Here is a 54,989-nt window from a genome sequence, read left to right as displayed (position 1 = left end):
CTGGGCGTGCTGCAGTACTACTACCCCGGCGACTACCCGTCGGGCTACACCAGCCCCGACACCACCGAGCTGTATGCCGGCCTGGGCTACGGCCCGGTCCTGTTCAAGTATTCGATCGCCATGACCAATCTGTTCGGCTTCGCCGACAGCAAGTACAGCCAGTATTTCGACCTGAGCGGCAACTTCGACACCGGGTTCTGGGGCCTGACGGTCAACGCCCACGTCGGCCGCCAGACGGTCCGCAACGTCACCGACGGCGCCTACACCGACTGGAAACTGGGCTTGACCAAGGACTTCGGGCAGGGCCTGGCGATCTCGATCGCCTATATCGACACCGACGCCGACCGCGCCGTCTACACCAACAGCCGCGGCCGCTACATGGGCCGCGCCACCGGCCTGCTGTCGCTGACCAAGACCTTCTGAAACGCCCGGGCGTTGACGCGCTTTTTACGCGTCTCGCCCGCATTTATCGGCAGGTTTTACGGCCCGCTTTCTATAGTGGAATCGTCATCAACCAACCGGATACGCGCGAGCCCGCCCTCACGGCTGCGCCCCCCGACCGCCATGATTCCCCGCCAAGAACGCAGCACGTACGCCTCGTTTGAACGTCCCGCTCCGGCCCATGCGCCGCAACCCGCGCAGATGGTTTCCCTGACCGTCAGGATCGACACGCTGGACGCCTTGAAGGTCCGGCTGGCCCTGCACCGCGAACTGGGCGAACGGATCGGCGTATACGTGCTGTCGGTGGATCACGCCCATGGCCAGAGCATCCTGCAACTGCATTGCGACCGCAACCAGGTCGACGCCCTGATGCACGCGGTGATGTGCGGCCTGCCCCAGGCCGAATTCGGCCCGCTGCGCCCCGCGACCGCCATCACGGTGCAATAAGCCATGGATACCCCGCTCACTCCCGCTTTCGAAGGCCTCTGGCTGCCGATGGTCACGCCGATGCGCGGTGGCTACGTCGATTGCGAAGCCGCCCAGGCGCTGGCGCGCTACTACCGCAACGCCGGCGTGGCCGGCCTGGTGCTGTTCGGTTCCACCGGCGAAGGCAACCTGCTCTCCATCCCCGAGAAGATCGAGATGATCGAGGCCATCCGCCGCGATCCGCACGCCCTGCCGCTGGTGTTCGGCGCGGGCGGCGTCGACACGCGCGGCGTGGCCGCCGCCATCCGCCGCCTGGACAAGTACGCGCCCGCCGGCTACCTGGTTCCCCCGCCCTACTACCTGGGCCCGTCACAGCAGGGCATCCTGTGGCACTACCGGCAGATCGCCTGGGCCACAGAGCGCCCCATCATCCTCTACAACATTCCCAAGCGCGCCGGCGTCACCATGACCGTCGAAACCATGGAATCGCTGGCGTTGCTGCCCAATTTCCGCGCCGTCAAGGAATGCAATGCGCCGGTGCTGATGGCGTTGAACGCACGGGGACACCTGGCGGCCCTCTGCGGCGAGGACATGGCGCTGCTCGACCATTGCCTGGCGGGCGGGCGCGGCGCCATTCCGGCGGCCGCGCACCTGTTCCCCGAGCGCTTCGTCGAAGTCATGCAACTGGCGCGCGACGGCCACGTCGAAGCGGCGCGCGAACTGTTCGAACCGCTGCGCGGCCTGATCCGCCTGCTGTTCGCCGAACCCAACCCGGCGCCGATCAAGCGCGCCCTGGCCCTGCAAGGCCTGATCGCCGACGAACTGCGCCTGCCCATGACCGGCGCCAGCCGCGAGCTGACCCCGCGTCTGCAGCGGGCCATGAGCGTGGTGCAGGGCTCCCCTAGCAGGCTGCAGACAGCTTGAACACCGCCACCGCGCGCGCCAGGTCGTCGGCCTGATCATGCAAGGTGGAGGCCGACGCCGCGAACTCCTCGACCAGCGCCGCGTTCTGCTGCGTCACACTGTCAAGGTGCGTCACCGCCTGGTTGATCTGCTCGATGCCCACGCTCTGCTCGGACGACGCGGTGGCGATCTCGCCCATCAACGGCGCACTGCTCGCCGCCGAGTGCAGCACGCTGCTCATGGTGGCGCTGGCCTGCGCGACGCGCTGGCTGCCGCGCTCGACGGAATCCGACGACGCCTCGATCAGCGTCTTGATTTCCTTGGCGGCGGTGGCCGAGCGCTGCGCCAGCGCCCGCACCTCGCCCGCCACCACGGCGAACCCGCGCCCCTGTTCGCCGGCGCGCGCGGCCTCCACCGCGGCATTGAGCGCCAGGATATTGGTCTGGAACGCGATTTCGTCGATCAGCCGGATGATCTCGTCGATCCGCTGCGAGCTCTGCGAGATTTCGCGCATCGCGTCGATCGCGTGCTGGGTCTCTTCGCTGCCCTGCCGCGCCAGTTGCGCCGACTGGCCTGCCAGCGAACTGACCTCGCGCACGTGGTCGGCGCTCTGCTTGGCGGTGGCCGTTATCTGCTCGACGCTGGCCGCCGTCTGTTCCAGCGCGGCGGCCTGTTTCTCGGTGCGGTCGTGCAGGTCCATGCTGCCGGCGGCGATCTGGCGAGAGGCCGCCGCGATCGAACCGGTGGAGTGCACAATGGTGCGCACCGCCACGTCCAGCCGCTCTTGCATCAAGGCCATGGCTTCGAACAGCCGGCCGATCTCGCCGCGATGATGGCGCGAAATGATGCTGGACAGGTCGCCGTGCGCCACCCGCTCACAGACCACCACCGCCTCGTCCAGCGGACGGATGATGTGGGAACGGAAGAACCGCAGCGCCGCCGCCAGCAGTACCACCAGCAGCACCAGCGTCACGCCGCCCTGGCGCCACAGCGTCGCGCGAAAGGCGGCGTCGACGTCATCCACGTACAGGCCGGTGAACATCAGCCAACCCCATTCCGGGTCGTAGACGGCGTAGCTGGCCTTGGGCAGCGCCTCTTCGGCGCCCGGGCGCGGAAAGTGGTATTGGACGAAGCCTCCTCCCGCCTTGCCCTGCGCGTAGAGATTCTCGAAGATCGGCAGGCCGTCGCTGTCCTTGACCGCGCGCACATTGGTGCCGGCCAGCTTGGCGTCGGGATGCACCAGCAGCGTGTAGCTGTCGTCGAACACGCCGACATAGCCGTCAGCGCCATAGCGCAACTGCGCCAGGCGCTGCGCCACGTTGTGCTTGGCCTGCTCGGGCGAGAGGCGCTCGTCGATGGCGCGCTGCTTGCCGTTGCGCACGATGCCGGCGGCCAGGTCCAGCACGTTGCGCAGTTCCGTCTTGCGCTCGGCCAGCATCTCGGCGCGCCGCTCCCAGGCATCCCATCCTCCCAGGGCCAGCACCGCGACCCCGATCGCGAGCACGAACCACAGCAGCTCCCTGCGCAAGCTTGAATTCTTCATAGACCCTCTTCTCCATACCCACCGCCGTCGGAAACCAAAGACAGTAAAATGTGACTATTTATCTGTTGCGTCTGATCAGGATAAGGGGGAGCGCCAGGGTTTTCACCGGCGAGGGGAGACTGGCTTGATCTGCGTCAAACCCGGCAGGCATTTGGAATGCGCCCCGCGCGCACAAAAAAAAGCAAGGCCGCCAGGGCCTTGCTTTGCGGGGCGACATGCGGCTACGACGGGCCGCCGGATCCGCTATCGTTTCGCCGCCAGACGCTGCTGCGCCAGCCCGGTACGGGCCGATGTCAGGGCATACAGCACCACCACCGTCAACGCGTAGATCGGCACGCTGCGCATGTTGCGGAACATCATCTCCGACAAGCTGAAGACGAAATAGCCCAGGCAGAACAGCATGCCGATCTGTGAGCCCACGTGCACCACCGGGTCATCGCTGGCGGAGCGGCGCCAGAAGACCGCGGCGGGCACCAGGTAGAGCGCCAGCATGCTGAGCAGCCCCAACAGCCCGTATCCTGCCAACGCGCCCAGCATGTCGTTGTGAGGCTCGCCATAATCGGTCGAGACCAGCTCGGTCACGATGCCCTGCTTCTGCAACTTGACCAGCTCCGGTCGGAAATTGGGCACGCCCACGCCAACCAGCGGGCTTTCGCGGAACATCAGCCAGGAAGCCTTCCAGAGCTGAATGCGGATGCCAACCGAGGTATCGCGGTCATGCTGCTCATAGCGGCTCACGTCCGACACCATATTCTTCCAGCGGCTTTCCTTGCTGTTCCAGGACAACGCCGCTCCCGCAGCCATGATCACGACCAAGGCCGCCACGAAGATGAGCTTGGTGCGGCGCTGCCATTGCCGCTTGGTCAGCAGATAAACCAGTGCGAACACCAGCAAAAGCGCCCAACTGCTGCGCGTTTGCGAGACCCAGACACCGTACAAGCAGATCGGCACCGCGGCGATTTTCAACCCGGCTTCCAACCTGGGCCAGGGCGATAACCGCCAGGGCAGCGTCAACACGGAGGCGAGGCCGAAGAAGATCGTCAGGTCGGCAAATGCCACCGCGTTGTAGCGCCCGCCATATTCGGACACCGCGCCCCGGCCCAGGCTGGGTTCGTGGATGATGTACACCAGCATCAGCGATCCGGCGAAAGCGCCGAACAGCAGGCTCCACTGCACCTGCTGCAACCAATTGCGGGGCGCTCGCAACAACATCCAGCAGACCGGCACCGCCAGGGCGAAGCGCAGCAGCTTTTCAATTTCGGAAGAACTCCAGACGCCCAGGTAGACGCTGCTGATCAACATCGCCAATAGTGGCGCCGTCAGCGCCACGATCATCGCCGACATTTCCTTCAGCGCGAAGGGTTCCGAGCGTTGGACCAGATTGGCGGCCATCGCCACCAGGGCGATCAACGCAGTCAGATAGAGGATGACGGGCCCACCTACGGCACTGGTCAAGGCCAAAGCGGGAATCAGCAGTGTCAGGAGCGCAACACCGCGCAGACATGGAATGGACATCATGGGATTCAATTCGACCTTTGGAAGGGCCAGTCGATACTTCAGGGGGAGAGGAGCCTTCGGCGCACAGGGACGAGATGGGTTATGCGGATCCGGCAGACCGTCACGCACGGCTGTCGCGCCGGGTCTAGATCAAGATCGAACGACCTTTGCGGCGGCCATGGACTTCTTGTAGTCCCGCGTCAGGCTTTCGAAAGCCGACATGACGCTGCCCGGCCGCAGCCATTCGCGCCACAAGCGATCACGCCAGCGGCCGCCCGGGATAAAAACGGGATACGCGATACGCGACATTGACCAACCCGGGCGCCAGGCCTTGGTCCGGGTGGGTCTGCCCGTCAGCGTCAGCGTCGGCACGCCCACGCTGGAGGCCAGATGGCCAATGCCGGACTCGTTGCCGATGAACCAGCCGCACTCATGAATGAATGCCGCCACGTCGGCCAGGGAGGGAGACTGCTGGATCGCCAGGCCGGCGTCGGTCAGGCAGGTCCATTCGGCGCGCTCATGAGGCGCCAGGATGAAAACAGGCTCGTAGCCTTGGCGCTGCAGGCGCAACCCCAGTTCGACAAAGTGCCTGGGCGCCCAGCAACGCTGCGCCCCAGTGGACGACGGATGCACCGCAACCCTTTTCTCGAACGCCCGGTGCCTGCCCGCCACAGGTGGACGCAGGCCGATATCGGTGCCCGCCAGCGACAACCCCAGCGCATCACGGCAGTAGTCACGGATCTGGTTGAGCTTGATGAACCCCTTGCCGGTGATCACGACATGGGCGTCGTAATAGAAATAGGACGCGGCACAATCATGCAGGGCATATGGCCAGCCGACGTGCATCTGCGCCGCGCAATCGTAGTCGGCCAGCGCGGCCGGCGCCTGCTCCCGCGGCAGCGACGGCCTGATGTCCATGCCGGGGAACCAACTGCGCAGGCCATAGGCAAAATCGCCGAAGACCGTCACCTGGCGTCCGTGCGCGGCAAGGTTGAACGCCATCGTCATCATCAACAGCGTGTCACCCAACCTGGGAGCCATCAATAGCGCTACCCGCCTGGCGTCGCGCAGGTTGCGGACGCACGCCAAGGCATCATAGGGTGGCATATTGGGAGCGGGCTGGGCCATGTCAGGGGAATATCAGCGAAACCGGGGCAGCAAAACCAAGCCAAGAGTATCAGCGGTGGAGGGAAAAATGCAGCATTTCTGAACGGCGAAATTATACTGCTGCAACAATAACACTCTGATTCTTTTTGTCTTGTTTTGGTATATTGCGACTAAGGACTGCCCCCATTTCGATCTAGATCTTCACAACGGTTGGCCGTGAAAAAGCCCGCAAGCCTTGCGGCTCACGGGCTTTCCGGTGACGAGCCCGATAATCCCGGTCACATATTCTCGATCATGACCTGGCCAAAACCGGAGCACGACACCTGCGTCGCGCCCTCCAGCAGCCGGGCGAAGTCATACGTGACCTTCTTGGACAGGATCGACTTCTCCATGCTCGAGATGATCAGGTCGGCCGCCTCGGTCCAGCCCATGTGGCGCAACATCATTTCCGCCGACAGGATCTCCGAACCCGGATTGACGTAGTCCTTGCCCGCGTACTTGGGCGCCGTGCCGTGGGTGGCCTCGAACATGGCGACCGAATCGGACAGGTTGGCGCCCGGGGCGATGCCGATGCCGCCCACCTGCGCGGCCAGCGCGTCGGAAATGTAGTCGCCGTTCAGGTTCAGGGTGGCAATGACGTCGTATTCGGCCGGGCGCAGCAGGATCTGCTGCAGGAACGCATCGGCAATGACATCCTTGACGATGATCTCGCGGCCGGTCTTGGGGTTCTTGAACTTGCACCACGGGCCGCCGTCGATCAGTTGCGCGCCGAATTCCTTCTGCAGCAGCGCATAGCCCCAGTCGCGGAAGCCGCCTTCCGTGAACTTCATGATGTTGCCCTTGTGCACCAGGGTCAGCGAGGTACGGTCATTGTCGATGACGTACTGCGCCGCCTTGCGCACCAGGCGCTCGGTACCTTCGCGCGACACCGGCTTGATGCCGATCGACGAGGTGTTGGGGAAACGGATCTTCTTGACGCCGAGCTTGGTCTGCAGGAACTGAATCAATTCCTTGGCCTGCTCGCTTTCGGCCATGTATTCGATGCCGGCGTAGATGTCTTCCGAGTTCTCGCGGAAGATCACCATGTTGGTCTTCTCGGGTTCGCGCACCGGCGAGGGCACGCCCTTGAAATACGCCACCGGGCGCAGGCAGACGTACAGGTCCAGTTGCTGGCGCAACGCCACGTTCAGCGAACGGATGCCGCCGCCCACGGGCGTGGTCAGCGGACCCTTGATCGACACCACGTAGTCCTTGACCACGTCCAGGGTCTCGTCGGGCAGCCAGACGTCCGGTCCGTAGACCTTGGTGGCCTTCTCGCCGGCGTAGACCTCCATCCAGTGGATCTTGCGCTTGCCGCCGTAGGCCTTCTGCACGGCGGCGTCCACCACCTTGATCATGACGGGCGTGATGTCGGCGCCGGTGCCGTCGCCCTCGATGTAGGGCACGATGGGCTGATCCGGCACATTCAGCGAGAAATCAGCGTTGACCGTGATCTTCTGGCCCCCAGCGGGCACCTTGATATGTTGATAGGACATGAATGCTCCATTTGCTCCGAGTGGTTTTTCTGCACGCGCGCCGCATCGGCTGGCGTGTGGTCCGCGGGCCGCGCGGCCCTGGCGAAACGCACACTGGATAGCGGATAGCAACCAATTCTATATCGCATTGCGGCCGGCGGGCGGGCGCCGTGGCGGCGGGCGGTAAAATAAAGCCCTCTCTGGCCAGCATGGCATCCGTCTGACAATGTTCAACCCCTCCCGCGACCAAGTCCGCGAATTCTTCATCGAAACCTGGCGCAAGCACCGCGCCAACGAGGTCCTGACCCCGCTGGAGGCCATGGCCCTGGACTGGATCATCGAGCATCCGGAATACCACGGCGACCTCGAAAGCCCCGAGGCCATGACCGCCGAATACGCGGTGGAAAAGGGCCGCACCAACCCGTTCCTGCACCTGTCGATGCACCTGGCCATCGCCGAGCAGTTGTCGATCGACCATCCGCCCGGCATCCGCAGCGCCTACCAGCGCCTGGTGGCGCGCACCGATGCGCACCAGGCCGCGCACGAGATCATGGAATGCCTGGGCCGGGTCGTCTGGGAAGCGCAACGCCTGGGCACTCCGCTGGACAGCGATACCTACATCGACCTGATCCGCCAGCGCGCCGAGCGCTAGCCTTACGCAATGCGAAAGCCCATGTAAAAAACCCTCGGGAGACCGAGGGTTTTTTACATGCGGGCCGGACCGTCCCGCTACTTGCGCACGCCCAGGTCGCTGGGCAGGGACGCCAGCCAGGCGGCCACATTGCTGATGTCCTGGTCGGAGAGCTGGGTGGCGAAGGCGCCCATGATGGGGTTCTTGCGCACGTTGGCCGTGGCCGCGCTGCCCGAGGCGCCGCGACGATAGGCCTTGAGCGCATGCACCAGGTAGTCGGCGTGCTGGCCGGCCAGCGTCGGATAGGCCGGGTCCACCGCTGTCTTGGCATCGGCGCCGTGGCACGAGGCGCAATTGAATTTGTCGAAGACGGCCTTGCCGGCCGCCAGGTCCTGGGCCTGGGCAGTCGCGCCCGAAATGGCCAGCGTCGCGCCCGCAAGGGCAAGCATGATGCGGTTCATTGTGATTGCCCCCGGTTATTTCAGGTTCGAGTAGTAAGCGGCCAGGTCGGCGATGTCCTGGTCGGACAGGCTGCCGGCAATGGCATCCATGGTGGGATGGCTGCGCGCGCCTTTCTTGTACTCGTTGAGGGCGGTCTCGATGTACTTGGCGTTCTGGCCAGCGATCATCGGAACGTGATAAAGCTCGGGAAACGTCGCCTTGTAGCCTTCGATGCCATGGCAACCGATGCACATGGAAACCTTGTCGCGGGCGTTCTGGACATTACCGACCGGCGCTGCATCCGCAGCTGCTGCCTGGCCGGTGATCGCACAGGATGCCAATGCGGCCAGCAGGGAAACCGAGTACTTCAGAGAGAATCGCAACTTCATTGGGATGGCTCTTCTTGGTATGGCTTGAGGACTAGGGCCTGCTCACACGAAAAGGCCCCCGGCAAACACGTTGCGGGTCGAACCCAACTGCAAAACCGCCTGATTGTACGATAATTGTCTAGGATTAATACCCAAAAATGGCCTTGATCCCCATCAACCCCGAGAAGTCCGCCGATCCATGTCCGCTGCCCAGACCGCTCCTTCCGCACCGCAAACACGCTTCGATGGCACCGATCGCTACGTTGCCACCGATGACCTCAAGCTCGCCGTCAATGCCGCGCTCACACTGCAGCGCCCGCTGCTGATCAAGGGCGAACCCGGCACCGGCAAAACCATGCTGGCCGAGGAAGTGGCGCGCGCGCTGGACCGCCCCTTGCTGCAGTGGCACATCAAGTCCACCACCAAAGCGCATCAGGGTCTTTACGAATACGACGCGGTGTCGCGCCTGCGCGACTCGCAGCTCGGCGACGAAAAGGTCCGCGACATCCGCAACTACATCGTGCAGGGCACGCTGTGGCAGGCCTTCGAGGCCGAGCAGCCGGTGGTGGTGCTGATCGACGAGATCGACAAGGCCGACATCGAATTCCCCAACGACCTGCTGCGCGAACTCGACCGCATGGAATTCCATGTGTACGAAACGCGCCAGACCATCGCCGCGCGCCACCGCCCGCTGGTCATCATCACCTCCAACAACGAGAAGGACCTGCCCGACGCCTTCCTGCGCCGCTGCTTCTTCCACTACATCCGCTTCCCCGACCGCGAGACCATGCGCGACATCGTCGCGGTGCACTTCCCCGAACTCAAGCAGGACGTGCTGCGCGCGGCGCTCGACACCTTCTTCAGCCTGCGCGACGCGCCCGGCCTGAAGAAAAAGCCGTCGACCTCCGAACTGCTGGACTGGCTGCGCCTGCTGCTGGCCGAGGACGTCAGCGCGGCGCAGATCGACGCGCACACCGCCACGGCGGTGCCGCTGATGGCTGGCGCCCTGCTCAAGAACGAACAGGACGTGCACCTGCTGGAACGGCTCGCCGCCATGACCCGCGGCACCCAGCGCCGCTGACGCCCTCCTCGCGGCCATCATGCTGATCGACTTCTTCTACCACCTGCGGGCACACAAGCTGCCGGTCTCGGTGCAGGAATACCTGACGCTGGTGGACGCGCTGCGCCAGGACGTCATGACGCCGACGCTGGACGACTTCTACTTCCTGGCGCGCACCGCGCTGGTCAAGGACGAATCGCTCTACGACCGCTACGACAAGGCCTTTGGCGCCTACTACAAGGGCATCGAGGCCGCGCTGCCGGCCGGCAAGGACATCCCGCTGGACTGGCTCATCAAGCAGTTCGAGAAGAGCCTGACGCCAGAAGAAAGGGCCGCCATCGAGAAGCACGGCTGGGACAAACTGATGGAGCTCTTCAAGGAACGCCTGGAAGAGCAGAAGGAACGCCACGCCGGCGGCAGCAAGTGGATCGGCACCGGCGGCACCTCGCCCTTCGGCAACGGCGGCTACCACCCAGAAGGCATCCGCGTCGGCGGCCAGTCGGCCGGCAACCGCAGCGCGGTCAAGGTCTGGGACATGCGCCAGTTCAAGGACTACGACGACCAGGTCGAGCTGGGCACGCGCAACTTCAAGGTCGCGCTGCGCCGCCTGCGGCGTTTCGCGCGCGAAGGCGCCGAACTCGAACTGGACCTGGACGACACCATCGCCAGCACCGCGCGCAATGCCGGCCACCTGGATCTGCGCATGGTCCCGGAGCGCCACAATACGGTCAAGGTGCTGATGCTGCTGGATGTCGGCGGCAGCATGGACGACCACATCGGCCGCGTCGAGGAACTGTTCTCCGCGGCGCGCAGCGAGTTCCGCAACCTCGAGGTCTACTACTTCCACAACTGCCCGTACGAAAGCCTGTGGCAGAGCAACCGCCGGCGCCAGAATGAACGCTTCGACACTTGGGACGTGCTGCGCAAGTACAACCCCGACTGGCGCCTGATCATCGTCGGCGACGCCACCATGAGCCCCTACGAGATCCTGCAGCCGGGCGGCTCGGTCGAGCACTACAACAAGGAACCGGGCGCACATTGGATGCGCCGGCTGCTGGATGCCTGGCCCAAGTCCGTGTGGCTCAATCCCGAGCCCACCGCGTCGTGGCAGTACCGTCAGTCGATCGCGCTGATGCGCGACATCATGCAGGACCGCATGTACCCCGTGACGGTCGCCGGACTGGAGCAGGCGATGCGGGTGCTGTCGAAGTAGCGCGACGGCCACGCAGCAAGACGCGGTCCCGGCGACGCGCTCAGCCGTCCACCGGCTGCGCCGGGGTATCCAGGGTCAATTGGTAGAACGCCAGGTCGAGCCAGCGGCCGAACTTGAAGCCGGCCTCGCGGATGGTGCCGGCATGCACGAATCCGAGCTTCTCGTGCAGCTTGATGCTGCCCAGGTTGGCCGCGTCGATGCCGCCGATCATCAGGTGCACCTGGTTGGCGCGGGCGCGTTCGATGAGCACGCGCATCAGCGCCTCGCCCAAGCCCCGCCCGCGAAAGCGGCCGTCGACGTAGACCGAATGCTCGACCGAATACTTGTAGGCCGGCCAGGCGCGGAACGTGCCGTAGCTGGCGAACCCCATCAGCTCGCCCGCCGCGTTCTCGAACCCCACCACCGGAAAACCTCCGCCGGCCTTGGCCTGGAACCAGCCCAGCATCGCCTCGCGCGGACGCGGCCTGTAGTCATACAGCGCGGTCGAGGTGGCAATGGCCTCGTTGAAGATGGCCAGAATCTGGTCCGCATGGCGTTCGTGCGTGCAGTCGACCAGGATGGCGCCGTCCGGGGCGCGGTTATCAGCGTGGGAAGTCATGCTTCGGATTGTAGCGAGCCACCCCGATCGCAAGATAAAAAAAACCGGCGATCTCGCCGGTTCAGTGAGGGGACTGCCGCTTCTGGCCACTCTCAGGCGGCGCGGCTCTCCACAGATCGGCTGGCACTGTCGGCCATGCTGCGCATCCCGGGACACTGGCGCCAGGACAATTCGTCCGCATCCATGTCCAGGTCGAACAGGTCATTGGCCGCGGGCCACGGATGCTGGCGCGCCTCGGCGCCCTCCATCTCGAGCACGTGCCCGGCAAAGCCTCGCGGCGACCCTCCGCACTCGGCGAAATAGCGCTGCGTGCTCAGGTCCACCACGTAGGTGGTCATGTCATGGGTCAGTATGGCCACGAATTGGCCGTCATCACTGGCATAAGCGTACTGAAACTGCCCTTTGATGCGGTCGCCGCTCATGGGGCTGCCGGTCAACTGGGACAAGGCACGCGTGACGATCTCGGTCAGCATGGGTCGTTCCTCCGAAAGATGCGCCGGCAGGATGCCGGCGGCGAAGGCGCGAACAACAAGCACCGTCGTCGCCCGCGAGGCGGGGACGCGCGATCCGGCATGCGACCGGCGCGGCCCGGCGGGGCGGCGGCTGGCGTTGGACGGGAAACCTGTAGACGGCTGTCGCGCATCCCGTCGACAACAGCAACTACGTTCCGCAAAGCTTACACCCGCGCCCGTCCCGATCTCAAATCGGCCGCGCCACGCCAGGATGTTGCATCGCAACATCCCGGCATGACGGGGCCGGCCGACGCTTATGCAGCGGCAAACGGCTCCCTGCCTGCGCCTGCGTCACCTTTTTTTTGTGCATGCCACGCCTCTCGCGCCAGCCGGTACAGCACGTGCGTCTTCAAGGGGTGGCCGTCCGGCACCGCCGGATGCTCGAAGCGCTGTGCGTCTTCGCGCATGCCCAGACGCCGCATCACCGCGCGCGATGGCTCGTTTTCCGGCACCGTGAACGCCACGATCTCGGGCACGCCGATCTGCTCGAACCCCACCCGCAGCGCCGCCTGCGCGGCCTCGCTGGCATAGCCCCTGCCCCAGTACGGCACCGCCAGGCGCCAGCCGATTTCCACGCCCGGCGCGAACGGCAGCGTCGGCGCCAGCGCCTTGATGCCTACGAACCCGATGAACGGCGCCACGCCCGGCGCCTCGACGGCCCAGAAGCCCCAGCCGTATTCATCGATGCCGGCGGCCAGCCGGTCGGCCAGCGCGTCGCTTTCCGGCGGGGTCATCGGCAACAGGTAGCGCGTCACGCGCGCATCGGTGTTCATGGCCGCGAACGGCTTGCGGTCGGCCGCCAGCCACTGCCGCAGCACCAGGCGGGGAGTCTCGATTTCAAGGGATAGCGACATACAAGATTTTCCGGACGGAACGACGGGCCGGCGCGCCAGGGGCGCAGCCCTGAACCATTCACACCGTATACACTCCAACGGATTCTGCCATGCCAAAGGAATAGTCCGCCATGCGCCTGTCCATATCGAAGCTGCCGCGCCCCCTGGGCGCGCTGCTGTTCTCATCCTTCCTGGCCTTCCAGGCCGGAGCCGCCAGCCTGCCGGCCGGCGTCACGGAGGCCGCCTCGATTGAAGGCATCACCGAATACCGCCTCAGCAACGGCCTGCGCGTCCTGCTGGTGCCCGACGAATCCAAGCCCTCGACCACGGTCAACATGACCTATCTGGTCGGCTCGCGCAACGAGAACTACGGCCAGACCGGCATGGCCCACCTGCTCGAACACATGCTGTTCAAGGGCACTTCCACCACCCGCAACGCCATGGGCGAATTCTCGCGCCGCGGCCTGCAGGCCAACGGCTCGACCTCCAGCGACCGCACCAACTATTTCGCCAGCTTCGCCGCCAATCCCGACACCCTCAAGTGGTACCTCGGCTGGCAGGCCGACGCCATGGTCAATTCCCTGATCGCCAAGGAAGACCTCGATTCCGAAATGACGGTGGTGCGCAACGAGATGGAAAGCGGCGAGAACAGCCCTTTCCGCATCCTCATGCAGAAGATGCAGGCGGCCGCGTTCCAGTGGCACAGCTACGGCAAGAACACCATCGGCGCCCGCTCCGACGTCGAAAACGTCGACATCGGCCAGTTGCGCGCGTTCTATCATGAGTACTACCAGCCCGATAACGCGGTGCTGATCGTGGCCGGCAAGTTCGATCCGCAGGCCACGCTGGCCGACATCGAGGCCACGCTGGGCAAGCTGCCCAAGCCCGAGCGCAAGCTGCCGCCGGAATACACCGTCGAGCCGGCCCAGGACGGCGAACGCGCCGTCACGCTGCGCCGCACCGGCGGCACGCCGCTGGTCGCCGCGATGTACCACATCCCGGCCGCCGGCAGCCCCGACTTCGTGCCGTTCGACCTGGCCACCACCATCCTGGCCGATACGCCGTCGGGCCGCCTCTACCACGCGCTGGTGCCGACCAAGCTGGCCTCGGGCGTGTTCGGCTTCACCATGGAAAACCTGGATCCGGGCCTGGCCATGTTCGCCGCCCAGTTGACCCCGGGCAAGAACCAGGACGCCGCCATGAAGGCGCTGACCGGCACGCTGGAAGATCTCGGCAAGAAGCCCTTCACCCAGCAGGAACTGGACCGCGCGCGCAGCAAATGGCTGACCTCCTGGGAGCAGACCTACAGCGATCCCGAACAGGTCGGCGTGGCGCTATCCGAGGCCATCGCCGCCGGCGACTGGCGCCTGTTCTTCCTGCAGCGCGACCGCGCCCGCAAGGCCACGCTGGCTGAGGTGCAGCGGGCCGCCACCACCTACCTGGTGCAAAGCAACCGCATCGAAGGCCGCTACATCCCGACCGACAAACCGGTGCGCGCGCCGCAGACCCAGCGCGTCGATCTGACGGCGGTGTTCAAGGACTACAAGGGCGATCCCGACTTCAAGGCCGCGTCCGCCTTCGATCCCACCCCGCAGAACATCGACCGCCTGACCCAGCGCAAGACGCTCGACCTGCCCAACGGGCCGGTGCAGCTGGCGCTGCTGCCCAAGGCCACGCGCGGCAACCGCGTGCAGGCGCAGATGCTGATCCAGTTCGGCAACGAGAAAGACCTGCTCGGCCAGCGCGTGAACTCCAGCGCCGTGGCCGACCTGCTGACGCGCGGCACCGCCAAGCTGTCGCGCCAGGACATCCAGGACCGCCTCGACAAGCTGCAGGCCGAGCTCGGCTTCAGCGGTGGCGGCACCACGCTCAAGATCGCCATGTCGACCAAACGTGAAAACCTGCCCGAACTGACCCGCCTGGCGCTGGACATCGTGCGCAACGCCAACTTCCCCAAGGAACAGCTCGAGGAATACCAGCGCCAGCTCGAAACCTCGATCCAGAACGCCATGACCGAACCGCAGGCCCTGGCCGGACGCGCCCTGGCCCGCCAGGACAATCCGTGGCCCGCCGACGACCTGCGCTACGTGCCGACGTTCGAGGAATCGCTGGCCGGCGTGCGCGCGCTGAACCGCGATGCGCTGGTCAAGTTCCACGCCAAGTTCTATGGCGCCGGCAAGATCGAATATTCGGCCGTGGGCGATTTCGAGCCCGAAGCCGTCGAAAAGGCCGTCAAGGATGGCCTGGCCGGCTGGAAGCGCGCCCCCGCCTACACCCGTGTCGGCAATCCGTACCGCGACATCCCCGCCAAGCAGTTCGACATCGAGACCCCGGACAAGGCCAATGCGTTCTACATCTCGCGCATGCCGCTGAAGTTGCAGGATACGGACGCGGACTACCCGGCCCTGTACCTGGCCAATTACCTGTTCGGCGCCTCGGAAACCTCGCGCCTGTGGAACCGTGTGCGTGAAACCGAGGGTCTGTCCTACAACGTGCGCAGCTCGCTGTCGGTCTCGTCGTTCGAACCCAGCGCCAGTTGGACCATGTACGCCATCTACGCGCCGCAGAACCGCGAGCGCCTGGAAAAGGCCATCGGCGAGGAACTGGCCCGCGTGCTCAAGGACGGCTTCAGCGACAAGGAGATTTCCGACGGTATCACCGCGCTGCTGAACTACCGCAACCTGGCCCGCGCCCAGGACGACGTGCTGGCCGGCACCTGGCTCGACTATCTGCAGCGCGGTCGCACCTTCGAATGGTCGGCCGAGATGGACAAGAAGATCAGCGCGCTCACGCCCGACACGGTCAACGCCGCCCTGCGCAAGTACCTGCGTCCCGACGGCTTCAGCACCGCGGTCGCCGGCGACTTCAAGAAAAAGACGCCCTGAAGCCAGGTCTTCCTGGCATCCCAAGCCCCCTGCCTCGGCAGGGGTTTTTTTTGCCCCAAAGCGCATCTCGCGCCGTTCATGGGGACGGGACACCTGCATAACCATGCCATAGACGGGGAAATATCTTATCCAAATGTTTATTACCCATCCATTTGGAAAGATGTTTTCAAGATATACGGGTTTATCCCAGGTGGGATGACGCGCACAATTCAGTCATCGGGAACAAACAACGAACCACGACGGAGGGCCGCCGGATTCGGCCCCGTCTAACAACATTGGAGGTCATTATGAAAACCCTGACGACTACCCTTCTGATTTCCCTAGCCCTGGCTGGCGCTGGCGCGCAAGCCGCCGGTGTCGAACAAGCCAAGTCGAGCGCCCAGGTGGCGACCGAACTGCAACAGGCCAAGGTCAGCGGCCAATACACCTTTGGCGAACTGGACTACCCCCCCGCCCTGCCCCAGGCCGCCAGCCTGAGCTCGCAGGAAGTGCAGGCCCAGTTGCAACAAGCCAAGACCAGCGGCGAATACACCTTCGGCGAACTGCAATACCCGCCGGTCGTGGCAGCGCCCGCCGCCGGCAAGAGCCGCGCCGAAGTCCAGCAGGAACTCGCCCAGGCCAAGGCCAGCGGCCAATACACGTTCGGCGAGCTCGAATACCCGCCGATCACCCGGTGAGCTGCTTGCTGTAGCCCGGCCGGCCCCGGGCGGCATCATGGCTCGGGGTCGGTTTTTTCCGGCAACGGCGGCAGAACTGTAGCAGTGGAAGTAGCAGGACCTGTAGTAGCAGTACGAAGTCTGTTTTGGAAGAGGCAGCAACTGTAGTTAGCAAGACCCGTAGTTAGCAGCACCCGTAGTCAGCAGTACGAAGTCTGAAGCAAGAAATAGCAGTACCCGTAGTGAAACCGCGGCGCAAGCCGCGGTTTTTTTTTCGCCCCGACGTCGTGCCGCCTGCCGCAATGAAAGCGGCCCAGGGTCCGGATACCTCCAGACCCTGGGCCGTGGTCCGCCGCAATGGCGGGAGTCAGGTCAGCCGATTCAGCTGAAGAATTCCTTGACGCGATCGGTCCAGGACTTGCTTTGCGGCGAGTGGCGGTCGCCCCCGTCGTTCAGCGAGGCCTCGAACTGGCGCAGGATGTTCTTCTGGTCGTCGCTCAGGCGCACCGGCGTCTCGACCACCACGTGGCAGTACAGGTCGCCCGGATAGCTGCCGCGCACGCCGCGGATGCCCTTGCCGCGCAGGCGGAAGGTCTTGCCGGACTGCGTGCCCTCGGGGATCGAGATCTCGGCCTTGCCGCCCAGGGTCGGCACCTGCAATTCACCGCCCAGCGCCGCCGTGGTGAACGGGATGGTCAGCTCGCAGTGCAGGTCGTCGCCGTCGCGCTGGAAGATCTTGTGCTGCTTGATGTGGATTTCCACATACAGGTCGCCCGGCGGGCCGCCATTGATGCCCGGCTCGCCATTGCCGCTGGAGCGGATGCGCATGCCGTCGTCGATGCCGGCGGGGATCTTGACCTGCAGGGTCTTGTTGCGGCGGATGCGGCCGACGCCATCGCAGGCCACGCACGGGTCGGTGATTTCCTTGCCGTTGCCGTGGCAGGTCGGGCAGGTCTGCTGCACGCTGAAGAAGCCCTGCTGCATGCGGACCGCGCCAGAGCCGCCGCAGGTGCGGCAGGTCTTGGGCGAGGTGCCGGGTTTGGCGCCGGAACCGTGGCAGGTGTCGCAGTTTTCCCAACTCGGTACGCGGATCTCGGTGTCGAAGCCGGCCGCGGCCTGCTCCAGCGTGATCTCCAGCGCGTACTTCAAGTCGGCGCCGCGATACACCTGCGGACCGCCGCCGCGACGGCCACCGCCGCCACCGCCAAAGATCTCGCCGAAGATATCGCCAAAGGCGTCGGCGAACCCGCCGCCCATGCCGCCACCGCCCATGCCCGCGGCGTTGGGATCGACGCCCGCGTGGCCGTAGCGGTCGTACGCGGCGCGCTTCTGTTCATCGCCCAGGACCTCGTAGGCTTCCTTGGCTTCCTTGAACTTCTCTTCGGCTTCCTTGCTGTCCGGATTGCGGTCCGGATGGTATTTCATGGCCAGCTTTCGATAGGCCTTCTTGAGTTCGTCGTCCGAAGCGTTTTTCGCCACGCCCAGGACGTCGTAATAGTCGCGTTTTGCCATGATCGGTGGGCTCGGGGGAGAGCCTTCTTTTCAGTGCTACAGAATGAGTTCGCCCGGTAGGCGGATTTCTCCGGCTACCGGGCGGCAGAGGCAGGTCAGCGCCCGGCCATTATTGGTCGCGCTTGACTTCCTTGAAGTCGGCGTCGACGACGTTGTCGTCCACCGGCTTCGCGTTGTCGGCGGCCTGCTGCTGGCCGGCCGCTTGCTGCGCCTGCATGTCGGCGTACATCTTTTCGCCGAGCTTCTGCGAGGCGGTCGACAGGGCTTCGACCTTGGCGTCGATGGCGGCCTTGTCGCCGTCCTTCAGCGTGTCTTCCAGCGCCTTGATGGCCGCTTCGATGCTTTCCTTCTCGGACGCCTCGAGCTTGTCGCCGTACTCGGTCAGCGACTTGCGGGTGGCGTGCACCAGCGCATCGGCCTGGTTGCGGGCCTGGGCCAGCTCGGCGACGCGGTGATCTTCCTCGGCGTTGGCCTCGGCATCCTTGACCATGCGCTGGATCTCGTCTTCCGACAGACCCGAGTTGGCCTTGATGGTGATCTTGTTTTCCTTGCCGGTGCCCTTGTCCTTGGCCGACACGTGCAGGATGCCGTTGGCGTCGATGTCGAACGTGACTTCGATCTGCGGCATGCCGCGCGGCGACGGCGGGATCCCTTCGAGGTTGAACTCGCCCAGGGCCTTGTTGCCCGCGGCGATTTCGCGCTCGCCCTGGAACACCTTGATCGTCACGGCCGGCTGGTTGTCATCAGCGGTCGAGAAGGTCTGCGAGAACCGGGTCGGGATGGTCGTGTTCTTCTGGATCATCTTGGTCATCACGCCGCCCAGGGTTTCAATACCCAGGGACAGGGGGGTGACGTCCAGCAGCAGCACGTCCTTGCGGTCGCCCGACAGCACGGAACCCTGGATGGCGGCGCCAGCGGCGACGGCTTCGTCGGGGTTCACGTCCTTGCGCGGATCCTTGCCGAAGAATTCCTTCACCTTTTCCTGGACCTTGGGCATGCGGGTCATGCCGCCGACCAGGATCACGTCGTCGATGTCGGAAACCTTCACGCCGGCGTCCTTGATGGCCACGCGGCAGGGTTCGATGGTGCGTTCGATCAGTTCCTCGACCAGCGCTTCCAGCTTGGCGCGCGTGATCTTCAGGTTCAGGTGCTTCGGACCGGAGGCGTCGGCCGTGATGTACGGCAGGTTGATCTCGGTCTGCTGGCTCGACGACAGCTCGATCTTGGCCTTTTCGGCGGCTTCCTTCAGGCGCTGCAGGGCCAGCACGTCCTTGGACAGATCAACGCCTTGTTCCTTCTTGAACTCGCCGATGATGTAGTCGATGATGCGCTGGTCGAAGTCTTCGCCGCCCAGGAAGGTGTCGCCGTTGGTCGACAGCACTTCGAACTGCTTTTCGCCATCGACGTCGGCGATTTCGATGATGGACACGTCGAACGTGCCACCGCCCAGGTCATAGACGGCGATCTTGCGGTCGCCCTTTTCGGTCTTGTCCAGGCCGAAGGCCAGCGCGGCCGCGGTCGGCTCGTTGATGATGCGCTTGACTTCCAGGCCGGCGATGCGGCCGGCGTCCTTGGTGGCCTGGCGCTGGCTGTCGTTGAAGTAGGCCGGCACCGTGATGACGGCTTCGGTCACTTCCTCGCCCAGGTAGTCCTCGGCGGTCTTCTTCATCTTGCGCAGCACGTCGGCCGACACTTGGGGAGGCGCCATCTTCTTGCCGCGCACTTCCACCCAGGCGTCGCCGTTGTCGGCCTTGACGATGGCATAGGGCATCAGGTTGATGTCCTTCTGCACCGCCTTTTCCTCGAACTTGCGGCCGATCAGGCGCTTCACCGCGTACAGGGTGTTCTTGGGGTTGGTCACCGCCTGGCGCTTGGCGGGCGCGCCCACCAGGGTTTCGCCGTCGTCCATGTAGGCGACGATCGACGGGGTGGTACGGGCGCCTTCGGCGTTTTCGATGATCTTGACCTGACCGCCGTCCATGACAGCCACGCAGCTGTTGGTCGTGCCCAGGTCGATGCCAATAATTTTGCTCATGGTCGGGTTACCTTGGATAAATCTATGAAATTGGAGAGAAATTTCCTGTCCCCACATAACTGGGGCTGCCCACAGGGTTTTTCAAGACGCCTGGCTGGAATTTTCCGCCGGGGTTTCCTGCAGGCGCCGGATCGCCGCCGTGAACTGGGGCAATCCGGGCCAACCGGTGATGCGGCCGAGCCGTTTTCCGGCACGGTAAAGCACAAAAGTGGGGACACCATGCAGGGAGAAGCGGCGTCCCAGGGGTTCGTCGGCGTAGACATCGGCCTCGAACCAGGTCAGGCCCAGGCCCAGCAGGGTGTCCTGGTGCAGCAACGCCGCCTGCTTGAAAAGATTGCAGTTATAGCAATCCTGGCCCCACAGGAACACGCAACGCAAGTCCGATCCCGGCGCCTGGACCACGGCCTCGTCGAATCCCGCGGTGTCGACATGCCGCATGCCGAACACAGCGAAAACCTGGGCCGGATCGAACCTGGGGTCGGTCATGGCGCGCGGTCCGGTCAGCCTTGGCCGGCGGACACCACCACCAGGGCCGGACGCAGGGTGCGGTCGGCGATGGCGTAGCCCTTCTGCAGCAGTTGAACCACGGTGTTGGCGGGCTGTTCGGCCGGAATCGAAGAAATGGCCTGGTGCAGGTGCGGATCGAATTTGTCGCCCTGGACCGGCGCGATTTCCTTGAGCATGTTGCGCTCGAAGGCGGCCGCGAGCTGCTTGAGGGTGACCTCGACGCCTTCGCGCAGGGTGTCCACGGTCTGGTCGGCCTGGGCCAGCGCGGCCTCCAGGCTGTCCTTGACCGGCACCAGGCTTTCCGCGAACGACTCGATGCCGAACTTGCGTGCCTTGGACACTTCTTCCTGGGCACGGCGGCGCACGTTCTCGGCCTCGGCGCGGATGCGCAGAAGCTGGTCCTGCTGCTCATTGACGGTAGCCTGGGCCGCGTCCAGTTGGGCGCGCAACTCGTTCAGCTCGGCCTGCGCGGCGTCCTGGGCGGCGGGGGCCGCATCGGCGTCGTCGCCGAATCCGGGCGTCTGATCTACAGGCTCGTTGGGTGCCGTCATGGGGAATCCTCCAAAAAGAATGGCTTTCGCAGACATGAATGGGGGCCAATACCCCTATTTCAAGCCCGGGAAAGCAAATATTCCCCGTCGCGCACCGCCGGGGCAACCGGCAGCCACCCATGAAAATCCGGAAAGTCGTGCCTGAAAATCGGCTCCAACCACGAAGATTCCGGCAGTCGGCATTTTCGACACTCCGGACGATGTCAGGGACAGGTCATTTCTTGTGCGGCTGCGCCGGGGCGGCAGCGTCGCTGGCGGGAAAGCTCTCTTTCAGGGCGCGGTCGACGCGTGGATCATCGTCCGGTTCCGGATTGATCGCGATGGGATCGCTGGCGGGGAAGGTTTCGGCCAGTGCCTCGTCCAGCTCGTGCTCGACCTGATCCTCGTCCACCGGGGTGCTGACGTCCCCCTTTTTCACAACTTTGCCCGTCTTGGGATCATGGTGCATGCGCCCTCTCCTTCAAGTCCGTGAATGTGTGGGCCATCCCCGCAAGTGGCGTTCCGCCAGGGTGGCCAACCCTGCGATCCAGGCCGGATCATCATTCAGCGCCGGGATGTAACGGAACTGCTTGCCGCCCGCGCCGAGAAAGGCGTCGCGGCACTCCAGGCTGATCTCTTCCAGGGTTTCCAGACAGTCTGCCACAAATCCCGGACACACCACATCCACCTCGGTGACGCCCGAGGCGGCCAGCGCCTTGAGGGTCGGTTCGGTGTAGGGCTCGAGCCAGCGGGCCGTGCCGAACCGGCTCTGGAAGGTCACCTCGATCTGCTCGCGCGGCAGCGACAGGCGCTGCGCCAGCAGCCGCGCGGTTTCCATGCAGTCGCGGTAGTACGGGTCGCCCAGCTCGATGGAGTAGCGCGGCAGGCCATGGAAGCTCATGACCAGCTTCTGCGGTTTGCCATGCTCGCGCCAGTACGCTTCGATGCTGGCGGCCAGCGGATCGAGATAGATGGGGTCCTCGTGGAATCGCTTGATAAAGCGCATTTCCGGCTGGTCGCGCAGCCGGCCGGCATGTCGCGTGACGGCATCGACCACCGTGGCGGTGGTGCTGGCGGCGTATTGGGGATAAAGCGGCACGGTCAGGATGCGTTCGCAGCCCTGCGCCCGCAGGCGCGAGATGGCGTCGGGAATCGACGGGTTGCCGTAGCGCATGCCCAGCTCCACCACCGCCTCGACCCCGGCCGCGGTCAACGCGGCCTGCACGCCTTCGGCCTGGCGGCGGCTGTAGACCATCAGCGGCGAGCCGTCCTTGAGCCAGATACCGGCGTAACGCGGCTCCAGTTTCTTGGGACGCAGCGTCAGCACCAGGCCGTGCAGGATCGGCTTCCACAGATAGCGCGGAATCTCGATCACACGCGGGTCCGACAGGAACTCGCCCAGGTACTTGCGGATGTCCTTCCTGCCCGGTGTGTCGGGCGTGCCCAGGTTCACCAGCAGCACGCCGACCTTGCCCGGCGCGCGCGGCGGCGGGTCTTCATTGAAAGGGTCGTCCTGCTCGGCTTCGGGCAGGTAGCGTTCAGGCCAGAGATACTTGAACAGGCGAAGAAACACAAAAACTCCCCTTCCTCCGCGAGGAGGATGTCGGTTCGAATGGAACTACTGGTTGTGGCTGAGGGCGTTGGACAGCAGACGCGCCGTGATGTCCACGATGGGAATCACCCGTTCGTAGGCCATGCGGGTCGGGCCGATCACGCCGAGCGTGCCGACCACCTTGCCGTCCACGCCGTAGGGCGCGGTGATGACCGAGACTTCTTCCATCGGCACCAACTGGGAATCGCCGCCGATGTAGATCTGCACGCCCTGCGCGCGGCTGGACACGTCGAGCAGTTGCAGCAGGTCGGTCTTCTTCTCGAACAGCGAGAACATCTTGCGCAGCCGGTCCATATCGGAAGCGATGTCGGTGACGTCCAGCAGCTTGCGCTCGCCGGAGATGACCACGGCATCGCCGTCCTCGGCGGCCTCGGCACTGGCCTCGACCGCCGCCTGCATCAGCCGCGAGATGTCTTCGCGCAACTGCGCCAGTTCGGTGGACAGGGTGCGCCGCACCGCGTCGAAGGACTTGCCGGCGAAGTGGACGTTGAAGAAGTTGCCGGCCTCCAGCAATTCGGCCTCGGCGTAGTCGCGCTGCACGAACAGGATGCGGTTCTGCACGTCGCCGTCGGGGGTGACGATGATCAGCAGCACCCGCTTGTCCGAGAGCCGGATGAATTCGATCTGGCGGAACACCTGGGCGCGCTTGGGAGTCAGCACCACGCCGGCGAACTGGGTCAGGTTGGAAAGCAGCGCTGCGGCGGCATTGACCGCGCGGGTGGGCTCGGCCGCGGCCAGCATCTCGCCCATGTTGTGCGGTTCGAGCTGGTAGGACTGCACCGCCAGCAGCGAATCGACGAACATGCGGTAGCCGCGGGGCGTGGGAATGCGCCCCGCGGAGGTGTGCGGACTGTGGATCAGGCCCAGCTCTTCCAGGTCCGCCATGACGTTGCGGATGGTGGCGGGCGACAGATCGAAAACCTTCGATAGCGTCCGCGAGCCGACTGGTTGCCCATCGGCGATATAGCGTTCGATCAACGCTTTCAGTAATGCGCGTGCGCGGTCATCCATAGCGGCTATTTTAGGGAATCTTTTCCAATTAAGGCGATTTTTGTCCCGCAAGCCAATATGCGGCCCCATATAATCGGCTAACAGGCCCGATTCCGGACCGATTTCGCTTTTTCTGATTCGCCTTGCCACCATGCACTTTCCTACCGTCGCGCTGATCGGCAGATACCAGGACGCCGGCCTGGCCACTCCGCTAAGGGCGCTCGCGCACGCGCTCACGCAGGCCGGGCGGCAGGTGCTCGTCGATGCCGACACGGCTCGCAACACCGGCCTGACGGAATATCCCGTCGCCACCTACGCGCAGATCGGCCAGGACGCCTCGCTCGCGGTGGTCATGGGCGGCGACGGCACGGTGCTGGGCGCCGCGCGCCATCTCGCCCCGTACGGCGTGCCGGTGGTCGGCATCAACCATGGCCATCTGGGCTTCATCACCGACATCCCGGTGCAGGACGCGCATGGCGCCCTGACGCGCGTGCTGGAAGGCAACTTCCAGATCGAGGAACGCATGCTGCTCGAAGGCAGCGCCTGGCGCGGCGACCAGCAGATGTACGCGGCCTCGGCGCTGAACGACGTGGTGCTGAACCGCGCCGGACGCGGCGGCATGATCGAAGTGCGCGTCGAACTGGACGGCGCCTTCATGTACACCCAGCGCGCCGACGGCCTGATCATCGCCACCCCCACCGGCTCGACCGCCTACGCGCTGTCGGCCAATGGCCCGATCCTGCACCCCGGCATGAACGCCATGGTGCTGGTGCCGGTGGCGCCGCAGACCCTGTCCAACCGCCCCATCGTCATTCCGGACACCGGCGTGCTGAACATGACGCTCACCGCCATGGGCCGGGTCGAGGTCGGCGCCAGCGTGCATTTCGACATGCAGACCTGGTCCGACCTGCAGCCCGGCGACCGCATCGTCGTGCAGCGCGCGCCCTATACCATCCGCTTCGTGCATCCGGAAGGCTACAGCTTCTTTTCCACCCTGCGCCGCAAGCTGCACTGGAACCTGATGCCGCAGGCCACCGACAACGTAGAGTAGTAAGCGCCCCGACATGCTGCGCACCCTGCACATCCGCGACTTCGTCATCGTCGAGCAGACCGAGATCCATTTCGGTCCCGGCTTCACCGTCTTCTCCGGCGAGACCGGGGCAGGAAAATCCATCCTCATCGACGCGCTGGCGCTGGCGCTGGGCGAGCGCGGCGACGTCAGCGTGCTGCGCGAAGGCGCCGCGCGCGCCGACATCACCGCCGTCTTCGACACGCCGCCGGCGCTGCGCGCCTGGCTTGCCGAACGCGAGATCGATGCCGACGATGAACTGGCCCTGCGTCGCGTGATCGACGCCCAGGGCCGCAGCCGCGCCTACATCAACGGCACCCCGGCCACGGTCGCGCAATTGCGCGAACTGGGCGACAGCCTGGTCGACATCCACGGCCAGCATGCGCACCAAAGCCTGATGCGTGCGGAGGCTCAGCGCGACCTGCTGGATGCGCATGGCGGCCACGGCGACCTGCGCCAGGCGGTGGGCCAGGCCTGGAAGCAATGGCGCGCGCTGGCGCGCCAGTTGGAATTGGCCGAAAAGGACGCGGCGGGCCTGGCCGCCGAACGCGAGCGGCTGCAATGGCAGGTCGACGAACTCGATCGCCTCGGGCTCGCCCCGGACGAATGGGAATCGCTGCAATCCGAGCACACCCGCCTGTCGCATTCACAGTCGCTGCTGGACGGCGCCACCCAGATCCTCGACGCCCTCGATGGCGAAGGCGACTCGGCCCACCACCGGCTGACCGCGGCCAACCACCGCATCCAGCAGATGCTGCGGCACGACACCGGCCTGCAGGGCATCTACGACGAACTCGAATCGGCTCGCATTGCCATCAGCGAAGCGGTGTCCGACCTGAACAACTACGTCAGCCGCGTCGATCTCGATCCGCGCCGGCTGGCCGACGTCGAGGCGCGCCTGAGCGCGGTATTCGAGACGGCGCGCAAGTTCCGCACCGAACCCGACGGGCTGTGCGCGCTGCGCGACAGCTTGCACGCCGAACTCTCGGCCCTGCAGGCCGCCGCCGACATCGACGCGCTGCGCGCCCAGGCGCAGGTGGCGCAGGCGCAGTACGACGCCGCCGCCGCCAAGCTCACGGCGGCGCGCCGCAAGGTCGCCAAGGACCTCGGCAAACAGGTCACCCAGGCCATGCAGACGCTGGCCATGCAAGGCGGCAAGTTCGAGCCCACGCTGGCAGCGGCCGCGCCGTCGGCGCACGGTAACGAGCAGGTCGAATTCCTGGTGGCCGGCCACGCCGGCACCACGCCGCGGCCACTGGCCAAGATCGCTTCCGGCGGAGAACTGTCGCGTATCTCGCTGGCGCTGTCGGTCATCGCCAGCCGCGCCGCGCGCGTGCCGACGCTGATCTTCGACGAAGTCGACAGCGGGGTCGGCGGCGCGGTGGCCGAAGCCGTCGGCAAACTGCTGCGCGAACTGGGCGAGCGCCACCAGGTGCTGTGCGTCACCCATCTACCGCAGGTAGCGGCCTGCGGCAACAACCAGTTCCTGGTCAGCAAGACCGAATCGCGCGGCACCACCCGGTCGCGCATCGAGGAACTGGACGACGGCGCCCGGGTCGAGGAAATCGCCCGCATGCTGGGCGGGATCAAGCTCACCGCGACCACCCGCGAACACGCCCGCGAAATGCTGGCCGGCGTCGGCCGCGCGCCGGCCTGAGCCTGCAGGGGCCAGGCAACCCGCTCCTCGCGGGCCTGATGCGGCGCAAGCACATCCGGGGCGCGTGCGCCTCCAGAAAAACCGGGCGCCGGCTGCCTTTGTGCCGACAGCCGTATCGCGATGGTCCGCAGCCGGATTCAGTCCGAGAATAAAAAAAGCCCCTTCCTATAGAAGGGGCTTTTGCTTTCAACTACCCACGGCGAGCGCGGCCGTGGGCAGGTCCGAGGCGAAGAAAGCTCAGCGGCCTTTCAGGCAGCTACCGCAGATGCCGTACAGCACCATGGCGTGGCTTTCCAGCGCGAAACCGTTGTCCTTGGCGATCTTCTGCTGGCGCTTTTCGATGTCCGGGTCCGAGAATTCAACCACCTTGCCGCAGTTGGTGCAGATCAGGTGATCGTGGTGGTCGCCGTCATTGAGCTCGAACACGGCCTTGCCGCTGTCGAACTGGCTGCGGGCAAGGATGCCGGCCTGTTCGAACTGGGTCAGCACGCGATAGACGGTGGCCAGGCCGATTTCGACGTTTTCGCCGATCAGGGCACGGTAGACGTCCTCGGCGCTGAGGTGGCGCTGGTCCGACTTACGGAAGATATCAAGAATTTTCAGGCGCGGGAAAGTCGCCTTCAAACCCATGTTTTTCAGTTCGCTTTGGTCGCTCATGGTGTAATCGCTCTCCGTCCGCGTTGGCATGGGCAAGGATACTCGGTAACCGCGAGCCGGCTCCCCAGAATTCCTGCCGCCCCGCAGAACTATCCTTATGAAACCTTTATGATAACGGTTTTGTCTGCTTCCAAATAATAGGGGCGCGTAGTGTCCATGATTGCACGAATTCCTTCCCGCTCGCTCAAGACCGGATTGGCCATCGCCGCCCTGGCCGTCGCCCTTGCCGGCTGCACGGGGGACAAGTGGGGCTTCCCCTACAAGGCCGGTGTCCAGCAAGGCAACTGGATCACCCAGGAGCAGGTGGCGCTGCTGCAGCCGGGCATGACGCGCGAACAGGTCCGCTTCGCGCTGGGCAGCCCCACCCTGACCAGCGTGCTGCACGCCAACCGCTGGGACTACCCCTACTATTACAAGCCCGGCTACGGTGAGGCCCAGGAACGCAAGTTCACGGTCTGGTTCGAGAACGACCGGCTGACCCGCTGGGAAGGCGACAAGCAGCCCGACCTGCAGCCCTACCAGATCAACACGCCCAGCGCGGCCGCCGATGAAAAGGCCGACAAGCGCCTGAGCGAAGACGAGGCCCGGCTCAAGCAGGAAGAAGAGCAGAAGAAACGCGACGCCGCCGCCCCCACCAGCCCGATGAACCAATACCCCGGCCAGCCTGGCAACGCGCCCGAGCCGCTGCGCTAACCCAAGGATTTTCTTCATGCGTATTGCTATCGCCGGCGCCAGCGGCCGTATGGGCCAGATGCTGATCGACGCCGTCCTGAAGGCCGACGGCCTGCAACTGGCGGTCGCGCTCGACCGCAAGGGCTCGCCCTCGCTGGGCCAGGACGCGGGCGCCCCGCTCGGCCAGCAGACCGGCGTCGCCATCACCGACGACCTGGGCGCGCTGGCCAACGCCGACTGCCTGATCGACTTCACCCGCCCCGAAGGCACGCTGGAGCACCTGCAGGTCTGCGCCAGGCTGGGCGTGAAGGCCGTCATCGGCACCACCGGCTTCGACGACAATGGCCGCGCCGCCATCGAAGTGGCCGCGCAGAAAACCGCCATCGTGTTCGCGCCCAACATGAGCGTGGGCGTGAACGCCACGCTCAAGCTGCTGGACATGGCCGCCCGCATCCTCAATTCGGGCTATGACGTCGAGGTCTTCGAGGCCCACCACCGCAACAAGGTCGACGCCCCCTCGGGCACCGCGCTCAAGATGGGCGAGACCATCGCCTCGGCTTGGGACGTGGCCCTGCCCGACGTGGCCACCTGGAGCCGCCACGGCGACACCGGCGTGCGCAAGCCGGGCACCATCGGCTTCTCGGTACTGCGCGGCGGCGATATCGTCGGCGATCACACGGTGTCGTTCTGCGGCATCGGCGAACGCATCGAGATCACCCACCGCTCGGCCAGCCGCGCCACCTATGCCGAAGGCGCCTTGCGCGCCGCCCGCTTCCTGGAAGGCAAGCACAACGGCCTGTACGACATGCAGGCGGTGCTGGGACTCTGATCCCTTAGCGCCCAGAAAAAAAGGACCCGCGAGGGTCCTTTTTTCATGCAGCACCAGGTCACACCACCACGGGCTCCGGCTCCAGCGCCACGCCGTAGCGCTCGGCGACCGCATCCTGGATCGCGCGCGCCAGCGCCAGGATGTCGGCGGCGGTGGCGCCCCCGCGATTCACCAGCACCAGCGCCTGCCGGTCATGCACCCCGGCCGCGCCCAGGCTGCGCCCCTTCCAGCCGCACTGGTCGATCAGCCAGCCGGCCGCCAGCTTGTAGCTGCCGTCCGGCTGCGCATACGACACCAGGCCGGGATAACGGGAGACGAGCGCTTCGCGCTGCGCCGCGGACACGATGGGATTCTTGAAAAAACTGCCGGCGTTGCCGGTGACCGCCGGGTCCGGCAGCTTGGCACGCCGGATCGCGCAGACCGCCTCGAAGATGGCGCGCGCCGACGGCTCTTCCATAAGGCCGGGATGACGCTGCAGGTCCGGGTACGACAACACCGGCCGCCAGGGCCGCGGCAAGCGCAAGCGCACCGCCACGATCACCCAACTTCCGGGCGGCTGGTGCTTGAAAATGCTGTCGCGGTAGGCGAAGCGGCAATCGGCCGCGCTCAGGTCGACATACCGGCCCGCCTGCACGTCCCAGGCCGTCAGGCTGTCGAAGCGGTCGGCCAGCTCGACCCCGTAGGCGCCGATGTTCTGCACCGGCGCCGCGCCGACCGTGCCGGGGATCAACGCCAGGTTTTCCAGGCCGTCCCAGCCCTGCCTCACGCACTCGGCGACGAAGTCGTGCCAGGTCTCGCCGCCTGCCGCCTCCACCAGCCAAGCATCAGGCTCGGCCCGCAGCAGGCGCACGCCCCGCAGCGCCACGCGCGCCACCAGGCCCGGCACGGCCTCGGGCAGCACCACATTGCTGCCACCGCCCAGCACCAGCAGCCGGTCGTGCCGCGCGGCCAGGGCCGACAGGGCCGGCAGTTGCGCCACATCGTCGAGCGTGACGCAGGCCGGGGCCGTGGACGCCAGGCCCAGGGTGTTCAAGGCGGAAAGGTCCCGCGCCTCGGGAGTGAGGACAGCCGCGGTGGCAGAGGAATTTGACATGGATACTACCGGGTATGCTATATTTTCTGTCTTCGCTCATATTACTTGATTGAGCTTGGCAGCCAGACAGCACTCAGTTGCAGCCTTGGCCACGCGAAGTTCAGCGCGATCCGCCTGCCACGGCAATCTGCCAGCGGCAAGCACGATCGAAAAAAATCATGTAGAATGCGCGCCTTCTGATCGATAACCAAGTTGATCAGGCAACCACGAAAGTGGTTGGCAATAAGAAATGGTTTGCACTGGCACTGCGTGGAATTTTCACCAAGCCAGAGATTGCGGACCCATGCGGGAGTAGCTCAGTTGGTAGAGCGCAACCTTGCCAAGGTTGAGGTCGCGAGTTCGAGACTCGTCTCCCGCTCCAGATTTTATGGGCAGTGTCTTCACACTGCGCATGTTGCAAGAAAGGGCCTGCGGGCCCTTTTTTCATTTCCGCGGCGACAATCACACATTCGCGAGAACAACCGGAAATGGCCTGCATGACGACACTCATGACGACACCCATGACGACACCCCCGCGAACGGCGGCACAGGACGAGATCTGCGCCCGATACGGCATGCAGGGCATGGCGCCGGAAGAGATGATCGCGGTCGCCCTGCATACCCTTGGCGCCATGCCGATTTACGGCACGCGCATCGCGTTGCCGCGCGGCGGCACCGTCAGCTGGTTCATCCACGCCGGCGAATACTCGGACGCCGACGACTTCTACCAGCCCCTTCACACCGCGCACCTGGCGACGCTGCTGCCGCGGGTCGTCGATTACCTGCGCCTGCCGCCAGGCGCGAAGTTCATCATCGACGACCAGGGCTACGAAGACGTGTGGTTGGACGCCTAGGGCCTATCTGTGCCGGAAAGGGAGTCCCCGCGCGGCGCCTGGACGGCAACCGCGGCCAGGGCGTCAGCCGCATCCGCGAAGTACGCCGCGATCTCCGCCTGGGTCCGCAGCCGGGCCGCCTCCAGCGCCTGCCCGCCCATCGCGGTGCCCTCCACCGAAAAGAACGTCAGGCGCTTCAGGCCGATGGTGGCCAGCGCCGCCTTCAGGTAGGGCGTCAGGAAATCCGGCTGGCGCGCCTCGCACCCGGAAAACAAACCGCCCGACGCCACCGCCACGAACACCGGCTTGTCGGCCAGCACGCCCACCTTGCCTTCGCGCGTCACGCTGAACGTGCTGCGCACACGCACCACGTGATCGATCCACGCCTTCAACGCCGACGGCACGGTGTAGTTGTGCATCGGCGTGGCGATGACGACGTAGTCGGCATCGACCAGGGATTGGATCAGGTGGTCGGACTGATGCAACGATCCGGCGGGATCGCCGTCCGGGTCGGAGGGCGATCCCAGCGCCCACGCGTATTCGGCATCCACATGCGGCAACCGGTTGGCGTCGATCTCGACAAGGTCGCGGCCACGCGCGGCATCGGCCCGCGCCAGGCCGTCGACGATGAACTGCGACAGCCGGTGGCTTTCCGATTCCGCGCCGCGCGGGCTGCACGTCAAACGCAGGACGCTCATGCCGCTTGCTCCCCCAGCACCTTGCTGAAACGCATCGCGCCGGTCAGCAATCCCTGACGGAAGTAGAAGCGCTGCGCCAGCGCGTTGGCCAGCCCGGTGTCCAGCACCAGCTTGGCGCAGCCAGCCTCGCGCGCCATGCGCTCGAGCGCCTGCAGCAGGGCGGCGCCATGGCGCCCGCCGCGACTGCGCTCGGTGACGACCAGGTCGTCGACATAGAGGAAGCGGCCGTAGATCAGGTTTTCCTGGAAACGGTAGCCGGCCAGCGCCACGGGCGCGTCGCCTTCCCACACCGCCAGCAAGGCGTAGCGCTCGTCGCGCATGCGCGCGACGCGTTCGGCGAAATCACGCTCGTCGGCCAGGTGCGGGCGCAATTCGCGCATGACTGGAAAACAGGCGCGCAGCGCCTCGGCTGATTCGATAGAGCGGATGTCCGGTTGACTCATGAGGATCCTGTCTTGAAAGAAACCACCCGCCGCCAGGGCAGGCACAACCATGATGCTAGGGAAGCCATGCCATAATTTGAAGAACCATAAATTGACCTTTCGACTAGGCCATGACGCCCGTTTCCCTTGCCAGCCTGCCGCCCGCCGCTTCCGGCGACGAACCGCTGTACCGGCAGGTCTACGAGCGCTTTCGCGGCGCGATTGCCCAGGGCACCCTCAAGCCGGGCGACCGCATTCCGTCCGCGCGCGCACTGGCCAAGGACCTGGGCGTGGCGCGCGGCACCATCGAGATGGCCTATTCACTGCTGCACGCGGAAGGTTATGTGCAGCCGCGCGGCCAGGCCGGCACCGTGGTCACCCCCGGCCTGCAGGCGCAGGCCGCGCCCCGGCTGCTGCCGCCACCCGACAAGGCGGACCCCGACACCTGGCGCCAGCCGCCGACGCTGTTGCCGTTCCAGATGGGCCTGCCGGCGCTGGACGCCTTTCCGCGCAAGATCTGGGCGCGGCTCGGCGCCCGTCACCTGCGCGCCACGCAGGCGGCCGACCTGTCCTACCCGCCGGCCGATGGCCTGCCCGCGCTGCGCACCGCGATTGCCGCGCACCTGCAGGTCGCGCGCGGTATCCACTGCTCGCCGGCGCAGGTGTTCATCACGTCCGGCTATCGCGAGAGCCTTAACCTGGTGATCCAGGCGCTGCTGCAGCCCGGCGACGAGGTCTGGGTGGAAGACCCTGGTTACCCGCCGACGCGCGAACTGTTGAAGCACTCGGGCCTGGCGCTGGCGCCGGTGGAAGTCGATGCCGAAGGCATCGTGGTGTCGCAAGGCATTGCGCAGGCGCCAGAGGCGAGCGCCGCGATCGTCACGCCCGCCCACCAGAGCCCGCTGAGCGTGACGCTGTCATTGACGCGCCGCCAGGCGCTGCTGGAATGGGCCGAGCGCAATCAGCGCTGGATCGTGGAAGACGACTACGACGGCGAGTACCGCTACGTCAGTCGGCCGCTGCCGGCGCTCAAGAGCCTGGACCGCCATGGGCGCGTGCTCTATGCCGGGACGTTCAGCAAGGTCATGTTTCCCGGCATCCGCCTCGCCTATCTGGTGGTGCCCGAGGCCCAGGTGCGGCGCTTCGAGGACGTGAACCGGGTGCTCGGCAACGGCATTCCGGGCCTGACCCAGGCGCTGGTCAGCGCGTTCATGCTGGAGGGTCATTTCGCGCGCCACATCCAGCGCATGCGGCGGCTCTATTCAGAGCGCCGCAACGCCACCGCCGCGGGGCTGGCCAAGGTCTTCGGCCCCGCCATGCCGATCAATCCGCAACCGGGCGGCATGCACCTGCTGGTGCGGATGCAGGGCCACCAGACGGACCGCCCGCTGGCGCAGCGCATGGTCGAGCACGGCATCTACGCGCACGCCCTGTCGCGCTGGACGACCCGCGCGCCGTGCGGCGCCGGCCTGCTGATGAGCTTCACCAACATCGAGTCCCAGGAGCGCGCCGAGCAACTCGGCCGCCGCATCCTGGAACTGATGTAGCGACGGCACGCGCGTAGCCGCCCGCGGGCAAGGCGCCGCCGCCCCCTTCAATCCGGCTTACCTCAACCCAGCCTTATCCAGACCGAAAGCCGCGTCGGCGGAACCCGGTTCGGTGCGGAAGGCGACGTTCAGACGATTCCAGCCATTGATGCCCACCACCAGGAAGGTGAGGTCCGAGATTTCCTCTTCGGACAACTGGCCGCGGACCTGCTCGTACACCGCATCGGACACGCCGTGCGGGTGCAGCGCGGTCAACGCCTCGGTCCATTCCAGCGCGGCGCGCTCGCGCGGACTGAACAGCGTGGATTCACGCCAAATGGCGATGTGGTGCAAGCGCAGCTCGCGCTCGCCGCCGATCTTGGCCTGCTTGATGTGCATGTCCAGGCAGAAGCCGCAGCCGTTGAGCTGCGAGGCGCGGATCGTCACGAGATCATTGAATTCCCGGATGACGGCCTTCTTCTTCAGCGCGGCGCTGAAGTCGAGGTAATGCTTGGAAAGTTCGGCGGAAACCTGGAAGTAATTCAGACGCTGGGTCATGTCACGGACACCTTGTAGAGGGAATTGCGGACGACATCGCCGCACACCCACATAGTGCCGCCTGCAACCGCGGCGCAAAAGCGCCAAGAATCGCCATAGGGTCTGGGCCATGATGCCGCATGCCATGCGCTCCCTCGCGCCGCGTCCGCTTGCCCTGGCCGCTAATTACGGTATACTCTCGCCTCTTCGCAGTACAGCAGTATCCGCGCGGGAGTAGCTCAGTTGGTAGAGCGCAACCTTGCCAAGGTTGAGGTCGCGAGTTCGAGACTCGTCTCCCGCTCCAGCAGATGCGCCGTTTCACGAACGTCGCCGCATTGTTGGAACAACCGCCGGATCTCCCGACCAAAACGGATCGCCATCGGCTTGATCGGCGCCGCTTGCCTTCTCGACAGATTCCTGTCGCCTCCCCCGACATTGCCGTGATGTGCGCTTCGATGCCCGCATCGTCATTGCCCCGCATCCAGCCGGAGTGCACGACGCGGCCGCGCCGCCCGCAAGGTGCCGCGCTCGACACCATCTGGCAACTTTTTTTCTCGGACGCCCGGGCAGACCCGCACAAGTCCTAAAAACTGTGTATAATCGCTGTCTTTGGTGGACACGGCCTCTTTCAAAAGAGACCGACAAAACAGGTTCATCAAACGCAGTGCCCACGCGGGAGTAGCTCAGTTGGTAGAGCGCAACCTTGCCAAGGTTGAGGTCGCGAGTTCGAGACTCGTCTCCCGCTCCAAATACAAAAAGGAAGCACCGGCCTATACCGAGCTTCCTTTTTTCTTGCAGTACTGGCGCAATGGCAGAGTGGTTATGCAGCGGATTGCAAATCCGTGTACGTCGGTTCGATTCCGGCTTGCGCCTCCAGTATTTCCTCCCCAGCATCTCGTTACCCATCCCTACGCCCAGTCAATCGTTTGGTTGCTAAGGTGACGCCGTTTTCATTTGACGACGATCCCATGTACAACAATCAAACCTCGCGGCGCGCTTCCTCCACCCTACTGGCGTTGTCCGCGGCCACGCTGATGACGTTGGCGCCGCTGGCCGCGGAGGCGGACTCCGACCGCCACCACCATCGTCATGGCCATGGCCGCGGCGAGTATAAAGAGAAGTATTGGGACGGCGCCTGTGAAGTCGAGCGCAAGTGGAAGCGCAACGGCGACTACCGCGAAAAGCGCAAGTGCCGCGACGACTACCGCTACGGCTACGCCCCCCAGCCGGTGCTGGTGCCGGCCATGCCCGCGCCCGCCATCATCATCAACCCGCCCCCCATCATCATCCGCCCCTGACCATGGATGCCTCGGTGAAAGACGCCATCGCCCGCTGGCCCGACGTGCCTGCGGTGTTCGGCTGGCTGTCGCTGGATCCGCGCGGCCGCTGGCGTCTGCATCCGCAAGGGCAGGCCGCCGCGGGCGGGCCCGGCGAGTCCATCACCAATGCCCAGATCCAGGGTTTCATCGACCGCAATTACGAACGCGACGACGCAGGCCGCTGGTTTTTCCAGAACGGCCCTCAGCGCGTCTTCCTGCGGCTCGATGCCGCGCCATACGTGCTGCGTCTCGATGACGCCGGCCGCGCCCTGCTCACGCACACCGGCCAGGCGGTGAGCGCGGTAAGCGGCTGGTGGCTGGATGACGCCGGCCAGTTGTACGCCATGGCGCCGCAGGGCCCCGGCGTGGTGCTGGACCGCGACCTGCCGCCCCTGATGGAGCGACTCGTCACGGAAGACGGCGCCGCCCTGCTGGACGCCATCGATCGCCTGGCCCCTGCGCGAGCACTGCGGATCGCGCTGCCGGGTATCTACGGCCCGGCGCCACTGCGCCTGATCGAACACGCCCAAGTGCCGAACGTCCTGGGTTTCCAGGCCAATCCAACCGCCTGATCCGGCGCGTTCGCGCAAGACGGCGCGCCAGCGGCAAGCCTCACGCCTCAGAACATGCCGTTGCTGTTGGCGGACTGTTCGGGAATTGGCTGCACCGCGTCCCAGTGCTCGACGATCTTGCCGCGCTCCAATCGGAAGATGTCGATGATGGCGTTGCCGCGCGTGCCCGGTTCGCGCACCGCGTGCACATGCAGGATCACATAATCGCCGTCGGTGAAGACGCGCTTGATCTCGCTTTTCGATTGCGGATATTTGTCGCGCAGGAAGGCGATGAACTTGCGGAACCCGTCGGGCCCGTCGGCCGCGTTGGGATTGTGCTGGATGTAGCGGTCGCCCAGATACTTCACGGCGGCGTCCGCGTCTTTCTGGTTCAGGCCCTTCTCATAGAAGGCCAACACGGCCGCCTTGTTGGCGGCCTCTTGTTCGGTCGAGGCCTGGACGGCGGGCGACAGGGCGGCGGCAAACAGGACTGCGCCGAAGACACGCGTGATGAACGACATGGAATCTCCAGAAAAGCCAAGGCGGCCGGCCCATTCTAGGTGCCGGCCGCCTGCCGGGCGATGCCCAATCCAGTTGACAGTTTGGTGCGCGAGCCGGTCAGCCGCGACCGCTCTTGAGCAGCGCGAACTTGCCGTCACCCAGCAGCGCCAGGACCGCCGCGGCCACCGACAGGAACACCGGATATTCCCAACCGCCGTTGGGGTTGCTGAAGCCCCAGCCGTTGCCAAAGTGCACGGTGGAAGCGACGAACAACTGCACCGCCGCGATCACGGCGATCCAGCGCGGCCACACGCCCAGGATCAGCAGCGCGCCGGCGCCGATCTCGAAGAAGGTCACCGGATACGCCAGCCAGCCGGCAAAGCCGATCTTGGCGAAGAACTGCGCGGTGCCCGGCAGGGTGAACACCAGTAGCTTGGTCAGGCCATGGGCCAGGAACATCACGCCCAGCGCGATGCGGAGCAGGAACGCGGCATAAGGCGCGGTACGGGTATCGATCATTGCATTCTCCGTGAGCGAATCGCCCAGAACGGGAAGATTCTTCATGGCCGCTATTCTTGCGATTCCAAAAACAAAGATAAACATGCAAAATCGCAACTTATTGTTCCCCATTAGGTAACAATCATGGACACCCACACTGCCATGCAGACCTTTGCCCGAGTCGTGGAACCGGGCTCGTTCGCGGCCGCCGCGGACAAGATGGGGCAGGCGCGCTCCGTGGTCACGCGCCAGATCGCATACCTCGAAGAAAAATACGGCGTGCGGCTGCTGAACCGCACCACCCGCAAGCTCAGCATGACCGACGCCGGCCGCGCCTTCTACGAGCGGGTGCGGCCGATCCTGGCGGAAGTGGCCGACCTCGAGCTGTCGCTGCAGGCCGAGGGCCAGGCGCCCAGCGGACGCCTGCGCGTCAGCGCGCCGGTCTCGTTCGGCATCCTGCACCTGGGACCGGCCATCGCCGAATACCTGCTGCGCTATCCCGACGTCATCATCGACCTGGACCTGAACGACCGCGTCGTCGACCTGGTAGAGGATGGGTATGACGTCGCGGTGCGTATCGGCCCGCTGCAGGATTCGTCGCTGGTGGCGCGACCGCTGGCGCCGCAGCAGTTGCTGGTGTGCGCCGCGCCCGCCTACCTGGAACGCCATGGCGTGCCACAGACACCGGACGACCTGAAACAGCACCGCTGCCTGCATTACGCCTACGCCAGCACCGGCAACGAATGGCATTTCGAGAAGGACGGGGTCACCCACCTGGTGCGGATCAACGCCGCCCTGCGCGCCAACAATGGCGACGTGCTCCGCACCGCGGCGCTGGCCGGGCACGGCGTGATCCTGCAGCCGGAATTCCTGGTGGGCGAGGACGTGCGCGCCGGCCGCCTGACCGCGCTGCTACAGGACTACGCCCACACCCCGATTTCCATGTACGCCGCCTATCCGCACCGGCGCTTCCTCTCGCCCAAGGTGCGTTCCTTCGTCGAACACCTGGAAGAACGCTTCGGCACCCGCGCGCCGATGGCGCCCGCGCGGCGCGCCAGCCGGCGCCACAGCCGTTAGAATCGTAGCCATGACCGCCAAATCGCCCCTCGAATACTTCCCCGCGCCGCGCCGTGCGAATTTCTGCAGCCAATGCGGCTCGCCCGTGAACCGCCGGGTGCCCGAGGGCGACAACCGCGAACGGGACATCTGCGACCACTGCGGCGCGATCCACTACCAGAATCCGCGGCTGGTGGTGGGCACGGTGCCGGTTCTGGACAACCGCGTGCTGCTGTGCCGGCGCGCCATCGAGCCACGCTACAACACCTGGACGCTGCCGGCCGGCTTCATGGAACTGGGCGAGAGCACCGCGCAAGGCGCCGGCCGCGAAACGCTGGAAGAATCCGGCGCACGCATCCGGCTGGGCGATATCTACACCATCATCGACGTGCCGCAGATCGAGCAGGTGCATGTCTTCTATCTGGCCGAGGTGCTGGGCCCCGAGCTGGATCCCGGCCCGGAAAGCCTGGAAGCCCGCTTCTACGACGAGGCCGACATTCCCTGGGACGACCTGGCGTTCCGCACCGTGGCGACCACGTTGCAACGCTATTTCGAGGACCGCAGGCGCGGCACGTTCGGCCCTCACCACTACACCCTAGAATCGCACCGTTGAAGCTGCCCTGGCTTGCCGCGGACACGCCGTTTCCACCGGCTGAATTCGCCCTGACGGATCCGGACGGCCTGCTGGCGGCCGGTGCCGACCTGTCCACGCCGCGCCTGATCCAGGCCTATTCGAACGGTATCTTTCCCTGGTATTCCGAGGGCGAGCCGATCCTGTGGTGGAGCCCGGATCCGCGCATGGTGCTGGCCTGTCGCGACTTCGCGCCCTCGCACTCGTTGCGCAAGCTGCTGCGCCAGATCGCCAGCCAAGAGCAGGAGGCCGCGCCGCGCATCGAGGTGCGGGTCGATACGGCATTCGCCACGGTGATGGCGCACTGCGCCGCGCCGCGCGATGGCCAGCCCGGCACCTGGATCACCGCCGCCATGCGGCAGGCCTACCTCGACTGGCACCGGGCAGGTTACGTCCACAGCATCGAAACCTGGATCGACGGCGAACTGGCCGGCGGCCTGTACGGCATCAACCTGGGCCGCATGTTCTTCGGTGAATCGATGTTCACGCGCGTGCCCAACGCCTCCAAGGTCGCGCTGGCCTACCTGGTGCGCTACGTCAGCGCGCAGGGCGTGCAATGGATCGACTGCCAGCAGCAGACCCGCCATCTCGCCAGCCTGGGCGCGCGGCCGGTGCCGCGCTCGCGCTTCCTGGAGCACATACGCGCCGCCACCGCGCAACCGCCGCTGACCTGGGGTCCGGGACGGCTGGACAGCGGGGGGCGGCTGCTGCCCCTGGCGCCGGGCGCCCCGGCCTGACGGCCTCCCCGCCGGGTGGCGCCACGCGCCGCCCTCCCCGCACATCACCGGCCGTGTTAGGCGTTAATATGTAGTGGTCCCCGTCACGGACTTGGCGCCGGACGCCGGGATTCCACATGAGCCAGCTCAAAGAATTACCTTTCTCCACGCTGCAGTTCTACGCGACCGCTCCCTACCCTTGCAGCTATCTGCCGGGACGCCAGGCGCGGTCGCAGGTCGCCGCACCCGGCCACCTGATCAACGCCGGCACCTACTCTCAGTTGGTCGAGCAAGGGTTTCGACGCAGCGGCCTGTTCACCTACCGCCCGCACTGCGACAACTGCCACGCCTGTGTGCCGGTGCGGGTCGACACCGCCAGCTTCGCGCCCAACCGCAGCCAGCGCCGTGCGTGGCGAGACCATCGCAACCTGCAGTCGTTCGTGGCCGAATTGGCCTGGTCGCCAGAACACTATCGGCTCTATACCCGCTACCAGCAGGGGCGCCATCCCGGCGGCGGCATGGACGAGGACAGCCGCACGCAGTACGCGCAGTTCCTGCTAACCAGCCGCGTCAACACCCGCCTTGTCGAATTCCGCGATCCCGCGGGGGTGCTGATGATGGTCTCGATCATCGACGTGCTGGACGACGGCCTGTCGTCCGTCTACACCTTCTACGACCCCGACGTGCCGGGCAGCCTGGGCACCTACAGCATCCTCTGGCAGATCGAGCAATGCCGCACGCTCAATCTCCCGTGGCTCTACCTGGGCTACTGGATCGCCGACAGCCAGAAAATGTCGTACAAGGCCAGCTTCCATCCCGCCCAGTATCTGGTCGACGGCGCCTGGGGAGAGCCGCCCGCGCCCGCCGCGTCCGGTCCCCAGGCCTGATCCGCGACCGAGCCTGGCCCGCAGGGCGGGCCAAAGACGCTTTACAATCCCGCTCCATGTCGATCCTCTTCCACGCCTATCCCCTGGCCCGCCCGGCGCTGTTCGCCATGGACGCGGAAACCGCCCACGAAGTCACCTTGTCGGGACTGCAGCGGGCCTATGACTGCGGCGCCACGCGCAAGCTGCTGCACGCCCAGCCCAAGGCGCCCTGCACCTTGATGGGCATGCGGCTGGCCAACCCCATCGGACTGGCGGCGGGACTGGACAAGAACGGCGCCTATATCGACGCGCTCGGCAATCTGGGGTTCGGTTTCGTCGAGGTCGGCACGGTAACTCCCCGGGCACAGCCGGGCAACCCCAAGCCGCGCATGTTCCGCCTGCCGCGCGCCAACGCGCTGATCAACCGCCTGGGCTTCAACAACCAGGGGCTGGACGCGTTCCTGGCCAACGTGCAGCGCAGCCAGTGGCGCAAGCAGGGCGGCATCCTCGGCCTGAACATCGGCAAGAATGCCGACACCCCGATCGAGCGCGCGGCCGACGACTACCTGATCGGCCTGGCCGGCGTGTACCCGCACGCCGACTACGTCACGGTGAACATCTCATCGCCCAACACCAAGAATCTGCGCGCCCTGCAAGGCGGCGACGAATTGTCGGCCCTGCTGGCGCAACTGGCGGACAAGCGCCGCGCACTGGAAGACCAGCACCAGCATCGTGTGCCGATGGCGGTCAAGATCGCCCCCGACCTCACCACCGAACAGATCGACGCCATCGCCGACGCGCTGCCGCGCCATGGCATCGACGGCGTCATCGCCACCAATACCACGCTATCCCGCGACGCGGTCACCGGCCTGGCGCACGCCGAGGAAGCGGGCGGCCTGTCCGGGGCGCCGGTGCATGAACTGTCGCTGGCGGTGATCCGCAGGCTGAAGGAACGCCTGGGCGACAGCCTGGCGATCATCGGCGTGGGCGGTGTGCTGTCGGGCCGCCAGGCCCTGGAGAAAATGCAGGCTGGCGCCGACGCGGTGCAGCTATATACCGGCCTGATCTACCGCGGCCCGGCCCTGGTGGGCGAGTGCGTGCGGGCCGTCGCCCGCTGAACGCCGGCGCGCCCCGGAAAACGGGCAAAAAAAGAGGCCACCCGAAGGGTGGCCCTAATTCCAGCTCTGCTCTGTCACTCAACAGTACTACATTACTGCGATTTGCGCAGCATCACGCGCCAAATACTCAGGCGCTGCGACGGCTACGGCTGGCAACCTTGGTGGCGGCGTCGGCGGCATCCGTCGCGGCCTTGAAGGTTGCGTTGGCGGCGGCATTCAGGTTCGACTCGGCGACCTCGGCGGCCTGCTTGGCGGCCTTGGTCAGGGAATCGTAGGCGCTGTTGGCGGTGGCCAGCGAGGACTTGATCAGGGCGACCGCGCTTTCCGAACCCGTCGGCGCGTTCTTGGAGAACTGCTCGACGGCTTCACTCAGTTGCTGCTGGCCTTCGGCGATCTGTTCTTCAGTCAGCTTGACCAGATTGCCCTGCACGCCAGCGACGATGTCATACACGTGCTTGGTGTAGGCCAAGGCCTTTTCGGCGCCCGGCTGCAGCAGGCCGGAGGCGAACGCCGCGGCTTCCTGCGGGTCCTTCACTTCAGCGGCTTGCTGCGACTTCTGGGCGACTTCGTCCAGGGTGGCGCGCACGACCTTCAGATTCAGCTCGACCAGCTTTTCGAAGCCGGCGAACACGGCCGACTGGGCGGCCACGAAAGTGTTGATGCTGGCTTTTTGACGGTCCAGGACTTGTTGCGGGATAGCGCTCATAGAATTGCTCCTTTTAGGGGTAGCCGGAGGCTGTCCGGCGAGTAAGGATGGTGTCTGCGACGAAATAAGGAACGTGCGCGGAAACTGGTACTACAAGCTACCGCCGGCCCGTTTGATGCACTGCACAATTGATATTCTACGGGCCTAAAAAACCTTGTCAAGCAATATTGGTGCAACGCAACAACTATTTGCACATTAACAGTGCAGGCGCCGGTGCAGGATTGATCCAACGCAAGCATTTCCCATGATTCGGGAAATACCGGACATGACGGCGTATCAATTCTTTTCTACACTGCTTGCACGCTGATGACAGATAAACACAAACGATAAGTCAGCGGTCAAAAACACATCGCAGCAAGCAAAACCCTGCAATTGGAGACTTCATGACCCTCATCCCCCGCACGCTTTCGGCCCTGCTCGCGGCCAGCGCCATGCTCGCGGCCGGCGCCGCCCACGCGGAATTCCCGGAACGCCCCATCAACATGGTGGTGCCTTTCGCCGCCGGCGGTCCGACGGACAACGTCGCGCGTTCGCTGGCTGAAGCCATGCGGCATTCGCTGGGCCAGACCGTCGTGGTCGAAAACAAGGGCGGCGCGGGCGGCACGATCGGCACCACGCAGGTGGCCCGGTCGCAGCCGGACGGCTATTCCGTGCTGCTGATGCACGCCGGCTTCTCGACCGCGCCGTCGCTCTACAAGAACCCGGGGTACGACCCCTACAAGAGCTTCGAGCCGATCGGCCTGGTGGTCGACGTGCCCATGACCATCATCGCGCGCTCCGACTTCCCGCCCAACAACATCCAGGAACTGGCCGACTACGTCAAAAAGAACAAGGACAAGGTCTCGCTGGCCAACGCCGGCATCGGCGCCGCCAGCCACCTGTGCGGCACCATGCTGGTCGAGGCCCTGGGCGTGCAACTGCTGACCATCCCCTACAAGGGCACGGCGCCAGCCATGAACGACCTGCTGGGCAAGCAGGTCGACCTGTTGTGCGACCAGACCACCAACACCACGCAGCAGATCGACAGCGGCAAGGTCAAGGCCTACGCCGTCACCAGCCTGCAGCGCGTGCCCACCCTGCCCAAGCTGCCGACCATGGACGAGTCCGGCTTCAAGGGTTTCGAAGTGGGTATCTGGCATGGGATGTGGGTGCCGAAGGGCACGCCCAAGCCGGTGGTCGACAAGCTGGTCAAGAGCCTGCAGGCTGGCCTGGCGGATCCGAAGTTCCAGGAACGCATGAAGCAACTGGGCGCCACGGTGCTGACCGCCGACGCCAACCCGCAGGCCCTGGACGCCAAGGTCAAGCAGCAGGTCCCGCAGTGGGCCGAGCTGTTCAAGAAGGCCGGCGTCGAACAGCAGTAATTCAGGGCGGGCCCCGCCGGGCGGGACCTGCGCTGTGCATCGCGCCTGGCGGATAGTTTCGCCACGGCCATGAAAAAGCCCCTCGGTTGCTGAAACCGGGGGGCTTTTTCATGGCCGCGGCAACGCAGGCGATCAGGTGCGCATCGCTTCCGCCGCCATACCCAGGCCGTTGAAGCCGCTGGATACCGAGGGCTCGTAGCCCAGCGCCTCGGAAATGCTGGCGGCCGTGTCCACCAGGGCCTTGATCCAGTCGTCCTGCAAGCGTTCGGCGGGCGCCGAGATCGACAGACCGGCGACCAGCTTGCCGGTGTCATCGAAAATGCCCGCCGCGATGCAGCGCACGCCCAGCTCCAGTTCCTCGTTGTCGCGGGCGTAGCCATGGCGACGCACCAGCGCCAGCTCGCGTTCGAGGCGGTCGAGATCGGTCAGGCTGTTGCGCGTATGGCCGGCCAGGCCGGTGCGCAAGGCGTAGGCGCGCACCTGGCGGGCGTCGCCGGTGGACAGGAACAGCTTGCCGGTGGAGGTCAGGTGCAGGGGCGCGCGGCCGCCGATGGCGCGCACCACTTGCATGCCCGAGCGCTCGCTCCAGGCGCGGTCGATGTAGACGATTTCGTCGCCCTGCTGCACCGACAGGTTGATCGTCTGACCCGTGAGCTTGTGCAGCGACCGCATCGCCGAAATGGCCGCCTCGCGCACATTCAGCCGCCCCTTGACCAGCGAGCCCAGCTCCAGCAGGCGCATGCCCAACTGATACAGGCCGTTGTCGACACGTTCGACATAGCGTCCCACGACCAGGTCGTTCAGGATGCGGTGCGCGGTCGAGGCATGCAGGCCGGTGGTCGCGGACAATTCCTTGAGCGTGACGGGTTCGGGCTGCGCGGCCAGCGCATCGAGCAGGCGCATGGCGCGCTCGATGACCTGAATGGCGATGGGACTGCCCGAAGCGCCATCGGCCTCGGCGTCCAGGGCATTACGGGTGGAAGAAGGACGGGACATAGGAAAGGAAGGGCAAGCGCGGCGCCACCGAAAGAGACCAGACTTGCGGCAACGCAGCAAACAGTTCTTTCCCGTATTGTGAAATTTACCGGGCCGTTTGGCAATCGTTTTTTGGCCTTGGAAACGGGGACATGCCCCGTTTTCCTTAGCGCTCCCGATTCAACCCGCGGGTGGCGCCAGCTTGCCTCCCAGGCGCAGCACTTCGGCCCGCAGGAACGCCAATGCCTCGGCCGCCGCCTCGGGCTCGCCCTTCACGCCCAGGTCGATGTGCGGCGTGCCGCCGGCTTCGCCGACGCTCGGCAGGCTGAAGGCGCGCACCCCGGGCCAGCGGCTCTCGACGGTTTGCATGGCCGGCGTGATGCGCGATTCCGGCATGCTGAACACCAGGAACGAATGCTCCGCGTGGCGGCGCGTATGCTGCAACGCACGATAACGCGTATCGAGGGTCCATTCGAGCATCGGCCAGGCCATCACGGGAAAGCCCGGCACGAAGGTATGGTCGCGGATGAAGAAGCCCGGAATCCTGTTGTACGGATTGGGCACAATCTCGCAGCCCTCGGGAAACACGCCCATCTGCAGCCGCTGCTGGTTCTCGGGCGCGCTCATGTCGGCCGTGCCCTGCCCCTTGGCCGCCATTTCGGCGGTGCGCAGCGCGATCGCCTGCTCGGCCTCGGGATGCAGGGCCAGCGGCAGGTCCAGGGCCGCCGCGGCGGCCTGGCGGGTATGGTCGTCCGGCGTGCCGCCGATGCCGCCACAGGAAAACACCACGTCGCCGGTGGCGAAGCTGCGCCGGTAGGCGGCAACCAGCACGTCACGGTCGTCGGGCAGGAACTCCGCCCAGGCCAGTTGCATGCCGCGCGCGCCGAGCAGCTCGACGACCTTGGAAAAGTGCTTGTCCTGGCGGCGGCCCGACAGGATTTCGTCGCCGACGATGATGAGGCCGATACGGCGGGAGGCGGATTCTGCAGCCATGTCCGGTTCCAGAGATTGGCGGTTGAATGAAGGCGAAGGCGCCGCGTCAGGCGACGTCGATGGTGCGTTCCTGGCGCAGCCGCTGGAGCGCGTCCAGGCCGTAGTGCGCGTAGACCAGTGCCGAGAACACCGGCAGGATAATCCAGGCAGGCGGCAGCAGGTTCAGCAACGAACAGATCAGGCCGATGATCCAGAAGCCGCCGTTGTGGCGCTCCAGGATGAGCTTGCGCTCGGCCGGGCTGGCGTGTTCGACGATGGCGTCGACCCGCATCATGCGCGAAAAGGCGAAGGTCCACCAGAAGATCGGCAGGATCAAGGCCATCGGCGGGACCAGCCACAACGGCATGGTGAACAGCCAGCCAAGCACGAACGCGCCCGATACCCAGATCGCGTTCCAGACGCTGACGGAGGTCGCCAGCTTGCCCTGCCGGCTGAGGCCGGCGTACTCGCGGTGGCCCACGTGGCGCAGCACCAGCGGCATGACGAAAACGGCGGCGATCGCCAGGCCCAGCACGCCCGACAGCGGCAGCAGGATCGACACCGCGATCACCGGCACCAGGTAGATCTTGAGCGAGAACAGCCCCATCGCCAGCAGCCATTCCTCGGTGCGGTTGATGAAGTCCCAATGCGAGGCCTGGGCGGCAAGCCAGTCGGTCAGGGGCGTCCAGAACAGCCAGAACAGCAGCACCACCCCGACCAGCGCAATCAGGAACGGCAGCAGCACCGCGAACAGCATCGTTGGATGGCATTGCGACACCAGGGCGCGCTTGAACGCCAACCCGACGCCGGTGGCGGCACGGGCGAAGCGGCCGGCTTCGGGCGGCGGGGAATCAGTGCGCAAGGCGGTCATCGCAGGACGAAAGGAAGGTGGTCATCCCGGGTATGATAGTCAAACACGCCCCCATGCGCTCGTATGACATTACTTGTACCCGGCTCCGACCTCACCGCCCTGCGCGCCCAATTGGCGGCCTCGCCCGATGCCTGGCTGGTCGCCTGTTTCTGCGCCGCCTGGTGCGACACCTGCGAGGAATACAAACCCAAGCTGCGGGCGCTGTCCAGCGAGCTGCCGCAGCATGTCTTCGCCTGGATCGACATCGAGGATCATGCCGAATTGCTGGGGGAAGTCGACGTCGAGAACTTCCCGACTCTGCTCATCCAGATCGGCGGCCGCGTGGTGTTCTACGGCCCGATGCTGCCGCACATCGGCCATCTGGAACGTCTGTTGGAAAGCCTGGACGCGCAGAGCGCCGCAGTGACCTCGGCGCTCCCCGACCTGCCCCGGCTGCTCGCCGCCTGAACGGCCCGCAGGCAAAAAAAAAGCGCCCCCGGCGCTTTTTTTATCCGCGCGTCGCGCATCCGGAATGCGGGTGCGCGACGACGCCACTACTTGCGGCTGCCGCCCAGCAGGACGGCGATCTGGCGCTTGGGCGCGGACGAGTTGCCGCCCTGGCGCGGCGCGTCGGGCTCTTCGGCCGGGGCCGACGACGTCGACGGCTCGTAGGGCTTGAGGAAGAAATCGTCCACCGGCTGACGCGACGAACCGCCGCTAGAACGGCGTTCCGACGAACGGCCACGCTCGCGGCCGCCTTCTCGCGGCGACGCGGCGCGCTCTTCGCGGCGGCCATGGCCATGATGGCTGCGCGCGACCAGGTCGGCGGGCAGCTCCAGCGTGCCGCGCGGCACTTCGCGCTTGATCAGCTTTTCGATGTCGAGCAGGAAGCGCTCTTCGTCGCCGGTGAACAGGGCGATGGCTTCGCCCGTGGCGCCGGCGCGGCCGGTACGGCCGATGCGGTGCACGTAATCCTCGGCGTTGTACGGCAGGTCGTAGTTGATGACGCAAGGCACGCCGGCCACGTCCAGGCCGCGCGCCGCCACGTCGGTGGCGACCAGCACTTCAAGTTCGCCGGCCTTGAAGGCTTCGAGCGCCTTCATGCGGTCGGCCTGGGTCTTGTCGCCGTGGATCGATTCGGCCTTGACGCCGTCGCGCTCGAGCTCGCGCGCCAGGCGCGCCGTGCCGATCTTGGTGTTCGAGAACACGATGACCTGCTTGAGGCCGCGCGACTTCACCAGGTGCACCACCGCGGCGCGCTTCTGGTCGCCCGACATCTTGTAGGCGATCTGCGTGATGGTGTTGGCCGTGGCATTGCGCGCCGCGACTTCGATTTCGACCGGGTGGTTCAGGTACGAACGGCCGAGCTTGCGGATTTCGTTGCTGAAGGTGGCCGAGAACAGCAGACCCTGGCGCTGCGCGGGCAGCAGCCGGATGATGCGTTCGAGATCGGGCAGGAAGCCCATGTCCAGCATGCGATCGGCTTCGTCCAGCACGAGGATGCCGACCTGGCTCAGGTTCACGTTCTTCTGCTCGACGTGGTCGAGCAGGCGGCCGGGCGTGGCCACCAGCACTTCGCAGCCACGGCGCAGCGCTTCCTTCTGCGGACCGATATCGACGCCGCCGAAGACCACCGCGGAACGCAGCGGCGTCTGCTTGCTGTAGCGCTTGACGCTTTCGTAGACCTGGTCGGCCAGCTCGCGCGTGGGCGTGAGGATCAGCGCGCGCACCGGATGGCGGGCGGGGGAGGCGCTGGTGTTGGCCAGCGGCATCAGGCGATGCAGGATCGGCAGCGTGAAGGCCGCCGTCTTGCCGGTGCCGGTCTGGGCCGCGCCCATGACGTCGCGCCCCTCGACCACGACGGGAATGGCTTGCGCCTGGATCGGGGTGGGCGTGGTGTAGCCGGTTTCGGCGATCGACTGCAACAGCAGGGGATGCAGCCCGAAGTCGGAGAACGTGGGCGTCGGCGCGGGCGCTTCGGCGGTGGGTGCTGCGGATTGAGTGGATTCAGTCATCAGGGTTAGGCAAGTACCGGGACCAGTGAAAAAGAACAAAACGAGAGTGCTGCAAGCACTGCACTGCATATGCATCGGGACAACCGGAACGCGCGCCACGCTCGCGCGGCCACGTGCGAACCACCCGAAGCGCAAGCGCGTCGCGGGCAATCGGCACCCTGCCTTGCAGGCCAGGTGGCGCATTCTGGTTTCGATACTTATGAGGGCAGTACCAGGCCCGGATTGCTGTGGATAACTTAATTTTAGCGCAGCCGGACGCCGGGGCGGTCAAGCCACTGCCGGGGAGCGACTCCTTTGGCCTGACGGAAGCTCTTGCTGAAATGGCTCAGGTTGCCGAATCCGGTGGCCAGCGCGGCGTCGGTGACGCTGTAACCGGCCTCCAGCATGGACGCCGCGGCGTCCAGCCGGACCGATATCAGATAGGCATGGACCGAACGGCCGGCGACCTGGCGAAAGCCGGCCTTGAGCTTCTTTTCGCTCAGGCCAACCTCGCGCGCCAGCCGCGATACCGTCCATTCCTCGCCGTAGCGGGCTTCTATCAGGCGCCGCGCCTGCGCCAGCAGGCGCCGTTCGCGCGGCGCCACCGGCGGCTCCGCGGCCGCGTCGCTCATGGTTTCCAGCACGATGGCCAGGGCTTCGAGCGCCTTGGCGCGCATATACAAGCGGCGCGCGGTGGCGTCTTCGTGGCGGCAGTCCAGTACGTCCGCCGCCAGCCGCAACAAGCCTGGCGGCGCGGGAAAGCCCGCCATCAGCGATCCCGTGGCCGGCACGCTGTGATCGAGCACGAAAGCGCCGCGCAGCGCGGCCAGCGGCCTGCCGCCGGCGCGCAGCAGCCCGGCGGGTGAATAACGAATGTCCACCAGACGGACATTCTGCCTGCCCGGCATGTGAAACCAGCCGCGTGTCCCGCGCTCGCCGGTTTGCACCACGGCCATGCCCGGCCCCACCGCCAACGGCTCCCCCCCCTGGATCGACATGCGCGCACGGCCATCCAGGAAAACCGCGATGCAGAACATCGGCGGGCCTTCGGCGTTGACGTTGAGCCCGACCGCGGGCGTACCGCTCCAGACGGTCAGGGCCAGGTCGTCGTCACGCGACTCCATGCGCAGCATCGTCATCCACTCGGGCGGCATGGCCACAGCCGACAGCAACGGATGGTCGGCGCGCGCGATAGGCCCGGCGGCGGGGGGCGCGATAGCGCCGATGGCGAAATCCAAATTTAGACCCCGATTTGAACAACGGCGGCACCGAAAACGTCAGCGCGACGCCCATCAAACAACAATAATTCTCATTAATGATTCTACCGAAAGCCCGGGCCGACACCATGACGACTGCGTTCCCTTTCCGACACACCGCCCTGGCGGCCGCCTTGTGCGCCTTCGCGGCGCCCGCCGCGGCACAGTCCGTCAGCGAGCTCGCTCCCATCACCGTCACCGCCAGCAAGCAGGAACAATCGCTGCGCGACGTCAACGGCGCCGTGGTCGTCGTGCCGGCCGAGGCGCTGCAGGCCGCGCAGGTCGACAACACCATGCAGTTGTCGCGCGTGCTGCCCGGCGTGCAGATGTCCAGCAGCGGCTCGTTCCTGTACCCGGTGATCTCGGTACGCGGCATCACTTCCGCGCAGGACTTCTACAACCCCGCCCTGACGGTCTACGTGGACGGCGTGCCGCAATTGCCGACGTTCACCTCGCAACTGCTGACCGACGTCGACCGCATCGAGCTGCTGAAGGGCCCCCAGGGCACGCTCTACGGCAAGAGTGCCATGGGCGGCGTCCTCAACATCGTGTCGCGGCAACCGGCCGACGCCCCCTATTTCCGCGCCAGCGCCGGCGTCGCCAGCCGGGACGGGTACCTGTTCAAGGCCAGCGGCGGCGGGCCGCTGGTCGACAACCTGCTGTACGGGTCGGTCACCGCCGTGGCGAACGACGCGCCCGGCCGGCTGGACAACTCCGCCACCGGCGCCAGCCACGTCGGCGGGGCCTCGGCCAATGCGGGCGCCGCGCGGCTGCGGCTGGCGCCCGCCGGCAGTCCGTGGGAACTGGGCCTGGCCGTCAGCGGCGAATGCACCCGCGCCAGCCAGGACGCCTACGTCCCGTTCGACGATCTCCATGCCAGCCACGCGTACACCGCGCCGGGCATGCCGGCGTCGCTGGCGGATTTCTACCAGAAGCGCTGCGGCAACAGCCAGTCGCTGACCGGCCGCTACGACTTCGACGGCTGGCGCTTGAACGCGGTGGCGGCCTGGCAGGCCCTGCACTACGAGCGCCACTACCCCATCGGCCCCAGCTACACCAGTCAGCCCGAGCGTTGGCGCCAGCAGGTGCAGGAGCTGCGCCTGTCCACCACCGGCAAGCGCGCCGTCGACGGCGTGTTGGGCCTGTATCGCCAGCGCGTCACCCAATCGCGCGCAGTGTTCAACCAGATGCAGGGGCCGATGCCGCTGGACACGCACCAGTCCGACTCGCGCAACACCAGCGAATCGCTCGCCGCCTATGCCGACGCCACCTGGCACGCCACCGACGCGCTCGACCTGTCGGCCGGCCTGCGCTATTCCCGCGACAAGGCCGCCACGCGCTATGACGGCCAGACGCTGGATTTCTCCACCTTCGGCCAGACGCCATTCGGCGGTTCGGGCGCCAGTGCGGGCAATAGCGTGCTCGGCAAACTGTCGGTCGGCTACCGGCTGTCGCCCGAGTGGCGCGTGTACGCCAACGCCGCGCAGGGCTACAAGCCAGGCGGCTACAACCTGGCGCCATCCAACCCCAGCGATGCCCGCCCCTATGGCAGGGAAAAAGGCCTGAGCTACGAGGTCGGCACGCGCCATGACGGCGACACGCTGCGCCTGGGCGCCGCCGTCTACCGCACCGACATCCGCGACGCGCAACTCTACGTCGGCGGATTGGGGCAGCAGCACCTGCAGAACGTCGGCAATACCCGCGCCACGGGCGTCGAGTTCGACCTGGGTTGGGACGTCTCGGCGCAGTGGACGCTGGGCCTGGACGGCTTCGTCAACCACACCACGTTCCGCAGCTTCAGCGATGCCTCCGCCTGCCAGGGCTGCGACGGCAACCGGGTGCCGTTCTCGCCGGGCTACGGCCTGACCGCCAGCGCCCGCGGCCGCTTCGACACAGGCATCGGGCGGCTGTCCCCGACCCTGGCCGTGCGGCGCATCGGCGCGCAGTTCTTCGATATCGCCAACACCCTGCGCCAGGACGCCTACACGCTGGTCGACCTCAGCCTGGCCTGGCGCATCCGACCGCAGGTCGAGGCGACGCTGTATGCCAACAACCTCACCGACAAGCGCTACCGCGCCTTCGCCTTCGCCGGCGGGCCGATGGGCAACTTCGCCCAGTTCGACCCGGGCCGGACGGTCGGCCTGAACCTCGCCTTCGAATACTAGGATCGGCTTCATGCGCCCAGACGTGCCCGCGCGCCTGCCGACGGCGCAGGTGATCGCCGCCATCGGCGGCATCTGCATGGCCCAGAGCCTGGTGAGCGGCATCGCCTTCCAGGGCGTGCCCGCGCTGCTGCGCGACGGCGGCGCGCCGCTGGCCCAGATCGGCCTGGCCAACCTGGCGTTCCTGCCTTGGGCATTGAAGTTCCTGTGGTCCCCCTGGATCGAACGCTACCGGCTGCCCGCGGGGCAGGCCGAGCGGCGCACCCGCCTCATCGTGCTGCCCGGGCAATGGTTGCTGGCCGCGCTGCTGTTCCTGCTGGCGGGCCTGGGCCAGCCCTCCATGCCCGTGCTGCTGGCCATCCTGGGCCTGATCTCATTGACCGCGGCCACGGTGGACATCGCCGGCGACGCGTTCGCCGTCGAACAGTTGGCAGAGAACCGGCGCGGCTGGGGCAACGCCACCCAGGTCGGCTCCAGCTACCTGGGCATGTTCCTGGGCGCCGGGCTGTTCGTCGTCCTGGCAGGCAGCCACGGCTGGCGCGTGGCGGCGGCCACCATGGGCGGACTTGTCCTGCTGTTGACGCTGCCATTCGCGCTGGTGCGCGAGCCGGCGCGCGCGGCCCACCCGTCCGCGCACCGTCCCAGCCTGGCGCATGCGCTGGGCCGTCGCGACGTGCGCCTGGGCCTGATCATCACGATCGTGTTCCAGGCCGGCTCCCGGCTGGCTTATGGCATGACGCCCCTGCTGCTGCTCGACCGCGGCGTGCCGCTGGCGTCGGTGGGCTGGATCAATGGCGCCGGCGCGGTCGTGGCGGGCCTGGCCGGCACCCTGCTCGGCGCCTTGATCCTGCAGCGCCTCGCGGCGGCGCGGGCGGTAGTCGTGGCCCTGGCCCTGCAGACCACGGCGCTGGCCATCTTCCTGGCCGCCGTGCTGGCGTCATCCTGGCTGCCGCATGCCGGCACGCAGTGGCTGGTGGCGCTGGCGTTGCTGAAAGCGGCGACGGCGGCAACCGGCTTCGTGGCCTTGTACGCGTTCCTCATGGGCCGGGCCTCGCCAGCGCAGGCCGGCGTCGACTTCACCCTGTTCCAGTGCGCGGACGCCATGATCGCCACGATCGGCGGCGTGGCCGCCGGCTGGCTGGCGCAGCACTGGGGCTATGGCGTCTGCTTCGGCGCGGCGGCGGCCTTCGGCGCTGCCGGGGTGCTCGCCCTCCCTGCCCTGATGCGGCGCCTGGCGCCGCCTTTTTCCCCGGAGAACGAACATGTCTGAACGCACCGTGGTTATCGCCGGCGCCGGTATTGCCGGGCTGGCCTGCGCCTGGTGGCTGACGCGGCACGGCTGGCGCGCCGTCATCGCGGAACGCGCCGCGCATCTGCGCGACGGCGGCTACATGATGGGCCTGTCCGGCCCGGGCCTGCTGACCGCGCGCCGCATGGACCTGGTACCGGCGCTGCGCGCGGTGGAGCGCGAGATCGGCGAAAACATCTACCGCGATCGCCGGGGCCGCGAAGTCATGCGGATCCGCTATCGCGAATTGTTGAAGGATCTGGACTGGATCACCTTGCGCCGCACGGACCTGGTGCAGGTCCTGCATGAGGCGGTGCGCGATCACGCCGAGATCCGCCTGGCGACCACTGTCGCCCACTGTGCCCAGGACCTCGGCGGCGTCGACATCACGCTGTCGGACGGCAGCCAATTGCGCGCCGCCCTCCTGATCGGAGCGGACGGCGTGCGCTCGGCGCTGCGCGCCCAGGTGTTCGGCGCCGACGATCCCCCGCTGTCCACGCTGGGCTATCGCTACGCCGCCTACGACACCGAGGACGACACCGGCATGGCGCGGGACTTCGTGTCCTACGCGGCGCCCGGCCACCAGGTGGAATACCACGGGCTCGGCGGCGGCCGCAAAGCGGCCTTGCACGTCTGGCGCAGCCATGAACACGGCTGGGTCGAGGCGCCGCAGCGGCTTGGCCTGCTGCGCGAACTGTCCCGCGGCACGCACGCGGAAGTCGGCCGGCAACTGGCCATGCTGGCGCAGGACACCCCCATCGTCATGGACGACCTGGCGCTGGTAGAGGTGCCCTGTTGGCATCGGGGCCGCATCCTGCTGGCGGGTGACGCCGCGCACAGTCTGTCCCTTATTTCTGGGCAAGGGGCGGGGATGGCATTGGCTGGCGCCTACGTGCTGGCCCAGGAACTGGGCCGGCTGCCGCTTGAAGAGGCGCTGGCGGCCCACGAACGGCGGCTGCGGCCCGTGATCAACAGCCTGCAGCAGCGCAGCCGCAAGCTGGCGCCCGTCTACGTGCCGACCTCGGCATTCGCTTTCGGCCTGCGCAATACGGCCCTGCGGCTGCTGCCCCGACTGATCCTGAAGCGCTATTTCCTCAGTGGCCTGAAGTCCGAAATGGAAGCGGCCGCCGCGCTGGGCTGACCGGCCTCAACCCGCCAGCCAGCGCAGGCCCCACAGCACCAGCATGCCGACCACGATGACCAGCACGGCGCTGCGGGTGCGCAGAAAGACCAGGATGGCCACGATGCCCGCCACCAGCTTGTAGTCAAAAATGGGGCCCAGCCCCGCCTTCCAGGGCAGCAGATCGGGCACCACGATGGCGGTGAGCGCGGCGGCCGGCGCATAGCGCAGGGCGCGCCGCACGCCATCGGGCAGCGGAATATAGTCGCCGAACAGCATGAAGCCGGCGCGCGTCAGCACGCTGCACAACGCCAGCAGCAGAATGGCGGAGTAGACATAGATTTCGGAAGGCCAGAGGGTCATGCGCGCGCCTTGAAGAAGCGTTCGGCCCACATGCCGGCCACCACGCCGGCGATGACCGCCGCCGCCAGGCCCAGCCGCAGCGGCAGCACCTGGCCGGTCCAGGCGACCACGCCCGCGGCCAGCATCGAGACCAGCATGGGCTTGGAATTGGCCAGCGGCACCGTGATGGCCAGCAGCGCCAGCACCGCCGCGAAATCCAGCGACCAGCCGGTGGGCACCATGGTACCCAGGTAGATGCCGACGATCGACGAGGTCTGCCAGACGAACCAGCCCGGGGCAATGGTGCCGATGAAGTACCAGAGCTGTTCACGGGTGCCACGCTCGGCGGCATCGCCGAAGCGCGGCATGAACAACACGAAGCCCATGTCGGTGGTGAAATAGCCGAGCCCCAGGCGCTTGGGCCAGGACAAGTGGCGGAAATAGGGTTGCAACGCCGCGCCGAAGATCAGGAAGCGCAGGTTGACCACGCAGCCGGCGGCGAAGATCAGCCACAACGGCGCACCGGTGGCGATCAGCGGCAGGGACGTGAGCTGGGCCGATCCGGCGTACAGCAACAGGGTCATCGCCAGCGCCATGGACTCGGTCAGGCCCGACTTGACCATGGCCACGCCGGTCACCAGGCCCCACGTCGCCGTGGCGATGAGGGCGGGCACGATGGCATGCACGCCGGCGCGGAAGGCGGCCACGCGCTCCTGACGGACCTCCCGGGGGTCTTCGGTTTCGGGAAACGCTGACTCAGAGGACAACGGCGAGCCCCTGGGGATTCGAACGGAACGACATGGACACTCTGTGGGGAAGGAACCGCACGACAAGCTGCTCGCCCGCCGGGCCTGCGGACTCCCGCAGGCACCGTGCCGGTGCACGAATGGACCATTATTGTAACCTCGTCGCTTGATACAA

The 54,989-nt window shown here is 66.1% G+C and carries 57 protein-coding genes and 4 tRNA genes (1 of these 61 cut by a window edge); 30 read left to right on the top strand and 31 right to left on the bottom strand.

The window, feature by feature from the left end; translation table 11 throughout:
- The 3 genes from AAID08_RS05490 to dapA all read left to right on the top strand — a co-directional run.
- Positions 1–423: the 3' portion of a TorF family putative porin gene (locus AAID08_RS05490; RefSeq protein ID WP_064523900.1), read on the top strand. 339 nt of this gene lie to the left of the window's left edge; the window shows 423 of its 762 coding nt (coding positions 340–762); its start codon lies beyond the left edge, outside the window; it ends in the stop codon at positions 421–423.
- 219 nt (positions 424–642) lie between these two features.
- Positions 643–888 carry a hypothetical protein gene (locus AAID08_RS05485; protein ID WP_054501961.1) on the top strand — a complete coding sequence of 82 codons (246 nt, stop codon included), beginning with the start codon at positions 643–645 and terminating at the stop codon, positions 886–888.
- A gap of 3 nt (positions 889–891) precedes the next feature.
- Positions 892–1,791: a 4-hydroxy-tetrahydrodipicolinate synthase gene (gene dapA / locus AAID08_RS05480; RefSeq protein WP_054501723.1), complete on the top strand. Its 900-nt coding sequence runs from the start codon at positions 892–894 to the stop codon at positions 1,789–1,791.
- Here the strand turns inward: dapA and AAID08_RS05475 are convergent.
- The 4 genes from AAID08_RS05475 to icd all read right to left on the bottom strand — a co-directional run bounded on the left by AAID08_RS05475 (position 1,769) and on the right by icd (position 7,452).
- The gene (locus AAID08_RS05475; RefSeq protein ID WP_343719008.1) at positions 1,769–3,313 is read right to left on the bottom strand and encodes a methyl-accepting chemotaxis protein; all 1,545 of its coding nucleotides are present in this window, start codon (positions 3,311–3,313) and stop codon (positions 1,769–1,771) included. The two genes, dapA and AAID08_RS05475, sit on opposite strands and share 23 nt — an antisense overlap.
- A 243-nt stretch (positions 3,314–3,556) precedes the next feature.
- Positions 3,557–4,828, bottom strand: a complete 1,272-nt coding sequence (locus AAID08_RS05470; protein ID WP_175188624.1) for an O-antigen ligase — start codon at positions 4,826–4,828, stop codon at positions 3,557–3,559.
- A gap of 132 nt (positions 4,829–4,960) precedes the next feature.
- A complete protein-coding gene (locus AAID08_RS05465; protein WP_054501725.1) occupies positions 4,961–5,938 on the bottom strand; it encodes a glycosyltransferase family 9 protein in 978 nt (325 codons plus the stop codon).
- Between the two features lie 257 nt (positions 5,939–6,195).
- Positions 6,196–7,452: an NADP-dependent isocitrate dehydrogenase gene (gene icd, locus AAID08_RS05460; protein WP_054501726.1), complete on the bottom strand. Its 1,257-nt coding sequence runs from the start codon at positions 7,450–7,452 to the stop codon at positions 6,196–6,198.
- Between the two features lie 205 nt (positions 7,453–7,657).
- On the opposite strand from icd, the gene AAID08_RS05455 reads away from it, so the two are divergent.
- Positions 7,658–8,083 (top strand): DUF1841 family protein, encoded by a 426-nt coding sequence (locus AAID08_RS05455; protein WP_054501727.1) that lies wholly within the window; start codon positions 7,658–7,660, stop codon positions 8,081–8,083.
- 77 nt (positions 8,084–8,160) lie between these two features.
- Here the strand turns inward: AAID08_RS05455 and AAID08_RS05450 are convergent, their stop codons facing one another.
- Positions 8,161–8,523, bottom strand: coding sequence for a cytochrome c (locus AAID08_RS05450; protein ID WP_054501728.1), 363 nt, complete (start codon positions 8,521–8,523; stop codon positions 8,161–8,163).
- 15 nt (positions 8,524–8,538) lie between these two features.
- Entirely contained in the window at positions 8,539–8,892 is a 354-nt protein-coding gene (locus AAID08_RS05445; RefSeq protein WP_054501729.1) for a cytochrome c, read from the bottom strand.
- A gap of 178 nt (positions 8,893–9,070) precedes the next feature.
- On the opposite strand from AAID08_RS05445, the gene AAID08_RS05440 reads away from it, so the two are divergent.
- Both AAID08_RS05440 and AAID08_RS05435 read left to right on the top strand, forming a co-directional pair.
- A complete protein-coding gene (locus AAID08_RS05440; protein WP_064523891.1) occupies positions 9,071–9,952 on the top strand; it encodes a MoxR family ATPase in 882 nt (293 codons plus the stop codon).
- Positions 9,953–9,971: 19 nt separating this feature from the next.
- The gene (locus AAID08_RS05435) at positions 9,972–11,144 is read left to right on the top strand and encodes a VWA domain-containing protein (RefSeq protein ID WP_395757432.1); all 1,173 of its coding nucleotides are present in this window, start codon (positions 9,972–9,974) and stop codon (positions 11,142–11,144) included.
- Between the two features lie 40 nt (positions 11,145–11,184).
- Here the strand turns inward: AAID08_RS05435 and AAID08_RS05430 are convergent, their stop codons facing one another.
- From AAID08_RS05430 to AAID08_RS05420, 3 genes are all read right to left on the bottom strand, one after another.
- The gene (locus AAID08_RS05430; protein WP_116793603.1) at positions 11,185–11,742 is read right to left on the bottom strand and encodes a GNAT family N-acetyltransferase; all 558 of its coding nucleotides are present in this window, start codon (positions 11,740–11,742) and stop codon (positions 11,185–11,187) included.
- A gap of 92 nt (positions 11,743–11,834) precedes the next feature.
- Positions 11,835–12,215 (bottom strand): hypothetical protein, encoded by a 381-nt coding sequence (locus AAID08_RS05425; protein WP_144655844.1) that lies wholly within the window; start codon positions 12,213–12,215, stop codon positions 11,835–11,837.
- A 293-nt stretch (positions 12,216–12,508) separates the two neighbouring features.
- Entirely contained in the window at positions 12,509–13,108 is a 600-nt protein-coding gene (locus tag AAID08_RS05420; RefSeq protein ID WP_175142092.1) for a GNAT family N-acetyltransferase, read from the bottom strand.
- A 110-nt stretch (positions 13,109–13,218) separates the two neighbouring features.
- Here AAID08_RS05420 and AAID08_RS05415 point away from each other — a divergent pair, with 110 nt between their 5' ends.
- Both AAID08_RS05415 and AAID08_RS05410 read left to right on the top strand, forming a co-directional pair.
- Entirely contained in the window at positions 13,219–15,972 is a 2,754-nt protein-coding gene (locus AAID08_RS05415; RefSeq protein ID WP_372413997.1) for a M16 family metallopeptidase, read from the top strand.
- A 287-nt stretch (positions 15,973–16,259) separates the two neighbouring features.
- Positions 16,260–16,649, top strand: a complete 390-nt coding sequence (locus AAID08_RS05410) for a DUF4148 domain-containing protein (protein ID WP_343719006.1) — start codon at positions 16,260–16,262, stop codon at positions 16,647–16,649.
- Positions 16,650–17,009: 360 nt separating this feature from the next.
- Here the strand turns inward: AAID08_RS05410 and dnaJ are convergent, their stop codons facing one another.
- From dnaJ to hrcA, 7 genes are all read right to left on the bottom strand, one after another.
- Positions 17,010–18,140, bottom strand: coding sequence for a molecular chaperone DnaJ (gene dnaJ, locus AAID08_RS05405; protein ID WP_006389047.1), 1,131 nt, complete (start codon positions 18,138–18,140; stop codon positions 17,010–17,012).
- A 109-nt stretch (positions 18,141–18,249) separates the two neighbouring features.
- Positions 18,250–20,175 (bottom strand): molecular chaperone DnaK, encoded by a 1,926-nt coding sequence (dnaK, locus tag AAID08_RS05400; RefSeq protein ID WP_020924906.1) that lies wholly within the window; start codon positions 20,173–20,175, stop codon positions 18,250–18,252.
- A gap of 81 nt (positions 20,176–20,256) precedes the next feature.
- A complete protein-coding gene (locus tag AAID08_RS05395) occupies positions 20,257–20,661 on the bottom strand; it encodes a thioredoxin family protein (RefSeq protein ID WP_054419543.1) in 405 nt (134 codons plus the stop codon).
- Between the two features lie 14 nt (positions 20,662–20,675).
- Positions 20,676–21,233 carry a nucleotide exchange factor GrpE gene (gene grpE / locus AAID08_RS05390; RefSeq protein WP_049071727.1) on the bottom strand — a complete coding sequence of 186 codons (558 nt, stop codon included), beginning with the start codon at positions 21,231–21,233 and terminating at the stop codon, positions 20,676–20,678.
- A 214-nt stretch (positions 21,234–21,447) separates the two neighbouring features.
- A complete protein-coding gene (locus tag AAID08_RS05385) occupies positions 21,448–21,681 on the bottom strand; it encodes a hypothetical protein (RefSeq protein ID WP_175188570.1) in 234 nt (77 codons plus the stop codon).
- A 12-nt stretch (positions 21,682–21,693) separates the two neighbouring features.
- Positions 21,694–22,785 carry a ferrochelatase gene (gene hemH, locus AAID08_RS05380; protein WP_054419546.1) on the bottom strand — a complete coding sequence of 364 codons (1,092 nt, stop codon included), beginning with the start codon at positions 22,783–22,785 and terminating at the stop codon, positions 21,694–21,696.
- A 45-nt stretch (positions 22,786–22,830) separates the two neighbouring features.
- On the bottom strand, positions 22,831–23,835 hold the full coding sequence (gene hrcA, locus AAID08_RS05375; protein WP_049071722.1) for a heat-inducible transcriptional repressor HrcA: 1,005 nt from the start codon (positions 23,833–23,835) through the stop codon (positions 22,831–22,833).
- Between the two features lie 130 nt (positions 23,836–23,965).
- Between hrcA and AAID08_RS05370 the strand changes: the two genes are divergently transcribed.
- Together AAID08_RS05370 and recN are read left to right on the top strand one after the other, a co-directional pair.
- Positions 23,966–24,865: an NAD kinase gene (locus AAID08_RS05370; protein WP_054501739.1), complete on the top strand. Its 900-nt coding sequence runs from the start codon at positions 23,966–23,968 to the stop codon at positions 24,863–24,865.
- Between the two features lie 13 nt (positions 24,866–24,878).
- On the top strand, positions 24,879–26,540 hold the full coding sequence (recN, locus tag AAID08_RS05365) for a DNA repair protein RecN (RefSeq protein WP_144655831.1): 1,662 nt from the start codon (positions 24,879–24,881) through the stop codon (positions 26,538–26,540).
- A 237-nt stretch (positions 26,541–26,777) separates the two neighbouring features.
- Here recN and fur read toward each other — a convergent pair whose 3' ends face one another.
- The gene (fur, locus tag AAID08_RS05360; RefSeq protein WP_006223539.1) at positions 26,778–27,197 is read right to left on the bottom strand and encodes a ferric iron uptake transcriptional regulator; all 420 of its coding nucleotides are present in this window, start codon (positions 27,195–27,197) and stop codon (positions 26,778–26,780) included.
- A gap of 156 nt (positions 27,198–27,353) precedes the next feature.
- On the opposite strand from fur, the gene AAID08_RS05355 reads away from it, so the two are divergent.
- Together AAID08_RS05355 and dapB are read left to right on the top strand one after the other, a co-directional pair.
- A complete protein-coding gene (locus AAID08_RS05355) occupies positions 27,354–27,890 on the top strand; it encodes an outer membrane protein assembly factor BamE (RefSeq protein WP_006389038.1) in 537 nt (178 codons plus the stop codon).
- Positions 27,891–27,906: 16 nt separating this feature from the next.
- Entirely contained in the window at positions 27,907–28,698 is a 792-nt protein-coding gene (gene dapB, locus AAID08_RS05350; protein ID WP_054501741.1) for a 4-hydroxy-tetrahydrodipicolinate reductase, read from the top strand.
- A 58-nt stretch (positions 28,699–28,756) separates the two neighbouring features.
- On the opposite strand, the gene murB is transcribed toward dapB, so the two are convergent.
- Positions 28,757–29,791, bottom strand: coding sequence for a UDP-N-acetylmuramate dehydrogenase (gene murB, locus AAID08_RS05345; RefSeq protein ID WP_175167761.1), 1,035 nt, complete (start codon positions 29,789–29,791; stop codon positions 28,757–28,759).
- 285 nt (positions 29,792–30,076) lie between these two features.
- On the opposite strand from murB, the gene AAID08_RS05340 reads away from it, so the two are divergent.
- Positions 30,077–30,152 (top strand) — tRNA-Gly (locus tag AAID08_RS05340).
- A 139-nt stretch (positions 30,153–30,291) separates the two neighbouring features.
- The gene (locus AAID08_RS05335) at positions 30,292–30,624 is read left to right on the top strand and encodes a hypothetical protein (protein ID WP_336235688.1); all 333 of its coding nucleotides are present in this window, start codon (positions 30,292–30,294) and stop codon (positions 30,622–30,624) included.
- On the opposite strand, the gene AAID08_RS05330 is transcribed toward AAID08_RS05335, so the two are convergent.
- Entirely contained in the window at positions 30,621–31,301 is a 681-nt protein-coding gene (locus tag AAID08_RS05330) for an NAD(P)H-dependent oxidoreductase (RefSeq protein WP_336235687.1), read from the bottom strand. The genes AAID08_RS05335 and AAID08_RS05330 overlap by 4 nt on opposite strands.
- Positions 31,298–31,744 carry a GNAT family N-acetyltransferase gene (locus AAID08_RS05325; protein WP_054501745.1) on the bottom strand — a complete coding sequence of 149 codons (447 nt, stop codon included), beginning with the start codon at positions 31,742–31,744 and terminating at the stop codon, positions 31,298–31,300. Before AAID08_RS05325 ends, AAID08_RS05330 begins: the two co-directional genes overlap by 4 nt.
- A gap of 110 nt (positions 31,745–31,854) precedes the next feature.
- On the opposite strand from AAID08_RS05325, the gene AAID08_RS05320 reads away from it, so the two are divergent.
- Positions 31,855–33,270, top strand: coding sequence for a PLP-dependent aminotransferase family protein (locus AAID08_RS05320; RefSeq protein WP_336235686.1), 1,416 nt, complete (start codon positions 31,855–31,857; stop codon positions 33,268–33,270).
- A 57-nt stretch (positions 33,271–33,327) separates the two neighbouring features.
- Here AAID08_RS05320 and AAID08_RS05315 read toward each other — a convergent pair whose 3' ends face one another.
- Complete coding sequence (locus tag AAID08_RS05315) at positions 33,328–33,807, bottom strand: carboxymuconolactone decarboxylase family protein (protein ID WP_054501747.1); 480 nt, start codon at positions 33,805–33,807, stop codon at positions 33,328–33,330.
- 207 nt (positions 33,808–34,014) lie between these two features.
- Here AAID08_RS05315 and AAID08_RS05310 point away from each other — a divergent pair.
- The 5 genes from AAID08_RS05310 (at position 34,015) to AAID08_RS05290 (ending at position 35,677) form a co-directional block, all read left to right on the top strand.
- A tRNA-Gly gene (locus tag AAID08_RS05310) sits at positions 34,015–34,090 on the top strand.
- Positions 34,091–34,458: 368 nt separating this feature from the next.
- Positions 34,459–34,534 (top strand) — tRNA-Gly (locus AAID08_RS05305).
- Between the two features lie 54 nt (positions 34,535–34,588).
- Positions 34,589–34,662: transfer RNA gene (locus AAID08_RS05300), tRNA-Cys, on the top strand.
- Positions 34,663–34,754: 92 nt separating this feature from the next.
- The gene (locus tag AAID08_RS05295) at positions 34,755–35,084 is read left to right on the top strand and encodes a hypothetical protein (RefSeq protein WP_064523914.1); all 330 of its coding nucleotides are present in this window, start codon (positions 34,755–34,757) and stop codon (positions 35,082–35,084) included.
- A gap of 2 nt (positions 35,085–35,086) precedes the next feature.
- A complete protein-coding gene (locus AAID08_RS05290; RefSeq protein WP_054501748.1) occupies positions 35,087–35,677 on the top strand; it encodes a DUF2946 family protein in 591 nt (196 codons plus the stop codon).
- Positions 35,678–35,724: 47 nt separating this feature from the next.
- Here AAID08_RS05290 and AAID08_RS05285 read toward each other — a convergent pair whose 3' ends face one another.
- Together AAID08_RS05285 and AAID08_RS05280 are read right to left on the bottom strand one after the other, a co-directional pair.
- Positions 35,725–36,177, bottom strand: coding sequence for a nuclear transport factor 2 family protein (locus tag AAID08_RS05285; RefSeq protein ID WP_064523871.1), 453 nt, complete (start codon positions 36,175–36,177; stop codon positions 35,725–35,727).
- Between the two features lie 97 nt (positions 36,178–36,274).
- Positions 36,275–36,676, bottom strand: coding sequence for a DoxX family protein (locus AAID08_RS05280; RefSeq protein ID WP_064523869.1), 402 nt, complete (start codon positions 36,674–36,676; stop codon positions 36,275–36,277).
- A gap of 123 nt (positions 36,677–36,799) precedes the next feature.
- On the opposite strand from AAID08_RS05280, the gene AAID08_RS05275 reads away from it, so the two are divergent.
- The 5 genes from AAID08_RS05275 to AAID08_RS05255 all read left to right on the top strand — a co-directional run bounded on the left by AAID08_RS05275 (position 36,800) and on the right by AAID08_RS05255 (position 41,042).
- On the top strand, positions 36,800–37,732 hold the full coding sequence (locus tag AAID08_RS05275; RefSeq protein ID WP_395757431.1) for a LysR family transcriptional regulator: 933 nt from the start codon (positions 36,800–36,802) through the stop codon (positions 37,730–37,732).
- Positions 37,733–37,742: 10 nt separating this feature from the next.
- Entirely contained in the window at positions 37,743–38,324 is a 582-nt protein-coding gene (locus AAID08_RS05270) for an NUDIX hydrolase (protein WP_054501752.1), read from the top strand.
- Positions 38,321–39,079, top strand: coding sequence for a leucyl/phenylalanyl-tRNA--protein transferase (aat, locus tag AAID08_RS05265; RefSeq protein ID WP_054501753.1), 759 nt, complete (start codon positions 38,321–38,323; stop codon positions 39,077–39,079). Before AAID08_RS05270 ends, aat begins: the two co-directional genes overlap by 4 nt.
- A gap of 116 nt (positions 39,080–39,195) precedes the next feature.
- The gene (locus AAID08_RS05260; RefSeq protein ID WP_054501754.1) at positions 39,196–39,945 is read left to right on the top strand and encodes an arginyltransferase; all 750 of its coding nucleotides are present in this window, start codon (positions 39,196–39,198) and stop codon (positions 39,943–39,945) included.
- Between the two features lie 56 nt (positions 39,946–40,001).
- Positions 40,002–41,042 (top strand): quinone-dependent dihydroorotate dehydrogenase, encoded by a 1,041-nt coding sequence (locus AAID08_RS05255; protein ID WP_064523864.1) that lies wholly within the window; start codon positions 40,002–40,004, stop codon positions 41,040–41,042.
- A gap of 127 nt (positions 41,043–41,169) precedes the next feature.
- Here the strand turns inward: AAID08_RS05255 and phaP are convergent, their stop codons facing one another.
- The gene (phaP, locus tag AAID08_RS05250; RefSeq protein ID WP_054501756.1) at positions 41,170–41,748 is read right to left on the bottom strand and encodes a TIGR01841 family phasin; all 579 of its coding nucleotides are present in this window, start codon (positions 41,746–41,748) and stop codon (positions 41,170–41,172) included.
- A 383-nt stretch (positions 41,749–42,131) separates the two neighbouring features.
- Between phaP and AAID08_RS05245 the strand changes: the two genes are divergently transcribed.
- Positions 42,132–43,109, top strand: a complete 978-nt coding sequence (locus AAID08_RS05245; protein ID WP_049071679.1) for a tripartite tricarboxylate transporter substrate binding protein BugD — start codon at positions 42,132–42,134, stop codon at positions 43,107–43,109.
- Positions 43,110–43,241: 132 nt separating this feature from the next.
- Here the strand turns inward: AAID08_RS05245 and AAID08_RS05240 are convergent, their stop codons facing one another.
- The 3 genes from AAID08_RS05240 to AAID08_RS05230 form a co-directional block, all read right to left on the bottom strand.
- Entirely contained in the window at positions 43,242–44,105 is an 864-nt protein-coding gene (locus AAID08_RS05240) for an IclR family transcriptional regulator (protein ID WP_054501758.1), read from the bottom strand.
- A gap of 159 nt (positions 44,106–44,264) precedes the next feature.
- On the bottom strand, positions 44,265–45,077 hold the full coding sequence (locus tag AAID08_RS05235) for a molybdopterin-binding protein (protein WP_054501759.1): 813 nt from the start codon (positions 45,075–45,077) through the stop codon (positions 44,265–44,267).
- Between the two features lie 46 nt (positions 45,078–45,123).
- Positions 45,124–45,927 carry an EI24 domain-containing protein gene (locus AAID08_RS05230; protein WP_064523861.1) on the bottom strand — a complete coding sequence of 268 codons (804 nt, stop codon included), beginning with the start codon at positions 45,925–45,927 and terminating at the stop codon, positions 45,124–45,126.
- Between the two features lie 63 nt (positions 45,928–45,990).
- On the opposite strand from AAID08_RS05230, the gene AAID08_RS05225 reads away from it, so the two are divergent.
- The gene (locus AAID08_RS05225; RefSeq protein ID WP_395757430.1) at positions 45,991–46,374 is read left to right on the top strand and encodes a thioredoxin family protein; all 384 of its coding nucleotides are present in this window, start codon (positions 45,991–45,993) and stop codon (positions 46,372–46,374) included.
- An 86-nt stretch (positions 46,375–46,460) separates the two neighbouring features.
- On the opposite strand, the gene AAID08_RS05220 is transcribed toward AAID08_RS05225, so the two are convergent.
- Positions 46,461–47,921 carry a DEAD/DEAH box helicase gene (locus AAID08_RS05220; protein ID WP_156330720.1) on the bottom strand — a complete coding sequence of 487 codons (1,461 nt, stop codon included), beginning with the start codon at positions 47,919–47,921 and terminating at the stop codon, positions 46,461–46,463.
- Between the two features lie 242 nt (positions 47,922–48,163).
- On the bottom strand, positions 48,164–49,138 hold the full coding sequence (locus AAID08_RS05215) for a helix-turn-helix transcriptional regulator (RefSeq protein WP_395757429.1): 975 nt from the start codon (positions 49,136–49,138) through the stop codon (positions 48,164–48,166).
- A 107-nt stretch (positions 49,139–49,245) separates the two neighbouring features.
- Between AAID08_RS05215 and AAID08_RS05210 the strand changes: the two genes are divergently transcribed.
- From AAID08_RS05210 to AAID08_RS05200, 3 genes are read left to right on the top strand one after another with little or no spacing between them, the layout of a single operon-like run.
- Positions 49,246–51,321, top strand: a complete 2,076-nt coding sequence (locus tag AAID08_RS05210) for a TonB-dependent receptor (protein WP_395757428.1) — start codon at positions 49,246–49,248, stop codon at positions 51,319–51,321.
- 10 nt (positions 51,322–51,331) lie between these two features.
- A complete protein-coding gene (locus tag AAID08_RS05205; protein ID WP_395757427.1) occupies positions 51,332–52,588 on the top strand; it encodes an MFS transporter in 1,257 nt (418 codons plus the stop codon).
- Complete coding sequence (locus AAID08_RS05200) at positions 52,581–53,747, top strand: FAD-dependent monooxygenase (protein ID WP_054501764.1); 1,167 nt, start codon at positions 52,581–52,583, stop codon at positions 53,745–53,747. The genes AAID08_RS05205 and AAID08_RS05200 overlap by 8 nt, the downstream gene beginning before the upstream one ends.
- Before the next feature lie 6 nt (positions 53,748–53,753).
- Here AAID08_RS05200 and AAID08_RS05195 read toward each other — a convergent pair whose 3' ends face one another.
- Complete coding sequence (locus AAID08_RS05195; RefSeq protein ID WP_006393180.1) at positions 53,754–54,089, bottom strand: AzlD domain-containing protein; 336 nt, start codon at positions 54,087–54,089, stop codon at positions 53,754–53,756.
- Positions 54,086–54,835 carry an AzlC family ABC transporter permease gene (locus tag AAID08_RS05190; RefSeq protein WP_054501765.1) on the bottom strand — a complete coding sequence of 250 codons (750 nt, stop codon included), beginning with the start codon at positions 54,833–54,835 and terminating at the stop codon, positions 54,086–54,088. Before AAID08_RS05190 ends, AAID08_RS05195 begins: the two co-directional genes overlap by 4 nt.
- Positions 54,836–54,989: the final 154 nt, after the last annotated feature.

It is taken from the genome of Achromobacter sp. EB05 (genome assembly GCF_044232075.1).
Lineage (GTDB): Bacteria > Pseudomonadota > Gammaproteobacteria > Burkholderiales > Burkholderiaceae_B > Achromobacter > Achromobacter dolens.
Note: the sequence above shows the minus strand (reverse complement) of the source record. Positions and strands in the feature narration are given on the sequence as shown.

Coding starts and splice junctions, on each gene's coding strand:
- AAID08_RS05485 (WP_054501961.1), top strand. CDS start 643: ATGGTTTCCCTGACCGTCAGGATCGACACGCTGGACGCCTTGAAGGTC.
- dapA (WP_054501723.1), top strand. CDS start 892: ATGGATACCCCGCTCACTCCCGCTTTCGAAGGCCTCTGGCTGCCGATG.
- AAID08_RS05475 (WP_343719008.1), bottom strand. CDS start 3,313: ATGAAGAATTCAAGCTTGCGCAGGGAGCTGCTGTGGTTCGTGCTCGCG.
- AAID08_RS05470 (WP_175188624.1), bottom strand. CDS start 4,828: ATGTCCATTCCATGTCTGCGCGGTGTTGCGCTCCTGACACTGCTGATT.
- AAID08_RS05465 (WP_054501725.1), bottom strand. CDS start 5,938: ATGGCCCAGCCCGCTCCCAATATGCCACCCTATGATGCCTTGGCGTGC.
- icd (WP_054501726.1), bottom strand. CDS start 7,452: ATGTCCTATCAACATATCAAGGTGCCCGCTGGGGGCCAGAAGATCACG.
- AAID08_RS05455 (WP_054501727.1), top strand. CDS start 7,658: ATGTTCAACCCCTCCCGCGACCAAGTCCGCGAATTCTTCATCGAAACC.
- AAID08_RS05450 (WP_054501728.1), bottom strand. CDS start 8,523: ATGAACCGCATCATGCTTGCCCTTGCGGGCGCGACGCTGGCCATTTCG.
- AAID08_RS05445 (WP_054501729.1), bottom strand. CDS start 8,892: ATGAAGTTGCGATTCTCTCTGAAGTACTCGGTTTCCCTGCTGGCCGCA.
- AAID08_RS05440 (WP_064523891.1), top strand. CDS start 9,071: ATGTCCGCTGCCCAGACCGCTCCTTCCGCACCGCAAACACGCTTCGAT.
- AAID08_RS05435 (WP_395757432.1), top strand. CDS start 9,972: ATGCTGATCGACTTCTTCTACCACCTGCGGGCACACAAGCTGCCGGTC.
- AAID08_RS05430 (WP_116793603.1), bottom strand. CDS start 11,742: ATGACTTCCCACGCTGATAACCGCGCCCCGGACGGCGCCATCCTGGTC.
- AAID08_RS05425 (WP_144655844.1), bottom strand. CDS start 12,215: ATGCTGACCGAGATCGTCACGCGTGCCTTGTCCCAGTTGACCGGCAGC.
- AAID08_RS05420 (WP_175142092.1), bottom strand. CDS start 13,108: ATGTCGCTATCCCTTGAAATCGAGACTCCCCGCCTGGTGCTGCGGCAG.
- AAID08_RS05415 (WP_372413997.1), top strand. CDS start 13,219: ATGCGCCTGTCCATATCGAAGCTGCCGCGCCCCCTGGGCGCGCTGCTG.
- AAID08_RS05410 (WP_343719006.1), top strand. CDS start 16,260: ATGAAAACCCTGACGACTACCCTTCTGATTTCCCTAGCCCTGGCTGGC.
- dnaJ (WP_006389047.1), bottom strand. CDS start 18,140: ATGGCAAAACGCGACTATTACGACGTCCTGGGCGTGGCGAAAAACGCT.
- dnaK (WP_020924906.1), bottom strand. CDS start 20,175: ATGAGCAAAATTATTGGCATCGACCTGGGCACGACCAACAGCTGCGTG.
- AAID08_RS05395 (WP_054419543.1), bottom strand. CDS start 20,661: ATGACCGACCCCAGGTTCGATCCGGCCCAGGTTTTCGCTGTGTTCGGC.
- grpE (WP_049071727.1), bottom strand. CDS start 21,233: ATGACGGCACCCAACGAGCCTGTAGATCAGACGCCCGGATTCGGCGAC.
- AAID08_RS05385 (WP_175188570.1), bottom strand. CDS start 21,681: ATGCACCATGATCCCAAGACGGGCAAAGTTGTGAAAAAGGGGGACGTC.
- hrcA (WP_049071722.1), bottom strand. CDS start 23,835: ATGGATGACCGCGCACGCGCATTACTGAAAGCGTTGATCGAACGCTAT.
- AAID08_RS05370 (WP_054501739.1), top strand. CDS start 23,966: ATGCACTTTCCTACCGTCGCGCTGATCGGCAGATACCAGGACGCCGGC.
- recN (WP_144655831.1), top strand. CDS start 24,879: ATGCTGCGCACCCTGCACATCCGCGACTTCGTCATCGTCGAGCAGACC.
- fur (WP_006223539.1), bottom strand. CDS start 27,197: ATGAGCGACCAAAGCGAACTGAAAAACATGGGTTTGAAGGCGACTTTC.
- AAID08_RS05355 (WP_006389038.1), top strand. CDS start 27,354: ATGATTGCACGAATTCCTTCCCGCTCGCTCAAGACCGGATTGGCCATC.
- dapB (WP_054501741.1), top strand. CDS start 27,907: ATGCGTATTGCTATCGCCGGCGCCAGCGGCCGTATGGGCCAGATGCTG.
- murB (WP_175167761.1), bottom strand. CDS start 29,791: ATGTCAAATTCCTCTGCCACCGCGGCTGTCCTCACTCCCGAGGCGCGG.
- AAID08_RS05335 (WP_336235688.1), top strand. CDS start 30,292: ATGACGACACCCCCGCGAACGGCGGCACAGGACGAGATCTGCGCCCGA.
- AAID08_RS05330 (WP_336235687.1), bottom strand. CDS start 31,301: ATGAGCGTCCTGCGTTTGACGTGCAGCCCGCGCGGCGCGGAATCGGAA.
- AAID08_RS05325 (WP_054501745.1), bottom strand. CDS start 31,744: ATGAGTCAACCGGACATCCGCTCTATCGAATCAGCCGAGGCGCTGCGC.
- AAID08_RS05320 (WP_336235686.1), top strand. CDS start 31,855: ATGACGCCCGTTTCCCTTGCCAGCCTGCCGCCCGCCGCTTCCGGCGAC.
- AAID08_RS05315 (WP_054501747.1), bottom strand. CDS start 33,807: ATGACCCAGCGTCTGAATTACTTCCAGGTTTCCGCCGAACTTTCCAAG.
- AAID08_RS05295 (WP_064523914.1), top strand. CDS start 34,755: ATGTACAACAATCAAACCTCGCGGCGCGCTTCCTCCACCCTACTGGCG.
- AAID08_RS05290 (WP_054501748.1), top strand. CDS start 35,087: ATGGATGCCTCGGTGAAAGACGCCATCGCCCGCTGGCCCGACGTGCCT.
- AAID08_RS05285 (WP_064523871.1), bottom strand. CDS start 36,177: ATGTCGTTCATCACGCGTGTCTTCGGCGCAGTCCTGTTTGCCGCCGCC.
- AAID08_RS05280 (WP_064523869.1), bottom strand. CDS start 36,676: ATGATCGATACCCGTACCGCGCCTTATGCCGCGTTCCTGCTCCGCATC.
- AAID08_RS05275 (WP_395757431.1), top strand. CDS start 36,800: ATGGACACCCACACTGCCATGCAGACCTTTGCCCGAGTCGTGGAACCG.
- AAID08_RS05270 (WP_054501752.1), top strand. CDS start 37,743: ATGACCGCCAAATCGCCCCTCGAATACTTCCCCGCGCCGCGCCGTGCG.
- AAID08_RS05260 (WP_054501754.1), top strand. CDS start 39,196: ATGAGCCAGCTCAAAGAATTACCTTTCTCCACGCTGCAGTTCTACGCG.
- AAID08_RS05255 (WP_064523864.1), top strand. CDS start 40,002: ATGTCGATCCTCTTCCACGCCTATCCCCTGGCCCGCCCGGCGCTGTTC.
- phaP (WP_054501756.1), bottom strand. CDS start 41,748: ATGAGCGCTATCCCGCAACAAGTCCTGGACCGTCAAAAAGCCAGCATC.
- AAID08_RS05245 (WP_049071679.1), top strand. CDS start 42,132: ATGACCCTCATCCCCCGCACGCTTTCGGCCCTGCTCGCGGCCAGCGCC.
- AAID08_RS05240 (WP_054501758.1), bottom strand. CDS start 44,105: ATGTCCCGTCCTTCTTCCACCCGTAATGCCCTGGACGCCGAGGCCGAT.
- AAID08_RS05235 (WP_054501759.1), bottom strand. CDS start 45,077: ATGGCTGCAGAATCCGCCTCCCGCCGTATCGGCCTCATCATCGTCGGC.
- AAID08_RS05230 (WP_064523861.1), bottom strand. CDS start 45,927: ATGACCGCCTTGCGCACTGATTCCCCGCCGCCCGAAGCCGGCCGCTTC.
- AAID08_RS05225 (WP_395757430.1), top strand. CDS start 45,991: ATGACATTACTTGTACCCGGCTCCGACCTCACCGCCCTGCGCGCCCAA.
- AAID08_RS05220 (WP_156330720.1), bottom strand. CDS start 47,921: ATGACTGAATCCACTCAATCCGCAGCACCCACCGCCGAAGCGCCCGCG.
- AAID08_RS05210 (WP_395757428.1), top strand. CDS start 49,246: ATGACGACTGCGTTCCCTTTCCGACACACCGCCCTGGCGGCCGCCTTG.
- AAID08_RS05205 (WP_395757427.1), top strand. CDS start 51,332: ATGCGCCCAGACGTGCCCGCGCGCCTGCCGACGGCGCAGGTGATCGCC.
- AAID08_RS05200 (WP_054501764.1), top strand. CDS start 52,581: ATGTCTGAACGCACCGTGGTTATCGCCGGCGCCGGTATTGCCGGGCTG.
- AAID08_RS05195 (WP_006393180.1), bottom strand. CDS start 54,089: ATGACCCTCTGGCCTTCCGAAATCTATGTCTACTCCGCCATTCTGCTG.